The sequence below is a fragment of the Klebsiella sp. CN_Kp100 genome (genome assembly GCF_040065315.1).
GTDB lineage: Bacteria > Pseudomonadota > Gammaproteobacteria > Enterobacterales > Enterobacteriaceae > Klebsiella > Klebsiella oxytoca.
On sequence record NZ_JBEAIJ010000038.1, the window covers coordinates 1 to 57671 of the forward strand.

The 57671-nt window shown below is 49.5% G+C and carries 50 protein-coding genes (1 of these 50 running past the window's edge); 26 read left to right on the top strand and 24 right to left on the bottom strand.

The window, feature by feature from the left end; all coding sequences use genetic code 11:
- Nucleotides 1-255 precede the first annotated feature (255 nt).
- Genes ABLV12_RS14580 through xseB form a run of 4 tightly spaced genes read right to left on the bottom strand, consistent with a single transcriptional unit; the run spans nucleotide 256 to nucleotide 4313 of the window.
- Entirely contained in the window at nucleotides 256-1230 is a 975-nt protein-coding gene (locus ABLV12_RS14580) for an aldo/keto reductase (protein WP_064397052.1), read from the bottom strand.
- A gap of 59 nt (nucleotides 1231-1289) precedes the next feature.
- Complete coding sequence (gene dxs / locus ABLV12_RS14585) at nucleotides 1290-3152, bottom strand: 1-deoxy-D-xylulose-5-phosphate synthase (protein ID WP_160885686.1); 1863 nt, start codon at nucleotides 3150-3152, stop codon at nucleotides 1290-1292.
- A gap of 18 nt (nucleotides 3153-3170) precedes the next feature.
- Nucleotides 3171-4070, bottom strand: coding sequence for a (2E,6E)-farnesyl diphosphate synthase (ispA, locus tag ABLV12_RS14590; RefSeq protein WP_004099466.1), 900 nt, complete (start codon nucleotides 4068-4070; stop codon nucleotides 3171-3173).
- Nucleotides 4071-4313, bottom strand: coding sequence for an exodeoxyribonuclease VII small subunit (gene xseB, locus ABLV12_RS14595; RefSeq protein ID WP_004099468.1), 243 nt, complete (start codon nucleotides 4311-4313; stop codon nucleotides 4071-4073).
- A gap of 198 nt (nucleotides 4314-4511) precedes the next feature.
- Here xseB and thiI point away from each other — a divergent pair, with 198 nt between their 5' ends.
- Together thiI and ABLV12_RS14605 are read left to right on the top strand one after the other, a co-directional pair.
- On the top strand, nucleotides 4512-5960 hold the full coding sequence (gene thiI, locus ABLV12_RS14600; RefSeq protein WP_024273832.1) for a tRNA uracil 4-sulfurtransferase ThiI: 1449 nt from the start codon (nucleotides 4512-4514) through the stop codon (nucleotides 5958-5960).
- A gap of 23 nt (nucleotides 5961-5983) precedes the next feature.
- Nucleotides 5984-6616: a hypothetical protein gene (locus tag ABLV12_RS14605; protein WP_064397050.1), complete on the top strand. Its 633-nt coding sequence runs from the start codon at nucleotides 5984-5986 to the stop codon at nucleotides 6614-6616.
- 29 nt (nucleotides 6617-6645) lie between these two features.
- Here the strand turns inward: ABLV12_RS14605 and yajL are convergent, their stop codons facing one another.
- On the bottom strand, nucleotides 6646-7239 hold the full coding sequence (gene yajL / locus ABLV12_RS14610; RefSeq protein WP_023320432.1) for a protein deglycase YajL: 594 nt from the start codon (nucleotides 7237-7239) through the stop codon (nucleotides 6646-6648).
- Complete coding sequence (gene panE / locus ABLV12_RS14615) at nucleotides 7202-8113, bottom strand: 2-dehydropantoate 2-reductase (RefSeq protein WP_004099477.1); 912 nt, start codon at nucleotides 8111-8113, stop codon at nucleotides 7202-7204. The genes yajL and panE overlap by 38 nt, the downstream gene beginning before the upstream one ends.
- Nucleotides 8114-8255: 142 nt before the next feature.
- On the opposite strand from panE, the gene ABLV12_RS14620 reads away from it, so the two are divergent.
- From ABLV12_RS14620 to ABLV12_RS14705, 18 genes are all read left to right on the top strand, one after another.
- Nucleotides 8256-8747, top strand: a complete 492-nt coding sequence (locus ABLV12_RS14620; protein WP_004099480.1) for a YajQ family cyclic di-GMP-binding protein — start codon at nucleotides 8256-8258, stop codon at nucleotides 8745-8747.
- Nucleotides 8748-9926: 1179 nt separating this feature from the next.
- Entirely contained in the window at nucleotides 9927-12653 is a 2727-nt protein-coding gene (locus ABLV12_RS14625) for a filamentous hemagglutinin N-terminal domain-containing protein (protein ID WP_224314304.1), read from the top strand.
- A gap of 64 nt (nucleotides 12654-12717) precedes the next feature.
- Nucleotides 12718-14364, top strand: a complete 1647-nt coding sequence (locus ABLV12_RS14630; RefSeq protein ID WP_335269480.1) for a ShlB/FhaC/HecB family hemolysin secretion/activation protein — start codon at nucleotides 12718-12720, stop codon at nucleotides 14362-14364.
- 18 nt (nucleotides 14365-14382) lie between these two features.
- Nucleotides 14383-14751, top strand: a complete 369-nt coding sequence (gene acpS / locus ABLV12_RS14635) for a holo-ACP synthase (RefSeq protein WP_004099485.1) — start codon at nucleotides 14383-14385, stop codon at nucleotides 14749-14751.
- A gap of 18 nt (nucleotides 14752-14769) precedes the next feature.
- A complete protein-coding gene (locus ABLV12_RS14640) occupies nucleotides 14770-15525 on the top strand; it encodes an SDR family NAD(P)-dependent oxidoreductase (RefSeq protein WP_348867127.1) in 756 nt (251 codons plus the stop codon).
- A 3-nt stretch (nucleotides 15526-15528) separates the two neighbouring features.
- Nucleotides 15529-16077 carry a 3-hydroxyacyl-ACP dehydratase FabZ family protein gene (locus tag ABLV12_RS14645; protein WP_064397041.1) on the top strand — a complete coding sequence of 183 codons (549 nt, stop codon included), beginning with the start codon at nucleotides 15529-15531 and terminating at the stop codon, nucleotides 16075-16077.
- Nucleotides 16078-16096: 19 nt separating this feature from the next.
- Complete coding sequence (locus ABLV12_RS14650; RefSeq protein ID WP_004099489.1) at nucleotides 16097-16378, top strand: phosphopantetheine-binding protein; 282 nt, start codon at nucleotides 16097-16099, stop codon at nucleotides 16376-16378.
- A 31-nt stretch (nucleotides 16379-16409) separates the two neighbouring features.
- Nucleotides 16410-17570, top strand: coding sequence for an aminomethyltransferase family protein (locus ABLV12_RS14655; RefSeq protein WP_064397039.1), 1161 nt, complete (start codon nucleotides 16410-16412; stop codon nucleotides 17568-17570).
- Between the two features lie 81 nt (nucleotides 17571-17651).
- Nucleotides 17652-20213 (top strand): beta-ketoacyl-[acyl-carrier-protein] synthase family protein, encoded by a 2562-nt coding sequence (locus tag ABLV12_RS14660; protein ID WP_348867128.1) that lies wholly within the window; start codon nucleotides 17652-17654, stop codon nucleotides 20211-20213.
- Between the two features lie 4 nt (nucleotides 20214-20217).
- Nucleotides 20218-21438 (top strand): beta-ketoacyl synthase N-terminal-like domain-containing protein, encoded by a 1221-nt coding sequence (locus ABLV12_RS14665; RefSeq protein WP_325905334.1) that lies wholly within the window; start codon nucleotides 20218-20220, stop codon nucleotides 21436-21438.
- Nucleotides 21439-22401 (top strand): ATP-binding protein, encoded by a 963-nt coding sequence (locus tag ABLV12_RS14670; RefSeq protein WP_348867129.1) that lies wholly within the window; start codon nucleotides 21439-21441, stop codon nucleotides 22399-22401.
- A gap of 13 nt (nucleotides 22402-22414) precedes the next feature.
- On the top strand, nucleotides 22415-23122 hold the full coding sequence (locus ABLV12_RS14675; protein ID WP_070557186.1) for an ABC transporter ATP-binding protein: 708 nt from the start codon (nucleotides 22415-22417) through the stop codon (nucleotides 23120-23122).
- Nucleotides 23106-23750 (top strand): hypothetical protein, encoded by a 645-nt coding sequence (locus tag ABLV12_RS14680; protein WP_004099495.1) that lies wholly within the window; start codon nucleotides 23106-23108, stop codon nucleotides 23748-23750. The genes ABLV12_RS14675 and ABLV12_RS14680 overlap by 17 nt, the downstream gene beginning before the upstream one ends.
- Nucleotides 23751-25061, top strand: a complete 1311-nt coding sequence (locus ABLV12_RS14685; RefSeq protein WP_325905332.1) for an ABC transporter permease — start codon at nucleotides 23751-23753, stop codon at nucleotides 25059-25061.
- 9 nt (nucleotides 25062-25070) lie between these two features.
- Nucleotides 25071-25859, top strand: coding sequence for an outer membrane lipoprotein-sorting protein (locus tag ABLV12_RS14690; RefSeq protein ID WP_064397028.1), 789 nt, complete (start codon nucleotides 25071-25073; stop codon nucleotides 25857-25859).
- Nucleotides 25856-27244 (top strand): hypothetical protein, encoded by a 1389-nt coding sequence (locus ABLV12_RS14695; protein ID WP_064397026.1) that lies wholly within the window; start codon nucleotides 25856-25858, stop codon nucleotides 27242-27244. The genes ABLV12_RS14690 and ABLV12_RS14695 overlap by 4 nt, the downstream gene beginning before the upstream one ends.
- Nucleotides 27245-27253: 9 nt before the next feature.
- Nucleotides 27254-28186: an ACP S-malonyltransferase gene (locus tag ABLV12_RS14700; RefSeq protein WP_064397024.1), complete on the top strand. Its 933-nt coding sequence runs from the start codon at nucleotides 27254-27256 to the stop codon at nucleotides 28184-28186.
- Nucleotides 28187-28196: 10 nt separating this feature from the next.
- Entirely contained in the window at nucleotides 28197-29183 is a 987-nt protein-coding gene (locus ABLV12_RS14705; RefSeq protein WP_201506074.1) for a hypothetical protein, read from the top strand.
- A gap of 150 nt (nucleotides 29184-29333) precedes the next feature.
- Here the strand turns inward: ABLV12_RS14705 and ABLV12_RS14710 are convergent, their stop codons facing one another.
- The 10 genes from ABLV12_RS14710 to ABLV12_RS14755 all read right to left on the bottom strand — a co-directional run bounded on the left by ABLV12_RS14710 (nucleotide 29334) and on the right by ABLV12_RS14755 (nucleotide 41872).
- Nucleotides 29334-29660, bottom strand: a complete 327-nt coding sequence (locus tag ABLV12_RS14710) for a hypothetical protein (RefSeq protein WP_004099502.1) — start codon at nucleotides 29658-29660, stop codon at nucleotides 29334-29336.
- A gap of 795 nt (nucleotides 29661-30455) precedes the next feature.
- Nucleotides 30456-31841 carry an MFS transporter gene (locus ABLV12_RS14715; protein ID WP_064397023.1) on the bottom strand — a complete coding sequence of 462 codons (1386 nt, stop codon included), beginning with the start codon at nucleotides 31839-31841 and terminating at the stop codon, nucleotides 30456-30458.
- A 156-nt stretch (nucleotides 31842-31997) separates the two neighbouring features.
- A complete protein-coding gene (locus tag ABLV12_RS14720) occupies nucleotides 31998-33176 on the bottom strand; it encodes a Gfo/Idh/MocA family oxidoreductase (protein WP_004111004.1) in 1179 nt (392 codons plus the stop codon).
- Between the two features lie 89 nt (nucleotides 33177-33265).
- The gene (locus ABLV12_RS14725) at nucleotides 33266-34666 is read right to left on the bottom strand and encodes an MFS transporter (protein WP_064397020.1); all 1401 of its coding nucleotides are present in this window, start codon (nucleotides 34664-34666) and stop codon (nucleotides 33266-33268) included.
- A 405-nt stretch (nucleotides 34667-35071) separates the two neighbouring features.
- Entirely contained in the window at nucleotides 35072-36436 is a 1365-nt protein-coding gene (locus ABLV12_RS14730; RefSeq protein WP_064397018.1) for an aromatic acid/H+ symport family MFS transporter, read from the bottom strand.
- Between the two features lie 10 nt (nucleotides 36437-36446).
- On the bottom strand, nucleotides 36447-37265 hold the full coding sequence (locus ABLV12_RS14735; protein WP_017146501.1) for a TIM barrel protein: 819 nt from the start codon (nucleotides 37263-37265) through the stop codon (nucleotides 36447-36449).
- A gap of 64 nt (nucleotides 37266-37329) precedes the next feature.
- Nucleotides 37330-39033: an FAD-dependent oxidoreductase gene (locus tag ABLV12_RS14740; protein ID WP_064397014.1), complete on the bottom strand. Its 1704-nt coding sequence runs from the start codon at nucleotides 39031-39033 to the stop codon at nucleotides 37330-37332.
- Nucleotides 39034-39043: 10 nt separating this feature from the next.
- Entirely contained in the window at nucleotides 39044-39364 is a 321-nt protein-coding gene (locus ABLV12_RS14745) for an NIPSNAP family protein (protein WP_004099512.1), read from the bottom strand.
- Nucleotides 39354-41054, bottom strand: a complete 1701-nt coding sequence (locus ABLV12_RS14750) for an FAD-dependent oxidoreductase (RefSeq protein WP_064397012.1) — start codon at nucleotides 41052-41054, stop codon at nucleotides 39354-39356. Before ABLV12_RS14750 ends, ABLV12_RS14745 begins: the two co-directional genes overlap by 11 nt.
- Complete coding sequence (locus ABLV12_RS14755; protein WP_064397010.1) at nucleotides 41051-41872, bottom strand: hypothetical protein; 822 nt, start codon at nucleotides 41870-41872, stop codon at nucleotides 41051-41053. The genes ABLV12_RS14750 and ABLV12_RS14755 overlap by 4 nt, the downstream gene beginning before the upstream one ends.
- Nucleotides 41873-42025: 153 nt before the next feature.
- Between ABLV12_RS14755 and ABLV12_RS14760 the strand changes: the two genes are divergently transcribed.
- Nucleotides 42026-42784, top strand: coding sequence for an IclR family transcriptional regulator C-terminal domain-containing protein (locus ABLV12_RS14760; RefSeq protein WP_004099518.1), 759 nt, complete (start codon nucleotides 42026-42028; stop codon nucleotides 42782-42784).
- A gap of 100 nt (nucleotides 42785-42884) precedes the next feature.
- On the opposite strand, the gene ABLV12_RS14765 is transcribed toward ABLV12_RS14760, so the two are convergent.
- The 8 genes from ABLV12_RS14765 to ABLV12_RS14800 all read right to left on the bottom strand — a co-directional run bounded on the left by ABLV12_RS14765 (nucleotide 42885) and on the right by ABLV12_RS14800 (nucleotide 51052).
- A complete protein-coding gene (locus ABLV12_RS14765) occupies nucleotides 42885-43217 on the bottom strand; it encodes a hypothetical protein (protein ID WP_004111016.1) in 333 nt (110 codons plus the stop codon).
- A gap of 467 nt (nucleotides 43218-43684) precedes the next feature.
- A complete protein-coding gene (cyoE, locus tag ABLV12_RS14770; RefSeq protein WP_004111018.1) occupies nucleotides 43685-44572 on the bottom strand; it encodes a heme o synthase in 888 nt (295 codons plus the stop codon).
- 11 nt (nucleotides 44573-44583) lie between these two features.
- Nucleotides 44584-44913 (bottom strand): cytochrome o ubiquinol oxidase subunit IV, encoded by a 330-nt coding sequence (locus tag ABLV12_RS14775; RefSeq protein ID WP_004099523.1) that lies wholly within the window; start codon nucleotides 44911-44913, stop codon nucleotides 44584-44586.
- On the bottom strand, nucleotides 44913-45524 hold the full coding sequence (locus ABLV12_RS14780) for a cytochrome o ubiquinol oxidase subunit III (RefSeq protein WP_004099525.1): 612 nt from the start codon (nucleotides 45522-45524) through the stop codon (nucleotides 44913-44915). Before ABLV12_RS14780 ends, ABLV12_RS14775 begins: the two co-directional genes overlap by 1 nt.
- A complete protein-coding gene (gene cyoB / locus ABLV12_RS14785) occupies nucleotides 45514-47505 on the bottom strand; it encodes a cytochrome o ubiquinol oxidase subunit I (protein WP_004099527.1) in 1992 nt (663 codons plus the stop codon). Before cyoB ends, ABLV12_RS14780 begins: the two co-directional genes overlap by 11 nt.
- 19 nt (nucleotides 47506-47524) lie before the next feature.
- Nucleotides 47525-48472: a cytochrome o ubiquinol oxidase subunit II gene (gene cyoA / locus ABLV12_RS14790; protein WP_064397005.1), complete on the bottom strand. Its 948-nt coding sequence runs from the start codon at nucleotides 48470-48472 to the stop codon at nucleotides 47525-47527.
- A gap of 480 nt (nucleotides 48473-48952) precedes the next feature.
- Entirely contained in the window at nucleotides 48953-50428 is a 1476-nt protein-coding gene (ampG, locus tag ABLV12_RS14795) for a muropeptide MFS transporter AmpG (RefSeq protein WP_004111020.1), read from the bottom strand.
- 45 nt (nucleotides 50429-50473) lie between these two features.
- The gene (locus ABLV12_RS14800; RefSeq protein WP_004111021.1) at nucleotides 50474-51052 is read right to left on the bottom strand and encodes a lipoprotein; all 579 of its coding nucleotides are present in this window, start codon (nucleotides 51050-51052) and stop codon (nucleotides 50474-50476) included.
- 305 nt (nucleotides 51053-51357) lie between these two features.
- Between ABLV12_RS14800 and bolA the strand changes: the two genes are divergently transcribed.
- From bolA to lon, 5 genes are all read left to right on the top strand, one after another.
- Nucleotides 51358-51675, top strand: a complete 318-nt coding sequence (bolA, locus tag ABLV12_RS14805) for a transcriptional regulator BolA (RefSeq protein WP_004133447.1) — start codon at nucleotides 51358-51360, stop codon at nucleotides 51673-51675.
- Between the two features lie 347 nt (nucleotides 51676-52022).
- Nucleotides 52023-53321, top strand: coding sequence for a trigger factor (tig, locus tag ABLV12_RS14810; RefSeq protein WP_004099537.1), 1299 nt, complete (start codon nucleotides 52023-52025; stop codon nucleotides 53319-53321).
- 315 nt (nucleotides 53322-53636) lie between these two features.
- The gene (gene clpP, locus ABLV12_RS14815) at nucleotides 53637-54260 is read left to right on the top strand and encodes an ATP-dependent Clp endopeptidase proteolytic subunit ClpP (RefSeq protein WP_003021624.1); all 624 of its coding nucleotides are present in this window, start codon (nucleotides 53637-53639) and stop codon (nucleotides 54258-54260) included.
- A gap of 132 nt (nucleotides 54261-54392) precedes the next feature.
- A complete protein-coding gene (gene clpX, locus ABLV12_RS14820) occupies nucleotides 54393-55667 on the top strand; it encodes an ATP-dependent protease ATP-binding subunit ClpX (RefSeq protein WP_004099538.1) in 1275 nt (424 codons plus the stop codon).
- Nucleotides 55668-55850: 183 nt separating this feature from the next.
- On the top strand, nucleotides 55851-57671 hold the 5' portion of the coding sequence (lon, locus tag ABLV12_RS14825) for an endopeptidase La (RefSeq protein WP_004099539.1). Its footprint extends 534 nt past the window's final position; 1821 of the gene's 2355 nt are visible here — the first part of the coding sequence; its start codon is at nucleotides 55851-55853; the stop codon falls past the right edge of the window.

The following is a 57671-nucleotide window of genomic DNA, read 5'->3' on the forward strand; positions in this document are numbered from 1 at the left end:
TTTGCGCCGCCCCCGGGAGCAAAGCGCAGAGTGGCATAATTTCCCGGAGGCGGTGCTGCGCACCTGTCCGGGCTACTGTCCCGCAGACGGTGGAAAACTCGTAGCCCGGTAAGGCGCTTTGCGCCGCCCCCGGGAGCAAAGCGCAGAGTGGCATAATTTCCCGGAGGCGGTGGTCAACCCGTTGTCCGCAGATATTGGTGAATCTGTAGCCCGGCTAAGCGCAGCGCGAGCCGGGAATCTGGTAGGGACGGCGGGTTACTTGAACCCCACAATCGGGTGCGGTTTATACGGTGCTTCCAGCTTCTCAATCTGCTCTGTCGTCAGCGTTAAATCGACCGCATGCAGCAGTTCATCCAGCTGTTCCTGCCTTGACGCGCCGATAATCGGCGCGGCCACGCCGGGCTTGCTCAATAGCCAGGCCAGCGCGACCTGAGCGCGCTCGGCATCAAGCTCTTCCGCGACCTCCGCAAGGTTTGCGGCAATCTGCTCGTCATTCTCATCCATGGCATTATAGAGCGACTTACCGAATTCATCCGATACCAGGCGGGCGGTGGTTTCTCCCCAGGGACGCGTCAGACGACCGCGCGCAAGCGGGCTCCAGGGCATTACCGCGACCCCTGCGCGGCTGCACAGCGGTAACATCTCATTCTCTTCTTCGCGGTAAATTAAATTGTAATGATCCTGCATGGTGACGAAGCGAGCCCAGTTATTTTGCTCCTGCAATGCCAGCGCCTGCGCGAACTGGCGCGCATGCATCGACGATGCGCCGATATAGCGGGCTTTACCCGCCTTGACGACGTCGTTGAGCGCCTCGAGGGTTTCTTCAATGGGCGTGGTGTAATCCCAGCGATGGATCTGCAGCAGGTCGACATACTCCATGCCGAGACGGCGCAGGCTGTCGTCAATAGATCGCAGGATCTGCGCCCGCGACAGTCCCTGCGGCAGATCGCCCACCTGATGATAAACCTTGGTCGCGACAATTACGGAATCGCGTCGGGCATATTCGCGCAGCGCGCGGCCGAGGATCTCTTCGCTGCTGCCGTCAGAGTAATTATTGGAGGTGTCGAAAAAGTTAATCCCGCCTTCGAGGGCGTATTTAATGAGCGGGCGGCTGCTCTCTTCCGGTAAGGTCCATGCATGGTTGCCGCGGTCCGGTTCGCCGAAGGTCATACAGCCAAGGCAGAGCCGGGAGACGCGGAGATCGGTATCGCCAAGAGGGATATAGTGCATAGTGCGCTCCTGCTACGGATAAAAGTATCCCTTAAGCATAGCAGGAGCGGTGACGGCAATTATGCTAGCCAGGCGTGGATTTTGGCTTCAATTCCTGCGGCGTCGAGGCCGAGATCGGCATACGCTTCTTCCTGGGTTCCCTGCGGGATGAAGAAATCAGGCAGGCCGAGATTCAGCACCGGCACCGCGCGACGGCGAGACATCAGCAGCTCATTCACGCCGCTGCCCGCGCCGCCCATAATGGCATTCTCTTCCAGCGTAACCAGCACCTCGTGTTCTGCGGCCAGCTGTAGCACCAGCGCTTCATCCAGCGGTTTGGCAAAGCGCATATCCACCAGAGTGGCGTTAAGCTTCTCCGCGACTTTGGCGGCCTGTGGCAGCAGCGTGCCGAAGTTAAGGATGGCGATCTTCTCGCCTTCGCGTTTCACCACGCCTTTACCGATAGGCAGCGATGCCAGCGGTTCAAAGGCAGCACCGGTACCGGAGCCACGCGGATAGCGCACTGCGCTCGGGCCGTTGTTGTAGTGATAGCCGGTATAGAGCATCTGGCGACATTCATTCTCGTCGCTTGGCGTCATGATAACCATATCCGGGATGCAGCGCAGGAAGGAGATATCAAATGCGCCCTGATGGGTCTGACCGTCAGCGCCAACGATTCCTGCGCGGTCGATAGCGAACAGCACCGGCAGCTTCTGGATAGCGACATCGTGAATCACCTGGTCGTAGGCGCGCTGCAGGAAGGTTGAATAAATCGCCACCACCGGCTTATAGCCGCCAATCGCCAGGCCAGCGGCAAAGGTGACCGCATGCTGTTCGGCGATAGCCACGTCGAAATACTGGCCGGGATACTTTTTCGAAAACTCGACCATTCCTGAACCCTCGCGCATCGCGGGGGTAACGGCCATCAGCTTATCATCCTTTGCGGCGGTTTCGCACAGCCAGTCGCCGAAGATTTTCGAGTAAGTTGGCAGGCCGCCGCTGCTTTTAGGTAGCACGCCGCTGGTGTGATCGAACTTCGGCACCGCGTGGAAGGTAATCGGGTCTTTTTCGGCGGGCTCATAGCCGCGGCCTTTTTTGGTCATGATATGCAGGAACTGCGGACCTTTCAGATCGCGCATGTTCTTCAACGTGTTAACCAGACCGATAACATCGTGGCCGTCCACCGGCCCAATGTAGTTAAAGCCCAGCTCTTCAAACAGCGTCCCCGGAACCACCATCCCTTTGATATGTTCCTCGGTGCGTTTGAGCAGCTCTTTAATCGGCGGTACGCCAGAGAAGACCTTTTTGCCGCCTTCGCGCAGCGTGGAGTAGAGTTTTCCGGAAAGCAGCTGCGCCAGATGATTGTTTAGCGCGCCGACGTTCTCAGAGATCGACATTTCGTTATCGTTGAGCACTACCAGCAGGTCGGGTTTGATATCACCAGCGTGGTTCATCGCTTCAAACGCCATCCCGGCGGTGATCGCCCCGTCGCCGATCACGCAGACCGCGCGACGCTGCTTATCTTCTTTGGCCGCGGCGATGGCTATGCCGATGCCGGCGGAGATAGAAGTGGACGAGTGGCCGACGCTAAGAACGTCATACTCGCTCTCCCCGCGCCAGGGAAAGGGGTGCAGTCCGCCTTTCTGACGGATAGTCCCGATTTGATCGCGGCGTCCGGTCAGAATTTTATGCGGGTAAGCCTGGTGGCCGACGTCCCAGATAAGGCGATCGAAAGGCGTGTTATAGACGTAGTGCAGCGCCACGGTTAGCTCTACCGTGCCGAGGCCGGAGGCAAAGTGCCCGCTGGAGCGGCTGACGCTGTCCAGCAGGTAGCGCCGCAGTTCGTCGCACAGTTTCGGCAGGCTATCTTTCGGCAACAAACGCAACTCCTGGGTGGAGTCCACCAGCGCCAGGGTCGGGTATTTGGCAATATCAAAACTCATCAGAGACTCATTTATTGTTTATTTATCACGCTGAATTATGTAATTCGCGAGCGCTTCCAGTGCCGTGGTATCCAGAGATTGCGCGGCCAGCTCGTTTAACGACCGGCGGGCGTCGGTAATCAGGTCATGGGCCTTTTTCCGGGCTTGCTCAAGTCCCAGAAGGGCGGGGTAGGTACTTTTGCCCAACTGCTGGTCGGCTCCCTGACGTTTGCCAAGGGTGGCAGTATCCCCTACCACGTCGAGAATGTCATCCTGGACCTGGAAGGCGAGACCGATATTTTCTGCGTATCGATCGAGAGCGGGCAACGCTCTGCGTCCGGCTTCACCTGCGCTCAGTGCGCCCATTCGTACCGCTGCGCGAATCAATGCACCGGTCTTATGGCGATGAATACGCTCCAGCGACGGCAGGTCAACCTGATGACCTTCCGCTTCCAGATCCAGCGCCTGACCGCCGCACATCCCGGCGATGCCGCTGGCCTGCGCCAGTTCAGAAATCATCGCCAGACGATCGCGATCCGGTACTTCCGGCATCGGCGCATCACTCAGTATAGAAAACGCCAGCGTTTGTAGGGCGTCTCCAGCAAGAATTGCGTTCGCTTCACCGAATTTTATATGGCAGGTGGGCTGACCACGGCGCAAATCATCATCGTCCATTGCCGGAAGATCGTCGTGCATTAGCGAATAGGCATGGATGCATTCGACGGCGGCGGCGGGAGCGTCCAGCGTAGCGCGGCTAACGCCAAACATGTCGCCGGTCGCGTAAACCAGAAACGGGCGCAGGCGCTTGCCGCCCAATAGTGCGCCGTACTGCATGGCTTCGACCAGCGGAGTGTTCTGAAAGGGCTGCGGAGCGATAAAACGACGCAGCGCTTCGTTAGCCTGCTCAACGCACGACTGTAGCTGTTGCGGAAAATCCATTTATTCAGCGTCCGGCGTAAAAGGCGTCAGCGGCGCATCTTCGCTATCCGCCAGCAAAATTTGCACGCGCTGCTCGGCCTGCTGCAGCTTTGCCTGCCCCTGGCGCGCAAGCTGTATGCCGCGCTCGAATTCGCCGAGCGCTTCTTCTAGCGGCAGCGAGCCGCTTTCCAGACGATTAACAATCTGCTCCAGCTCGCCCAGGGCGGTCTCAAAGCTGGCCGGGGCCTCATTTTTCTTTGGCATAGTGAATATAGACTCTTGTTATGTCTCGATGGCTATCAATATGGTAACGAAGTCGCGCGGTTAATCAAATAACGCGCAATGCCAGGTGAAAAGCGTCCAATAGTGGTATACTCCGCGCCCTGGATGCAGACGCCGATCGCGCCTGTACAACTTTTTATGCTTAAAGCCCCGTCGGGCTTGCCAACGAATATTGTCGCCATGAAGTTTATCATTAAATTGTTCCCGGAAATCACCATCAAAAGCCAATCTGTGCGATTGCGCTTCATTAAAATTTTAACCGGGAACATTCGTAACGTTCTCAAAAACTATGATGAGACGCTTGCCGTCGTTCGTCATTGGGATCATATCGAGGTTCGGGCAAAGGATGAAAACCAGCGCCTGGCTATTCGCGATGCCCTGACCCGTATCCCCGGTATTCACCATATTCTTGAAGTCGAGGACGTTCCTTATACTTCCCTGCACGATATTTTCGAGCAGACGCTGCCGCTGTGGCGTGAAGCGCTGGAAGGTAAAACCTTCTGCGTGCGCGTTAAGCGCCGCGGTAAGCATGAGTTTACCTCAATCGAAGTCGAGCGCTACGTTGGCGGCGGTTTGAACCAACATATTGAAACGGCGCGCGTGAAGTTAACCGACCCCGATGTGACGGTGAACCTCGAGATTGAAAACGATCGCCTGCTGCTGGTTAAAGGGCGCTATGAAGGTATTGGCGGTTTCCCGATAGGCACCCAGGAAGACGTGTTGTCGCTTATTTCCGGCGGTTTCGACTCCGGCGTCTCCAGCTATATGCTGATGCGTCGCGGTTGTCGCGTGCACTACTGCTTCTTTAATCTCGGCGGCGCTGCGCATGAAATCGGCGTACGTCAGGTGGCGCACTACCTGTGGAACCGTTTCGGCAGTTCCCACCGGGTACGTTTCGTGGCGATTAACTTCGAACCCGTGGTTGGCGAGATTCTGGAAAAAGTCGATGATGGCCAGATGGGCGTGGTGCTCAAGCGTATGATGGTTCGCGCGGCGTCAAAAGTCGCCGAGCGCTACGGCGTGCAGGCGCTGGTTACCGGCGAAGCGCTGGGACAGGTCTCCAGCCAGACGCTGACCAACCTGCGTCTGATCGACAACGTCTCGGATACCCTGATTCTGCGTCCGCTGATTTCACACGATAAAGAGCACATTATTAACCTGGCGCGTGAAATCGGTACCGAAGATTTTGCCCGTACCATGCCGGAATACTGCGGCGTTATCTCGAAGAGCCCGACCATTAAAGCGGTAAAGGCGAAGATCGAGGCGGAAGAAGAGCACTTCGATTTCGACATCCTGGAAAGAGTGGTAGCGGAAGCGACGAATATCGATATCCGCGATATTGCTCAGCAGACAGAACAGGACGTGGTGGAGGTGGAAACCGTTAGCGGCTTTGGCCCGAACGACGTAATCCTCGACATTCGTTCTGTCGACGAACAGGATGACAGGCCGTTAAAGGTGGAAGGCGTGGATGTGGTCTCTCTGCCGTTCTATAAGCTCAGCACTAAATTTGGCGATCTCGACCAGAATAAAACCTGGCTGCTGTGGTGTGAACGCGGCGTGATGAGCCGCCTGCAGGCGCTGTATCTGCGCGAGCAGGGCTTCCAGAACGTGAAGGTGTATCGCCCATAACAAATTGATAACAAGGATGTTATATGATTCCTGAACAACCCGCACGCCAGGATGGCGTGCCGTTGACGTTTTATATTCCGGGACAGTGTTTGTCGTTTTCCCAATACCTGTGGGGAGCGAGGCTGGCCCGGCTCGCATTGCCAGAACGTCGCCGCCGTTTAGCTCCTGTACCCGCATTTCTTATTAGCACACTTATTATGTGGCTGATTTTTGCCTTTTTTGCGTCATTGAGCGATGGTCATTATCAGTTCAGATTAAGCGCCTGGTCCATTAGCGATGGGGCGGGCGAGTATCTTTTCAGGTTACGCAATTCAAAGGTGATAGCCGTTTTTCTGGGATGCTACATTGTCGGCGTGTTGACCATCCGGCTTCTTTATCGCCGATTTCAGAGATGTTGGTCCCGTCGCTTTTATGACGCCAATGAAGCTATTCGCAGCGGATATTGCCTTCAGCTGTGGGAGGAGGGCGTAAGCTGGATGGATCACTCTAATCAAAATTACCGGGCTTTTCTGGCGTGGAGACACGTTAAGGGGATCGTAACTCACGGAAAAATGGATTATTTAGATTTAGGGACCTTAGGATTTTTGTGGATCCCCGTTGATTTAGATGCGTATCCGCGAGCGCAGGTATTCAGGTTTATTGAACGTCAAATGTGAAGGTAACGGCGGAAATTTCCGCCGTTGGCTCACGCTTCGTAGTAGTTATAAATTCCCGCCGCCATGACCAGCTGTGATGCGACTTCATGGGCTTTTTCACGCCCAACCAGCAGATCAATTATCTTTAAAGCGAAATCAATGGACGTCCCGGGCGCCTGGCTGGTAAGTAGCTTAACGCGAGCATCCCAGACGACGCGCCTGTCCTGCCACTGCCCGGCAGGAATGCGATCTTTCAACCCGGGAAATCCGGTCATATTGCCGATGGGGAACAGATTATGCGGCACCAGTACGGTGGCCGCCGCGGCGCAGATCGCTGCGACGATACGCCCGGAAAGGTGAAACTGACGCACGGTCTCAACCAGCAGAGGGCTGTCGCGGAAGCACTCGGCGCCCTTAATGCCGCCAGGAAGAATGATGATATCGAAGTCGCTATCGGCCACTTCCACCAGTGGCGCATCGGCCAGCAGCTTGACGCCGCGCGAGCAGACAATCGTCAGATCGCCATCGCTGGCGACGCTGGCGGTTGTGACCTTTATGCCGCCGCGAACGAGTAAATCTATGGTGGTGACCGCTTCGGTCTCTTCGCTACCAGGGGCGAGGCAAATCAGTGCCGACGCGCTCATATTCATTCTCCTTACGCTTAACCAGTTCAAACAGACGGGTATTTTCAGGTACGGCTATACCGTGGGCTCGAGCACGCTTTAGCAGAAAACCGGTAATATAGTCGATTTCCGTATGGCGCTGGGCGAGAATATCCTGCAGCATTGAAGAAGTATTTTCTGCCGTACTTTCAATAACCTGATGAACATAGAATAACAGGTTTTCCGGCGAGGTATGCATCCCCTCGCGCTCCATAACCGCCGCAACTTCATAGCAGATGTCAGCGACCTCCTGAGGATATTCGCGTAAGGCGCCGTTCTGGCAGTTCTTCAACGCCGTCAGCGGGTTGATCACGCAGTTAACCGCCAGCTTACTCCAGATTGCGGGGTAGATATTATTATGCCAGGCAACGTCAGGTAGCACGCCCTGGAGCACATCGGCAAGATAACTGTAGTCCTGCGGATAATTTTTCGCCGGACCAATGTGGCTGGTGCCATTGGCAACGTGGACAATGACGTTGCCGTCGCGGCGAGCAGCCTGGGTTGTCGAAGCCATCAGCAGCGGCTGTCTGATGCTTTTAAGCTCATCCACGGTTCCCATACCGTTATGCATGAGCAAAACAGGCGATGATGAGGGCAAAATTGCGCTCAGGTTTTTCACCGCGTTGGAGACCTGCCAGGCTTTCAGTGTGACCAGCAACAGGTCGCTACTGGCGAGAAAATCAGGATCGTTAGCGATAAATGATTCATTAAACACGCTACCGTCGGTATCAATGACATTGACGCTACAGAATGGCTGGGGGACGCGTAACCAGCCCTGGACTTCATGCCCGTGTTTGTACAGCGCAGTTAGCCATAACTGTCCCAGTGCACCGCATCCGAGTACGGTTACTTTCATTATTCCTCCTCACCTGTGAGTGCTGCATCAGGTGCTCATGGCTAAAGTATAGCGTTATCAGTTATCCTTTCGGGATAACAAGTTGAGTTATGTCGCGTTGCAGGTATTATGCAACGCAAAAGAAACTGAAGGAGAGGAAAAGATGCCATCTTTCGATATTGTCTCTGAAGTTGATCTTCAGGAAGTTCGAAACGCCGTAGAGAACGCGACCCGTGAAGTTGAATCGCGTTTTGATTTTCGTAACGTCGAAGCGAGCTTTGAACTGAACGAAAAGAACGAGTCCATCAAGGTCCTCAGTGAGTCTGATTTCCAGATTAATCAACTGCTGGATATTCTGCGCGCCAAGCTGCTTAAACGCGGAATTGAAGGCAGTTCTATTGAAGTTCCGGATGAGTTCGTGCATAGCGGTAAGACCTGGTTTGTCGATGCAAAGCTGAAGCAGGGAATTGAGAGCGCGACGCAGAAGAAAATCGTTAAGCTTATCAAGGACAGTAAGCTGAAGGTGCAGGCGCAGATCCAGGGTGAAGAAATTCGCGTTACTGGAAAATCTCGTGACGATCTGCAGGCGGTTATGGCGCTGGTACGCGGCGGTGATTTAGGTCAGCCGTTCCAGTTCAAAAATTTCCGCGATTAGTCAGCATGTTCAGATAGTACGCGCTTATCCGGCCCATTAGATCGGTCGGATAAGCCGTCGCTCATTTTGACTCACGTTCTGAATCATGACTTTTAAATGTGAAATAAATGAGTTCAACTACACAATAATATTCCCTTTAGTTAATCAATCTCCTCTCAGCCTCGCAACAGCGGCTTGTTCTCAGACATCAAGCCCGCATATCGATTATGACTGGTAAGCGGTACAGCACGCCAGTTGCATAATAGTGGCGATAGCCGGCAAGGTTATGTCCTTGAGCTTGCATTCAAATATATTTCATGTTTTGCCATGCTAACTCCTTAATAGACTATTCATTGACTTATTAGCATTTTTACCCATCAAAGAGTTGGTTGAATTATTCGACCTTCACTATGTTGCCGCCATATAAAATTTGTACGGTCGGGGAATATGGAGATGTTTTTATTCATCGTACTTATTATTTACCTGCCTGGTATTTTTATAATTTAATATTCAATGACACATTGCATAAGGTAGCAGAAAGAGATGAAAATAAAATTAAAGCGATTTCAGATAGATAATACTAACATCCGGATGTTTACCAGAACCCTCCCTTTATTAATATTGTGAAATGAGTTTTCGAACGAATAGCGCCTGGCTGAATGGTGTGTTTATCTGAGGTTGCTTCTAGAATCAAATAAAATCAGAGTGTTGAAGCCCGGCTTTGAGGGGGTATTCTTTTTGATTACGCATGAAAAAACAGTAGCCACAACGTTCAGGATGTCAGATACCCTCCAGATTATTTTTAAGAGAATATTCATTTTTGATCTTAATCATGAAAGTCTGGAAGTTAATATAATGGGTAATAATTCACTTTTGTTTATTAAACTATTCGAGGAAAGTATAGCGAAGTCAGTAAAGTGTTGTATGAAATCGCTGTGGTGGGCAAGGATAATACCAGCGGCCTTAACCATAAGTTACAGAACAGGGATAAGCTTAAACGGATAATAACCCCTGCAGAGGATGTGTTTTGTAAATTAAAAATATAATCGACTAAACATTTTGCTTAAAAATATTAAAGTTTATGCTTCATATATTTCATAAATCATATTAGTAACTGTTTACAAGATGTTGATGAATTGAATGTGATTTACACACAAGGATCGGTGCACTAATTAGTGTGCTAAAAATGGTCTGATGTGAATGATGATGCTTGCTCATTGTGTAATTCCATTAGGCTGTGCTCTATCAATACTATCTGAAAAGGTTTATATGAAACATTACGCGAATAAAAAAAGAATGCTAAAATTAAATCCTGTTGCTGCTTCAATATTACTGCTTTTACCGGTAATAGCCCAGGCTGATATCTCAATCATTAATGGGAACGTCACGTCAGCAAACGGTGTTCCTGTTGTGAATATTAAAGAAGCAAATAGCAAAGGACTTTCACATAACGTTTACGAAACACTGAACGTGGGCAAAGAAGGGGTGATTTTCAATAACTCCGCCAGCGCCGTGCAAACGACTCTGGCCGGGCAGATTGAAGGTAATGCTAATCTCGCGGGGGGAACCGCGAAAGTTATTTTGAACGAAGTAACTTCAAAAAATGCAAGTACCATCAACGGGATGATGGAAGTGGCCGGCGACTCTGCTCATCTCATCATTGCTAACCCAAATGGGATTACCACCCAAGGGGGCGGTTTCATCAATGCGGAAAAAGGGACGCTGACGACCGGTACGCCAAATGTAAAAGATGGTGCATTAACCGGTTATACCGTGAAGGGCGGCAGTATTACTGTTGGTAACTTCCAAAGCGAATCACCTACAGAAATTTTAGCCCGCAGCGTCAAAGTGAACGGAAGTCTGAGAGTTGATGAGCTATCAGTCATCGCAGGCAACAACGTTATCGATGTCGATGGTTCTATCACCGGCACAGTGGAGGCCATCGATAAAGCTGCTTCCTATGGCGTGGATGTCTCTAAACTCGGCGGTATGTATGCCAACCGCATTAATTTGATTAGCACTGAAGGCGGCGTTGGGGTACGTAACGAAGGGACTATTGCCGGCGGTGCCAGTGGCCTTAATATCACTAGCAACGGTAAGCTAATAAATAACAGCGCTATGATCCAATCTAGTGGCGACATAGCTGTAAATACCAATGGTGCTCTGGATAATATAAACGGTAAAATTAACAGTGGGAGAAGTATTACAATTGATACTGCCAAAAGCAGCATCAATAATACCACTGGGGGAAATATTTCTGCTGCATCAGATATTAACATTCTAAGCGGTGCACTGGATAATGCCAATGGTAAGATTGCATCTGGAGGAATGTTAACGGTTAATACCAATAATAATAAGCTGAACAACTCCGGAAGAAGCAAAAACGCTGGTATCGAAGCGGCAATAGTACTTATCGAGAGCGGTGAACTCAGCAATAGTAATGGTCAAATACATGGCAATTATATTAATCTAAAGAATAGCTCTATGGCTAATAACTCTGGCGTTATTGATGCCGATGGAAACGTAGAGATTAATAGTACTGGTAATATAGAAAATATAACTGGCTTGATTCGCTCCAGTGCAGCTAATGTGAAAATAACAACTACTAAAGCTGTTAAAAATAACAATAATAAATCACTCGATCCTGCCGGTGCGGAAGCCAAAGGTATAATTTCTGGGAGCGGCACAGACATCTCTGCAGATTATGTCTTTAATAATGCTGGAACAATCGCCTCAGCCGGTGATATTAAATTAAAGACCACTAGAGATATCGATAACTACCAGGGGAAAATTGAAAGTAGCCAGAATATTTCAATCGAAGGTCGTGAGCTGCGGACCAGCCAGGCCGGAATCAATGGTATAAAAGGTGTTGATATCGAGCTTAGCGACAAATTTGATAGCCGTCTTGCTATGGTAACGTCTACCGAGGGTGACGTATCGATTAAAGCTAACAAAATCATTAATGACAGCTCATTGATTCTCGCCAAAAATATCAATGTTGAATCAGGCTCATATCTGGACAGCAAGTATTCAATGATGGTCTCCGATGAAAATCTGACGTTAAAGGCGGAAGGCGATATTAATGTTAGTTCTAGTAACATGTTTGGTTTTTATGCAGGGCAATATTTCGGCTATATCAATCAGGAAGGTGGCATAATCGCCGGTAAAGATCTGAATATAACTGCAAAAAATGTCAACAATACATCTGGGCGTATTGTTTCTCAGTCGGGAGATACTAATATTAATCTTTCCGGGAACCTGACAAACAACAAAGGGCAGGTTGTTGCTAATTCCGGCAACATGAATATTGATGCCAAACATGTTGCCGCGGATTATTCAACTATTTACAGTGCAGGTAACATGAATATCAATGTTGACTCGCTGTCTTTAGAAGGAAACGGTTCTATCGCTAAAAATACCGCAACTGGCATTATTTCCTCAGATAGAGATATTTTCATAAATGTTAATGGTGATTATTTCAATAATGGCTGGATTAGTGGCAAGGGGGATGTGACTGTAAAAAGTACCGGCTATTTAAGAAATTCTCATACCATTAATGCTGACGGGAATCTTAACGTTAGTGGATATACTATAGCTAACAATAAAGATATCGTTTCTGGCAAGGCATTGACAATTACTACCAATACTGACTTGACCAACAATGCTAATGGTAATATCACTGGGTATACGACCAGGGTCGATGCTAATAATGTCTCTAATATGGGTAACCTGGTTGCTTCATCCCAACTCAATTTGAATGTGGCAAATAATATCTATAACTATTTGAATATCTATACCGAAGGAAAAGCCGTAATCAATGCCAAAAAAGTTATCAATACTGGCTTTTGGGCTGTCTTTGGCGGGGCTCAAGGACTTCAGACAGCTGCAAATATAACAAATATATTTGGTACTGTGGTTGGTAAATAGATAGAACGCTAAATATAAGGTAAAGGCAGCAAGGGATTGCTGCTTTTACCTGTCAGGAAACGAAATGGATATTCGATATATTTTCAGCGCGGCCTTGATATTAATGAGTTTCAGCTCGAAGACGTTTGCAGACATGCCGCTCGGGCGTATGATAAAAGAACAGCAGAGTAATGATAATACATCAATCAAAGAACGGAAGATTGAAAAAAAAGATGTTTTTTCGCAAGCCGTACAGGAAATAGCGGTGGATAGCGATTTTCCACAAGAGACGCCATGCTATGATATTGACGAGCTTATTCTCGAAAATGACTTCCTGAACGATCGCTGGATCCAAAAAATTAAAAAAAGAATCACCGGTAAGTGTTTGGGGGTCAAAGGATTACAAAAAGCAGCTGTCGTTTTGCAGGATCACTTTATAAATTCCGGGTACATAACAACACGAGTCGAGATACCTTCTCAGGATCTTTTGACTAAAAAACTAAAGCTGCGAGTTATTCCTGGGCGAATATCACAAGTTATTATATCTGATAATGATATAAGTACATGGGGGTTGCCCTTTAAGGAAGGAGATATTCTGAATGTCAGGGATATTGAGCAGGGGCTGGAAAATATACAGAGGACGCCTTGGGTTGATGTTAAGATAAATATCATACCTGGCGTTAACAACGGTACCAGTGAAGTTGAGATTAAACCTCAGCGTACTAAAAGATGGAATTTAAGAACAACATATAACAATTTTGGTGATAAAAGTACTGGCAACCAACTCTTAGGGACAACCGGTTATCTTTATAATTTAACGAAATCTAGCGATCTTTTTTATTTGGCCGGTACCAGTAGTCAGACAGGAGGGTATAAAAATGTTAGCACCTACTATAGTATCCCTTTTGGATATTCTGAATTAAGCCTTTTTTATAGTAGTAGTAAATCAAAACAGAGTATTGATGTTGGCCCCTATGATTTTGACTATGTGGGGAAGACGCAGTACTTCAGCCTTAAGGGATCACGAATGCTGCATCGTGATGCGAGTTCAAAGCTTTCCGCCAATGCAGAACTTATCAGACGCAAGTATGATTATACATTAGGGGGGGAAGAATTAGCTTTACAAAAACGCGATATGAGTAATTTGAAGCTCGGGGTAAATTACAAGAAAAATTTCCCTGGGGCCGTATTAGATTCCAGTTTAAGCTGGCAACGTTTTATCAAGGCCTTAGGAAGTACAGAAACGCCGGATATGCGTAACGGAGATGTAAATCGCCAGAGTCAGATCATGAATCTGAATGTGAATTATATGAAATGGCTAACTTCATTACCTGTTGATGCTTATTATGAACTTAATCTCGGTGTACAGTATACGCCGGATAATCTTACTCTACAGGATCAGCTTACAATAGGCGACCGTTGGAGTGTTCGTGGCTTTGATGATAGTGGAGGAATTTATGGTAATAAGGGATTTTATATACAGAACACGCTCAATCTTATTACAGGTTATAAAAACATAACTCCCTATTTTGGTTTGGATTATGGCCAAATCATCGGTAAGGTCCCGGTGCAGGAGATTGAGAGTAAAAAAATAATGGGCGGCATAACCGGTTTAAAAGGAGTTGTTTATGGTTTGGAGTACGATTTATCCTTATCGAGCCCTTTTGTCTACCCCGATAATTTAAATGTAGATAAGTATAAAGTTAAGTTTAACTTTAATTACCAATTATAACTATCGTAGCGATAAATCATGCGTGTTGGTACGGATATTGTTGAAGTGGAAAGAATTATTCAGGCCTTGACGAACAGCAATTCTTGCTTTTTACAGAGAGTGTTTACTCATGCTGAGATTAATAAAATTAACCCGCACGACCCAAATTATGAGCGCGCTTCTGGGTTCTGGGCGGCAAAAGAATCAATTGTAAAAGCAGTAGGTTATGGGTTTAACAATAAAATCCGCTTTCATGATATTGAGGTCACGCATGATGAATATGGAAAGCCAGCGTTTTTGATAACCGGAAGACTGAAGGAAATCCTCGATGAGCAAGGAGTTGCTAATATCTCCTTAAGTATCTCTCATTGCCGTACTCATGCAATCGCAGTGACTATTCTTTGTTAATTAAGGTGATCAATAGATATGTATAATTATAATGACCTCGTTGATAAAACCGTATTAGTCACAGGCGCCAGCGGTGATATCGGTCACGCCATTTGCGGCAAATTTCTTGAGCAAGGATGCGTCGTTTATGCACTTTACTGCACCAATAAAGCGCAGTTGAAGGAGCTTCAATCACATCATCCTGCTGGAAAAAAACTTCATCTCCTGCAGGGGGATCTATCGAATCAGGAAGATGTTGCGGCCATATGTGCACAATTATCCAGTGATAAAGGAAAACTGGATGTTTTAGTGAACAATGCAGGAATAGTGAAAGATAACCTCTTTGCTGCTATGACTTTTGATGATTTTAGCTCTGTTATTAATACTAATCTTCTGGGGCTTTTTCGCTTGACTAAAGAGGTCTTACTTTTGTTACGTTCGGCCCAGAACCCTGCAATCATTAATGTTGCATCTATTGCTGCTATTGTTCCGAGTATTGGTCAGGTTAATTATAGCGCTTCCAAAGGTGCCATTTTAAGTTTCACACGAACGCTTGCCGCTGAGCTTGCGCCGCGGGGCGTACGAGTAAATGCCGTTGCGCCGGGAATGATCGAATCAAAAATGGTTAAAAAAGTGTCTCGTACGGTAGTGCGTGAAGTCACTAATTCAATTCCGCTTAAGCGCCTTGGGAAATGTGAAGAAGTTGCAGATACTATTGTTTATTTGAGCTCTTCTGCTTCAAGCTATATTGTCGGGCAAACCATCGTCATTGATGGTGGTATGGTTATGCGGTGATATATGTCAAAATTTAAGATCCCGACAAAAGTTTTTCTGGCTATGGGTGGGTGGCGCCAGCCATTGTTAATGGTAGATAGAATCGATGATTTTAAGTATGGCGAGAATGGGTATGTTAAAGTGATAAAGCATGTCACTTATAATGAACCGTATCTTCTTGGCCATTTTCCTGAAGATCCTATCATGCCAGGGGCTATTATTTCGGAGATATTTGGCCAGGCTAGTGAATATTTCTCTTTTTTGTGTGACATTTGCGATATTTATCAACTACGCACAGGGCGAGAATTTCTGTCTCTGCGTGATATCCACACATATATAGATCAACCTGATATGCTTGAAGTTATACATAAGCGTCGGGCACAGGTACGTGGAGTACTGGCTGCGCAAAATTTGAAGTTTAAAGGCTCAGCTTATCCGGGGGATACTATTGAAGTGGTAAGTAAACTCGCGTTTTCTGATAATAATGGCTTTAAACATTACTCGGTTATTGCCAATGTAGGTAAGAAAATTATAAGCCAGGGCACCATTATCAATTTTCGGGAAGTTTTATAATTTATCGTAAGGGAATGTTATGACTGATATTAATGAGAAGATCGATCAAAGAAAATCAATACTTGTGACTATAAAAGCGGAGCTTATTCATCGGCTTAATATTCAACGTGAAGAGCATCAAATTGATGACGATACTCCTTTGTTTGGTAATGGACTGAAGTTGGACTCTGTTGATGCGACGGAGATTATCGTCATGCTTGATAAGGCTTTTAACATTCAAGTGCAAGAAGGGGATGATCCATCATATATGAGAAGTATTAATAGCCTTGCTTCATTTATTATTCAGAAAAAACATTCCTGATGTCAATCATGTTAATTTATAAAGGTGTTTTATGAGCTCGCTTTTCGATTTACATTTAAAAGATAATGCTGTGATGGGCAATTATAACAACCGGAGCATACCTTCATCCTATCATGATATTTTAGATGAATATAAAGCGGTGAGAGAGAATGCTTTGCTGGTCGACTACTCTCATATGGCCATTGTTAGCGTAACAGGTGAAGATGCATGGATTCTTGTAAATCACATTGCCTCTGCTGACATTTCAATTGTACGAGATGAACAAGGAATTTATTCACTCGTCTTGAATGACGACGGGACTATCCTTGGTGATATGTATGTGCTGTGTGCCATGGATGGTTATTATATATTGTCTGAAAATATTTCTGTTGCCAGGATTATTGAAGTCCTTAAGTTCGCAGCGGAAAAATATGATGATTTAGGTATTCAGGAGAACCCGGAAATAAAATCCATGGAAGACGATAACTGGGGGGCTATCATGCTTGAAGGGCCATATTCCTGGGAGTTGATGTCCGAGATCTATGGATATGATATCATCGGTCTTCCTTATTGCGAATACATGAATACTGAAGATGACTTAATTGTCTTCCGCTGCGGTAAGCATGGGGAGTTTGCCTATCAAGTAATTGGCCCTCAAAGTTTACTCGTTGAACTATGGGTTAAATTACAAAAGATAGGAGTTAAGTACTTACTTAAAACTGGCGGTTTGGATTACCAGCGTATAGTTCGCGTAGAAAATCCTGGCTGGGATCAAAGCATTTACGCAGAATATTCAACAAACCCTGTCGAATTACAATTGCAGTGGGCTATCCAGTATGACAAGGAAGATTTCATCGGCAAAGCTGCTGTTGAGCTGATGTCTGCCCAGAGTGCTGCTCGCAAAGTTGTTGGCATTGTTCCGTGCGTTAATTGCGCGTCGCTTAGCAAGGATGATAAAATCCTTGTTAATGGGCAGACCGTTGGGTTTATTATTAATGCTGTATATTCTCCGGCTGCGCAAAGTTGGATAGCGTTGGCGTTTATTAATACCCCTTATGCACTATCAGACATCGACGGTTACATAATAAAAACAGCGCACGGTGATATTGCGGCAAAAACTAATACTTTACCATTTATATATAATTTCAGTTTGCTGGTTAACCCGACAACGCATAGCTATATTGATCCATCGAAAGCGAAAAGTGTTTTATAAAGCATAGAGTATTAAAGTTAACTTGCTAAACACGCTCGTTATTTTTTATTTGCTGTTTAAATCAAGGGTTTTCCGGATATTATGAAAACAAACAGGAAAAGAGTAGTTATCACAGGGATGGGCATCCTGTCATCTCTTGCGGATAATATTAAGGATTTCAGGCTAGCCCTGCTACAGAAAGAAAATGGTATTACTGATAGCGCACGTTTTTCAGAATGGTTTGAAAACGCACGGGCGGCCGAAGTACTACATGAAATCGATTGTCCTGAATTATCTGAGGAGATTATTGCCTCGCTCGATAACGTTGCGCTGTGGGCATATAAGGTTGGCAGGGACGCGTTGATACAGGCCGGCCTGGTTAACTGCCCTCGTTGCCTTGATGAGATGGGCTTAATAGTTGGCGTTTCCTCTGCGGGTACAGAAGCCTTCCTGCCGCTTTTTGAGCAGCGAATTCAGGATTTTTCCTTACGTAAGGCGATGTATTCCGGTGGCTTCTCTTCCTGCTGTTCCAGCGTTTCGACATTGTTAGGGCTGAAAGGTGGAGTCGAACTGGTTGCCACGGCCTGTACAGCAAGCCCTAATGCCGTAGGTATGGCATTCGATTATATTCAGAATGGCAAGAGTAGCGCTATGCTGGCAGTTGGGACGGAGCCGATCTATTTACCGACCTTTGCTGGCTTTTATGCTCTCAATGTCATGCATCCCGTATCCTGTTCACCTTTCTCTGGCCAATCCGGTATGTCAATTGGCGAGGGGGCGGGGGCTATTGTACTGGAAGAGTATGAACACGCCATTGCACGCGGCGCTACCATCTATGGCGAGATTCTTTCTTATGCCACATCCTGCGACGCTTACCACGAAACAGGGCCCGATCCGCGAGCCAGCGGAGCAGTACAAGTTATGTTAAAGGCCATGGCTAATGCGGGGATTACACCCGATCAGGTTGATTATATTAATGCGCACGGAACAGGTACTGAAGCTAACGATCAAATCGAAACGTTGGCGATGAAAAAAGTGTTTCGCGACATTGAAAATATTCCGATCAGTTCTACGAAATCCTACTTTGGCCATAATATTGGCGCTGCCGGAATCGTTGAACTTATAGCTTGCCTGGTCACTTTGCCTGACCAACAGGTACTACCTACCCTTAATTTCACTGAGGCTCGGCCTAACTGCGATCTGGATTACGTCCCGAATGAGTTCGTAAAAAAAGATATTAATATCTTTATGAAGAATAACTATGCATTCGGGGGTAACAACTGCTGCATGATTGTAAGCACCAGGCCGTGCTCGGTTCCGGTGACTTCATATGAGGCCAAAAGGGTAGCGATAACTGGCATAGGAGCTGTATCCGCTATTGGGCATCGTATCAATGAAATACTTACGAATATTAGTCAAATTGAAAGCAGCGCCGTCGAGCTTGAGGAGATCATTTTCCCTCAAGATGTATTAAATGAAGCTGAAGAGCTGCTGCATGTTTTAATAAAGGGCAGGCAGTTTGAGGAACTTTTTGGGGATAATTATGGCATTGCCAGCTGTGAAGCTTCGCATGAACCATCCACCTTTAAAACTTTCCAGGTCAAAGGGCTTGAGCCGCGTAAACACCTGCGTCGCTTCGATTCGCGTAAGGCTACTCGTGGCGGTACCTTCGCACTAATTGCGCTTACGGAAGCGCTAAATATGGCTAAGCGACGTATTAAGCGCGATGGAGAAGAACTCGGTCTGGTTATGGGCATGGCGCGCGGGCCACAAGAGACAACTTATAAATATTTGCAGAGTCTGAAGCCAGACCCTGGAAAGGTACGTACGTCGGAGTTTCCTGGTTCACTGATGAATGCTATTGCAACTTTTTGCGGTATTTCTGAAGGGGTAAAAGGGTACACCACTACTCTTGCAACCGGTGAAAATGCGGCTCTTGGCGCATTAACTTATGGTTATGAGATCATTCGCCAGCAGCTTCAGCCGCAAGTTATTGTCGGGGGCGCTGATGAGTATTTCCCATCCATGTCTCTGTACATGGATGGGGTGACGCAGAAGATTCACGCGGCATCTGATGTCGGGGACTATCAGGTCTATGCTAAAGAAGCGAAGGGCTACGTACCTGGCGAAGGCGCCTGTATGTTAATGCTCGAAGATCCGCTTGCGGCCGCTGCGCGCGGCGCTGAGGTTTTAGCGGAAGTTGTCGGGTATGGTAAATCATGCAACAACAGCTATTTTGATGTTACTCAAATTGATGAAAAATCCAGCGCAATGGCCTTAGCAATCGAACGCGCGCTTAATGATGCGGGAATTTGTGCCAGAGATATCGATTTGGTGTGTGGCACCAGCAACGGAAGCATTGAGAATTCAACAATTGAGTTGAATGCCATATATGAATCATTTCATCAGGTTAATCCAACAGTCCCGGTAGTCAACTACAACGCCTTTTTCGGCTTCGTGGCTTCGTGTGCAGGCTTGTTGAATCTGATCATACTTCTTGATTGTATTAAAAAGCAGGCAGTTCCTGCTATACCGTATACCAGCGACTTTGTTGATCAGCGTATAAATTTTGTGCGTCAGCCTCTGAATATCAAAATTAAATATGTATTGCTGGTAGGGGCGACGGAAGGCGGCAACTATTACGCAATTATTATCAAAGGATAATACGATGGACAGGAAGTCTATTATTTCTGGTTATAGCGTTCATTTACCATTTGCCGATGATAGTTCACAGCTCATTGCAAATCTGAAACAGGGAAAGCGTGTCAAAACCGCGCCTTGGTTCAAGTCGAATGATGAAGCTATTAAATGTGGGCTTCGTGGTAATGTCAATGTTGCAAAGATGAAATATAGTAATGATAGCATTCCTGAATTACTCTATCGCCTAATTGATGAGGCCTTAAGGCAGTCAATGCTGGATGAGAATTGTCTTCGAGAAGATAATATCAGAGTCTATATTACTGGTATAGGGCCTCGAGTTGATGCTATAGATTATCGTTCTTTCGCTACTTATAATGATATTGAAGATCTCGCGCTGACTCCTTCAATAACCAATTTATGCGCCAAAAATATGTCTCAGGATATAATCGCAGAGCTTTTGGCTAAAAAATATCGTTTGCGGTATCTACCACCGAATATTAATTGCACCAGTAACTCCGGGCTTACAGCCGTTCATCTGGCAAGCCATGCAATTGAGCGCGGTGGTATAGAGCTTGCTCTCATTATTAATATATCCCAGGTAAAATCTCAGGATATTTGGTTTCTCTCAACTCAATCAATGTTGGATACGGATCTTGTTCAACCGTTTGGTGTAAATAGCAAAGGGGTGATCTTTGCTGAAGGTTATAGCGTTCTGGTACTTGAAAGTGACCATCATCGCCTGGCTCGACAACTTGTTGATGGAGTGAGTATCAAGACGGCTTATAAACAGATTAATGCCAGTAGAAGTAACGATGTTTACTGGCAGAGTACCTGTATATTAAAACTAGTCAACCAACTCTTGAATGATACGAGAGTTAAAATTGAGGAGGTGTGCGCTTTTATCCCTCATGGTAATGGTACAGCGTTCAGTGACAGCATTGAAGCGAAAGCTATTGCTATTCTGGCAGGGGAGAATATGCTACCAGTCCTCGCTTACAAAGGGCAAATAGGTTATACCGCTACTGGTTCTGGATTGGTAGATTTAATAATTGGTCATCATTCAGTAAGTTGTCATGAGTTAATAAAACCGGTAATTAATGAACCCATTGTTAATGGTATAGCTCACCACTTTCTTACCGGGCCGGGAGTAATAAAACATCACAAGAGCCATTTGCTTAAAACAGGCTTAGGGGTAGATGGTTCTATTATCGCAGCTTTGCTGTCCAATACCGCCAGGGAAGCTAGCTAAATGGATGATGCTATGCATTTATTATCGTTGTCTCTTATGGAGCCCGAGGCACCTTTATTTTTATACAGTCCCAGTTGGCTAAATGTTTGGGAAGCACATTCCTATGATATAGCTTTGAAAAATACCGATACAAATAGTTGGGCTTTTAAACGATTTGGTACTCGCGCAGATGCCTATGACAAAGAAGTAGTGAACAGAACTAATTACATGGCGTATATATCTGCGTTAGAAAAAGTATCCGATGTCGCAATGCAGGCGTTGCCTCAGAAGGAACGTATGCTATTGATGAAATCACGAACTGCTTTTATCTATGTTGACTCATGGGGAGAAGCGGCTGGCTTTGAATATGATATAAGTACGCTGCATTTATCTACCATTGATACACTACCAAAAAATTTAGTAAAAAAGTTTTCTGTAGATAATGTGACATGCAAAATCCGCGGTGAAAAAAATGCGCTGATTCAGGCAATGCGCCTGGCGCAAGACTATTTAAGCTGGGATATCTTTGATTTTGTCATTGTTTGTGGTGGTTATCGTGCCATACCATTGTTAGCGTTTACCGCAACAAATATTAATCCTCGTAGTAAAATGAAAGAATCTCGAAAAATTCCTGGGATGAATTTATCAATCGAACGCGTAGGAGGTTTTATTTTCAGTCAAACAAGTGGTGATCTAAAAGTAAACTGCGGGCCCTATTTTAGCGCAGACTCATCACAGTATCAAAAAAATTATGCATCAGATATTGATCTGGTTGCATTTTCCGGCAGGTCCAGTTCGATAACGCCATTTTTTTACCATCCTGTAAAATTACTCGATCTTGAAAAGAAATATGGTTCTAGTGGTTGCATAACGCCTGCTTTGAGCTGGCATCATATTTTTCAGCACGCTTTTAAGGGTGGTCGCATGAGAACAATCTTGCCCGATTATAATGGCGGCTTAACTTATTTTGATACCTGGTATTAACCATGAGGCCACAGTGAGAGCTAATATTAAAGAATTGCCAGCTATTTCTTTGCATGGTATTTATAAAAATTATGGAATGGGCGAGAACGAGGTTGTTGCGCTTAAAAATATCAATGTTGATATCGCTGCTGGCGAGTTTATGGCTTTATGTGGGCCTTCTGGTAGTGGTAAAAGCACATTGTTAAATATATTATCCGGAATTGATAAACCATCCGCAGGGCATGTTTTCTTTCTCAATAAAAATATGAATGCATTGTCAGAGAGAAATCTGGCAGCAGTACGTAGTAAGCATCTGGGATTTATTTTCCAGTTCTTTAATTTAATCCCGGTACTTAACGTGTTTGATAATGTTTTTTATCCATTGATACTTAATGGCCATTTCGATGCCAGAACTGCAAAGGAGCGAACCCTCCATTTTCTGAATAGCGTGGGTTTATCCGGCCTGGAAGACCGGAAACCGGGGCAGCTATCTGGCGGGCAACAACAGCGTGTCGCCATAGCAAGAGCACTCGCACATGAACCTCAGATTGTCGTTGCAGATGAACCTACAGGAAATCTCGACCTGGCGACGGGAGACGCAATTCTGGATCTTTTACTAGATATCAATCATCAAACGGGCACCACTTTTATTATATCGACCCACTCCACCCAGCTAACGGAACGTGCGCGCCGAGTGGTGGAAATCCGTGATGGAGAATTAGCTTATGATTCATATGAATAATTTCTTCAGGTTACTGTGCCTGAGCCTGTCTCTGGTTATTGTAGCCGCCACGGCGGCTCCCACTTATACGCCTGTAGTTGAAAGCATACTCCATAATGGGTTTCCAACTCAGCCTGACGTGTTAGCAAAAACTACTCAATCTCTATCCGATGAGTTCAAAAAGACCGGAAATATTGCTTCGCTGGTTTTTTATGCCTACGGGATGTTGAGGCAAGCAAACTATTTTTTGGCCACTAATGATATTATTAAGGCTTCAGAGTATGCTAAAACAGGCTTCTTTTATCTCGATGAAGCTGTGGATTTAAATCAAAACATACCACTCATCAGATATCTGCGTGCCAAGGTCGATGCGTACCTACCCGCCGAGTTGGGACGCTGCGTTATTACCCTCGAGGACACAGACATACTGCTAAAACAAGAATTAAGTAGCAGAATTCGAGATAACGTCAATGATATGCGCTACAGAGCATTTTATAACTGTAAACTTTATCAACAGGCTGGCCAATTATTATCAATATTACAGGTGGATAATCCAAATAAAAAAATTGATATGGCTTATAACGGTTCATCTACCTGGGAACTTGATGAAGTTACGCAAATTATTATACCCCTTATGAGGGCCAAATAAATGTCAATGAATATGATCTTTGTAAATGGTTTTGTGCTTATAATTGTTTTATTTATCATCTATTGTGTCGTTTTCCGCTTCCGTGATGCTAAGTTTTCTTTTTTGAATTTATTAAGGCATCGCAGAAGAACTTTGTCAACAATTTGTGCGATAATTCTTGGTGGTGTTGCCATATTTTTATATGGCGGCTTTATTAATTATTCTTTCTGGATTCTCCAGCAGCAAACAATCCGCACAAACATTGGTCATGTACAAGTTTATAACAAGGAGTACTTTGATACTGCAAACAAGAGTAAACATCTCATCAATAATTATGCTGCTCTAAAAAATGATATTATGCATAATTCTTCGCTAGCTAATGATATATCCACCCTTTCAGGGCAGCTTGAGTTTACAGGAGTTATTTCTCAATATGAAAATGAAACCTCAAGCTATTTTTCTGCTCAGGGGGGCGAGCCTTTACCTGCCCTGAAACTGGGTGCCTTTGATAAAATCATTTTAGGCAGTGATTTATCGCGCGTAAAACGTAATGAAATTACAATAGGCAGCGGGCTGGCAAAAACTCTTGCCGCGGGTTATGGCGACTGGCTTGATGTGATGGTAGTTAATACATCAGGTGGCCAGGGAGCTTTATCGTTAAAATTGCGTGGGATATTTGCATCCGGTATTAAAGATTATGATGATGTAGCATTGAAGGTTCCGCTAGATACAGCACAAAGGATTATGGGCACAGATGGCGTGAGTAAAGTACTTATATTGCTGAATAATAATAATGTTGATGAATTTATAGTTAAGTTGAATAAATATATTGTTGACAATAAGTTGCCGCTGGTTGTGAAGGACTGGAAAGAAACATCTATTTTTTATCAACAGGTCGAGGGAATGCTCTCAGGCATATATTTCTTTATCAAACTTATTGTCGCGCTTATTGTCGTGTTTATGATTGGTAATTCAATAACGATGAATATTGCTGAGAGAACGCGTGAAATAGCCACCCTGAGAGCCATTGGTCTTGAGGCCACCCATGTGACATTATTATTTTGGCTGGAAGGTGTTTTTATTGGCGTGTTTGGTGCCATGGGGAGTGTTTTGGTGGGGTATTGCTTAGCTGCGATGATCAATGTTTATGGGATTGCTATGCCGCCATCCCCGGGTCAATCGATAGGATATACTGCGTTTATTAAGATCGATAATGTCGAGCTTTTCTGGACTACGCTGGTTTTGCCAATTTTAACGTCAGCTCTTGCGTCTGTTCTTCCTTCGTATCGCGCATCACGGCTCAATATTTCTGCGGCGTTTAAATATTCCTGAGGAATGAGTATGAAACACCTTAAACTGCGCTTACTTATTCTTATTACTTTTTTTTCTTCGTCCTGGGTAATAGCCGAGACTCCGGCACCTCAGGCTATAGAAATTATACGTTTGGCTGATGATATACGTTCGCCTAATATACCTTTCCGCTATACGGTAACTGTTCTTGAATATAAAGAGGGTGGCGAGCAGCCGGAGAGTAAACAAATTCTCGATGTGTCAATGCGTTTTATGAAACCTGAAAATGGCTCGCGGGCAGATGCGCGTTCTTTAGTCCGGTTTATTTATCCTCCACGGGATAAAGGGAAGATTATGCTTTCTGATTGGTACGATCTCTGGTTTTATACACCTGAACTACGAAAACCGATACCTATTTCACCGGCACAAAGGCTGAGTGGGCAAATCTCAAATGCAGACGTTATCGTCACTAATTTTGAGTACGCCTACGATTCTACAATCGAAGGTACTGAACCTTGCGGACAGAAAGTCTGTTATAGACTATCACTGATACGCAAATCGGATAAGGTAACTTATCCAAAGGTGATATACCTTGTAGAACAAGGAGATGATTTCAGGCCTTACCAGGCATCTTATTACTCCCTTGATAACCAATTGCTCAAAAAAGTCTCCTATAAAAATTACCAGAAAATTTTAGGTAAATATCGGCCATCTGAAATTGTCGTACAGAGTGCTCGATATGCAAAAGGCTATTCAGTGATGAAATATAGTAACGTAAGACTGGAAAAATTACCTGAGTATTTTTTTACAAAAGAGGCGATGTTAAGGGGGGGGCAATGAAAATATCTCTCTACGTCCTTATTCCCTTTTTTACTTTAGTCTCTACCCTGGTTCAGGGACACTGTCTGTCCGCAAGTGTGTTGCAAGATAATATGGATGTTACTTTGGCAGCGCAGATTTCATATGTAAATAAAGAACCATCAATCTGGAAAATTGATGGTCGCAATCCATACGTGGCCGACAATGTTTATAATGATATTGCGTTAGGCATAAAAGGTCAGTGCGATCTAGTGGATAATAATCTCAATATGGATTTTTCATTTTATTCTTTAGGTTATTATCCGATTCGCAGTCCCGGGGTCTTTGAAAAAGATAAAAATCGTGCAAGGATAATGATAGATCGACTGCGTTTTACCTATGCTTTATCTGATACAACACGCCTGGAAGGAGGGAAGCTGAGACCTTCAAAAGGGGCCTTTTTCTTAAGATCCCCCGCTACATTGCTGACAAATTATTATTCCGGTTTTAAAACAACCCGAATATATGGGCCAGCAATGGAATCAGCTTATAGCGAATCATTTTGGGGGGCCACGTTATCTAAAGAGTATCAGGATTATAATTTTTTACTTACACTAGCTCCCAGATTGAGCAGTATCGATAAGTACTATGAATCATCAGGTAACTGGTCTGCAGCACAACGCTCAAATAGCGAGGAGCGTTACCTATTAACTTATAATGATTACCGACTAGCTAGTCATCGCCTGTCCGCTAATTTACTATTAGGCGATAATCCGGCGTTTTCATTATCAGAACTATATAATTATACATCACAGTTTTTAATTAATGCTGAGTTTTCCTGGCATAAAGGCCAGCAGTGGCGTCACTTCTCAAATGATAAAAAAGAGGCCGTACTGGCTGGCGCATTTCCATCCTCACTCTATTCTGTAGAGGATAAACAAGGCGTTGAGTTTGCGCTTGGCGGGCAGTATACAACTGATAGCTTTAGCGTATTCGGCTTAGAATACTATTTTCAGAGTGAGGGATATTCGAAAAAGGCCTGGCAGGAGCAGATTGATTTCATTCGCTTGATGGGATACAGGACTGGCTACGATTTTTTAGACCGGGCGTTTGATAGCTATAAGTATCTTATGGCCTCAGAGATTGGTAACACTTCAAATAAAGGCATGCTGTTATCCAAACATTACTTTAATACCTATTTTAGTCTGCGTAATCATGACCAGTCCACCCTGCAACCCTATGCAATGATAAATATAGCGGATGGCAGCGTATTATTTGGGGCCCATTTTATTAAACCCTTGCAAGGTAAGTGGGCGCCGTTTGAGTTATATGCCGGCGCATACAGCTCCCTGGGAGGTCCTGAATCAGAGTTTGCGCTATTTGGTGAAACGCTAAGCATTTATGTCGGTTTTAAATACTATTTATAAGGATATTTTATGGTATCACAGCTATCAACACCTTCTGTCGCTCTTATCTTTGCAGGACAAGGTAACCCTGTTATTGGAATGGGGTCTGATTTGTGGGATCTGAATGCAGTCACAAAAAATATTTGGGACTGCGCGAGCGATATTACCCAAATTGATATTCGCCGTTTATGCGAGCGCGGGCCGATGAGTCACCTGGTCCAGACAACGGCTCAGCAAGTTGCCGTTACGGCTATTAACGTGACGCTCTATTGCCTCTGTCTAGAAAAAATGCCTGATTTGCCAATCGTGGGTTCTTGCGGGCATAGCGTTGGCGAGTACAGCGCGCTTTTCGCTGCGGGTGCATTTAACCTGGAGGCGCTTTTTAGGATGATACATACCCGTTCAAAGATTATGAATGATTTAAGTAAAATTCATAAAGGAGCTATGCTCGCGGTTAAGGGCGCTGATTTTGAAACCTTAACTAACATGATTTCCGCATCTGGTATACCTGTCGAGGTGAGTTGTGATAACAGCTGTCGTCAGCAGGTTATCGGTGGCACGACTGCTGATCTGGGCCGTATCTCACAGATCCTTTATGGCGCCGGTTTAGAGGCGGTTAAACTGGGGGTTAGCGGCGCATGGCATACGCGTCTGATGGCCGATGGTGTTCAGATGATGCGCGATTTTTTGCAAAAAATCGATATTTGTTCGCCTAAATACAGCGTGCTGATGAATGTTACCGGGCAAGCAGAATTCCTTCCTGAGCAGATCAAAGAAAATCTGGCTCTACATCTGACGCATACGGTGCAATGGACAAAATCTCTTGCGGCTCATTTACAGAATTCTCAGTCGGTAACTTTTCTGGAGTTCAGCAATAAAGCTTATTTAGGACAACTCCTTTATGACTTCCGGCGTTTCGCGCCAGAAAATGTCGTGCATTGTAGAAAGCTGATTGGCTTGTAATGGAGGTGCTATGATCCCTGACTATTTAACATTTACTCGTTACCAGGATAAACGAGTGATTATTTATCTTTATCTTTTAACTATGTTTTTACTTTTCCTTTTCTGGAAAAACAATGGTTATAACTTATTGCCGAGTAATGTATTTAGCCTGAGCGTTATCCTGGCATTAATTGTCTTTTCTTTTATTTACGAGCTGAAAAACTATTGGGGTTATAAATGTGTCATGAAGCATATAGATTTTTCCTGTTTTCAGGGGAAAGCTATATCCTCGTATGAGGCGTTTTTGTGGCATCCGGCAGTGGTGACCTTCTCATACTTTGCGATCTTTTATCTTCTCATTACGAGCTGCCTGTCATTTATGTCATCGGGTCATGCACTACTTTGTATTGCTATTATTTCGCCATTGGCTATTTACCTGGCGTTTAAATATGCACGTTATAGCTATGTGAAGCGAATGAAGGATTTTACTGCCCAAAAGGTAGTCTGGCGCAATCTACATCATTACGTCGGTTTTAATCTTTTTATCACCTTTTTAATGAATAGCTTGATAGTCAGCCCGTTAGCAAATGAGGATGATTTTTCTTTGGCGGATGGTTTTTTTTCAGCCAGATTAATGATAGCGATGTTTATTCTTTGCGTTATTGTTTTGTTTTTAGATATGATCTTCATCCGTCCATCGAAACGCTACATTTTTCTTGGGCGATTGTTCCTGAGGGAATTTGACTTCCATCTATCAAAGTCAATCCCCTGGCCATGGCTCTATAATAAAGCGATGTGGCTTAGATTATTCCTGGTTTTAATCACTCAGTTTATTTGGATTGTATTGCTCAATGTCATTTTGACATTTTCGGGATTGAGTGTTTATTTTGAATTTTATTTTTTATCCTGCTCTCTGCCTTCATTTTTTTATTTCTATCTGCATGCTTACTGGCATTGGCATAATGATTATATCGTCGCATGTGATATGTATTTTCGTTGCGATCGAATTGAACGTTAAAATGAAATAAAACTTACTAAGGAGATATGCACGACAGCATTGCTGTTTACAATCCTCAATGAGCGGATGTAGATTATATGTGAATATTAATCAGAAAAGATGTATTGTTGAATGGATAAAGCCAGTCAGTTCCCTGACTGGCTTGGTTTTTTATTTCTGTAACGAAGAAACTACGTCGCCCCAGTTCGTCGCTGCATCATAGACGAAGTTTGACCAGATACCTGATTTTTCATACATCATTGAATTCAGGTGATCTGCCAGAATGCTACCAATACTGGATGGGGAGCCACTCAGCAAGTTGCTAAGCATATCCAGAGAGGTTTCCAGCGCCGTTTTGGCAATGGTAAGGGAGCCATCAAAGCCGACTTTCATCAGTCCAAGTGCGGATTGAATAGTGAAATCAACCAGGGCACAAGGCAGGTCAAAGAGGCCAGCACCCGAGATATTTTCCATTTCATATTGTGTTAATTCTTTCATTTTTTATTCCTGTGCTATTACTATTTATAATTACTTAGTTGCGGGCAAGCTGAGTACACCCTCGTAAATATTAACCAGGGCTTTGTTTTGATAATAGTGAATATTTAAATGAACCGGTAATTCATTATGAATAGTTAACGTGATGATAAATTCGTGCTTCTAATAAAAATTCCGAATAATTGCGTTTTTTATAATTGATTGATTTTATATTTTATGGCTATGGGTTTACTACCAATCTTTTATCTCTCTTACTGAAAGTAATGGCTATGTGGCATTTTTAGAACGTAATTTTTAAATTTTATGCTGCGGGTATTATGAATTCACATAGTGATGTTAGATTGTTTTATGTGAATGGCCCTATACTGCTATCCAGAAAAATAAGCTATCTATAATTCACCGTCGCTTTCTTCGTTCTAATATAGATAATCCCTCAGGCAGCTCATGTTTGCCCTTTACCAATTTCAATGAAGCTGTTTTGAAGTTTATCACCAGGTCAGAACAGCTGCACGGTGATAATCCCAGAGACTGAGCGGCGCTGCTATCCTCCCGGTGCGTTTATTGCGAAGCATCTCATGGCGCTTTCTGCTTGTCTGCCTGGGCTCAGCCCTCTTATGGGGAGGTGAAGTGGGGATTTGAAACGTAGCGTTAGCTTAAAGAAGATGAGAGGGATAACGCTAAACCAACGCTTAAAGCGGCGAAGATAATTGGGAGGGGAGACCGTCACGCAAGCTTTCGCCAGTACGCAGCAGGGACATCATACCGGCCACGTACCATGTCCCTGGCTGCTTAACCACCTTACGCGGGAACGGTCTGAACTGCACCCTGCTTAATCACCTGCTCAATCTCAAAGCGGTTAGTCACCTTACTGTCGATTTTGATATACACCGAACGTTCGTTGTTAACTACCAGTACCTCTTTAACTCCTGCTTGAGCCTGTAGCCGTTGCTGTAGCATCTCATCCGCCACCACGTCGGCAGGGATCTCGACCCGCAGGCTACTAACGTAAGGCGGTTCGCTCATGGTGCTGGCCACCAGTAACCATAGCATTGCCAACAGGGCGCCAAGCAGGAAAACGGTTTGTGAATCAAAAAAGCCGTCTACCCAGCCGCCTAGCGATCCGCCAATCGCGACTCCAAGAAACTGGCTGGTAGAGTAAATCCCCATCGCTGTTCCTTTGTAGCCGGCAGGTGATTCTTTACTGATTAACGAAGGCAGTAACGCTTCGAGCAGGTTAAACGCGAGGAAAAATAGCTGAACGCCGGCAACCAGTTCCCAGAAATAGCCTCCCGCTCCCCAAAGTACGATCTCGGCGATCAGTAAAATGGCAACGCAGAGCAGAAAAACGCGCTTCATTTTGCGCTTTACTTCGGCGTAAATAATAAACGGCACCACGGCAACAAAAGAGACCAGCATGGTGACCAGATAGATTTTCCAGTGCTCAGCTGCGGGAAAACCGGCAGCTTCCAGCTGACCCGGCAGGGCAACAAAGGTGGACATCAGCATAATATGCAGGCACATAATGCCGAAATTGAGCTTCAGTAGTTTTGGCTCGGCAAGCACTTTGCTAAAGCAGCCTTTCACCATACCAGATTCACGGTTAAGCACGTGATTATGGCTATTTGGCACAACCCACAGCGTAAGCAGAATCCCGAGCGTCGCCAGGACAGCAATCATCCAGAATAAGGCGTGCAGGCCTAACTGGTGGGTGATAATAGGTCCGAGGACCATGGCGATGGCGAAGGTAATACCAAAGCTGACGCCGATAAACGCCATGGCTTTAGTGCGATTCTGTTCGCGGGTTAAATCGGAAAGCAGCGCCATTACCGCTGCGGCAATCGCTCCGGAGCCTTGCAGCGCGCGGCCAAGAATAATGCCCCAGATCGATTCGGAAAGCGCGGCGATAATGCTGCCGAGAACGAAGATTAACAAGCCGCCGACGATAAGCGGTTTACGGCCAATGCGATCGGAGAGGAGGCCAAAAGGAACCTGGAATATTGCCTGCGCCAGTCCATAGATACCTATAGCCAGTCCAATAAGGGCTTCACTTGCGCCCTGGAGCGCCATGCCATAAGTGGTCAGAACCGGCAGGACCATAAACATGCCGAGCATGCGCAGAGAGAAAACGGTCCCCAGACCCCAGGTTGCGCGCAGTTCGCCTGGCGTCATTTTGTTATCGTTCATTACCACCTCAATCTAAAAACTGCGCCTAGTGTAGTGGGGGGAGCCAGAAGCGTAAATAGATGTTTGTTTAACAGATATTACTGCTGTGTTGCACGATGAGGTGAGGGCGGTAGACAAAAAGAAACCAGCGGAGCGGGCTCCGCCGGCTAGCGGAGATTATTGGCAGTTAAAATCAACCCATTGGCCGCCTGCATCGGCGGATTTGACGCATTGCTCAACCCAGTAGACCCCGTGGAGCCCGGCTTCGACGTCCGGATACCAGAAGTTATCCAGAAACGCCTGGTCACGGCGATCCATTGCATCGATAGCGATGGCGTAACGGCGGTAAAGGTTAGCCCATGCCTCAAACAGCCCTTCCGGGTGGCCGCCGCCGATGCGGTCGTCTGCCAGCGCCTGCGGACTTAAATAGGGCATTCCACGTTCAAGAACGCGCGCGGGTTCGCCCTGCACCTCATAGCTGAGCTGATTTGGACGCTCATCCCACCACTCAAGGCTGGCTTTCTCGCCAATGACGCGGACTTTTTGTGAGTGCATAGCGCCGCTGTTGACTGCGCTGGTCCACAGTGAACCGACGGCACCATTATTATATTCCATCAGCACGAAGGCGTTATCTTCCAGCGGCGCGCGCGATTTGACGAAGCTCTGACGTGCGCACATCAGCCGGGTGATATTCAGATTTGGCACCATGGTTTCCGCAATAAATAGCGGGTGAGTCGCCAGATCCCCCAGCACGTAGCTAGGGCCGGCATATTTGGGCGTTACCCGCCAGCGGGTAGATTCAGCCTGCAGTTCAACGGCTTCATTATGAAAACCGTGGGCAAACTGCATATTGATAATGCGGATCTCCCCAAGCATACCCTCCGCGATCATCTGCCGCGCCTGCTGAATCATCTGGTGCCCGGCGTAGCCGTAGGTAACGCCGATTATTTTGTTCTGCTTTTTGCTCAGCGCCAGCAGCTCGCGGGCCTCGGCGGCGGTAAAGCACAGCGGTTTTTCACAGATAACGTGCAGCCCCGCTTCCAGCGCTGCTTTGGTGATCGCGAAATGGGTATTGTTCGGCGTAGTGACCGAAACGGCTTCAATGCCGTCAGGGCGTTTGGCTTCCTCTGCAAATAGCGTTTGATAGTCGGCGTAGCAGCGCTCGGGGGCGATTCCGAGTTGCTCGCCAAATTGACGGCCGCGTTCGGCATCAATATCGAGCGCGCCGGCCAGCAGGGTAAAGACATTGTCGCGCAGTGCTGCACAGCGGTGGCTGTAGCCAATCTGGCTGGTGCCGCCGCCGCCGACCATTCCCCAGCGCAGGGAGCGAGATAAGGGTTTCATGCCGTTTAACATGATGATGCACTCCTCTAAAGAGAGACTTCGGATTTCAGATGTTCTTCTGGATAGCCCGCACCCGGAGAGCGCGGGCCAGGTTTCGGGCTTTACATTTCTCCACGCGCTTCGCGCTCTTTCAGCTCTTGCATAATCTGTGGGTACTGTTTATCCAGCCGATAAAACAGCAGGGTGATGATGACCACAATCCACAGGAAGAATGAGCCGTAGAGATAAACGTTATTAATCATGTCGATAGCGCTTTGCGGTTGAACGCCGGATCCGCTGCTGGAACTGACGTAGCCCGAGAGGCTTAACAGGCCGGAGATAACCGCGGCGGCAATGCCTGCGCCGAGCTTCGTACCGACAGACCCCGCAGAGAAGATCATTCCCTCCTGGCGGACGCGCGTTTTCCACTGGCCATATTCGACGGCGTCGCCGCAGAAGCCGAATAGCACGGCATTCAGCGGCGCGAAGCCGATACCGCGAATAATGGCGTTGGCCAGCGCCCAGTGGTAGTCGTCAGAATTAAACATAAACAGCACCTGGCCTATGGTCGCCAGCACAATGCCGCAAAGGGCCACATTGCGTTTACCGTATTTTCGAATGGGGACGGAACTCAAGAAGGTGAAAATAATGATGCAGGCGGTTTCGGCCACGAAAATGGAGCTGTAGAAGGTATCGTCGCCTAGCACGTAGCGGCAGTAGTAAGGTAGCGCGATACCAACCACGGTGTAATAAACGCTCTGGGCTGTCCAGAGGATCGCGCTGGCCCAGAAGTACTGGTTACGGAAGAGGGCAGAAAGCTGCGTTTTTACCGCTACGTTTCCCTGCTTTTCCCGCGCTTTGATAACCACTTTTTCTTCACATTTGTAGAAGCAAAACAGCAGTAACAACAGCGCCAGAAAAGCCCAGATGGCCATGGTTTTAATCCATGCTGCCTGATCGTCGCCGAAATATTTCACCAGCGGCAACGTACAAGCTACGGCGAGGATGCGGCCAAATGGCGACATCGACATGCGGGTGATGCTAAGCATATCCCTTTCCCAGGAGGTCCGGGTCATCATCGCGGAGAGGCTGCCATAGGGGAGATTGATCGCGGTGTAGCACACGGTGGTACAGAAGTTATAGGCTACCAGCAGGTAGAGAAACTGCAGCGTTCCGGTGGTTTGGGGCACGGTAAACAGCAGAATCGCCGATACGGCGTAGGGGACGCTCATCCACAGCAGCCAGGGGCGTGATTTTCCCCAGCGAGAGTTTGTGCGCTCAACCATCAGACCCATAATGACATCGGAAACACCGTCAAACAGACGTGAGATCAGCATTACCAGACCGACCGTGGCGATACTAATGCCGACATAATCCGTATAGAAAAGCGTTAAAACTGTGCCGATCATGCCGAAAACGACGTTACAGGCGGTATCGCCTCCACCATAGGCTATTCGGGTTGTCCAGGTTAACTTATCGCCGCGTGATGCTACGGGAGAAATAAGGATCTGCTGTTCACTCATGGTCTATTCCTTTGTCGGGGGGACAAGTAAGGACCTCAGCGCCAGTTCCACCGGCACTACCTTATCCTGATGTCAGCCAGAACATAAGGAAATGTTTGTTTCGTTTCAATGGTTATATGAAATTTAACTTCTATATATGAGAGGCGGATCGAAAAATAGAAAAGATTGTGCGTCCGATGTGGCTCGGGGAATCATCAAGTCATTCTGATTAATAAGGTTATTTGCTGCCTTTTTTGACGCCCATTGATTCATCTTGTATATGCTATTTGTGATTTTGAGTGCTGATTTTGTGAAGTGAATCGATAAGGCATTAGATTTTTATTTTTCATTATTAATGTATATTGAAATTAATTTTTCTTTTTTTGTGGTCGGGCATGGTGCAGCATGCCCGACTGATTAACGCATTTAACCGGTATTGCCGAACGCGGCGGTGGAGGAGGTGGATTTTGGCGCCGAATCAGCCGCGAAAATTCCTTTGGCCGCGAGCCCGGCGACGGTGATCGCGGCGGGGATGCCAAGGAGCAGAAAAACGCTTTCGAAGCTAATATTCAGCGCCAGCATCTCAGCTCCGGCAAAAGCGCTGAGGATGGCGCCCATGCGGCCCACGCCGTGCATCCAGCTGGAACCTGTAGCCCGCGCTTCGGTAGGATAGTAGCGGGCGGAAAGCGCATTCATACCGGTATTGGCTCCGTTTAAACAGGCTCCGCTGATAAACGCCAGCAGGCAGATGAGCGCAAAGCTTGCCGCTGCATATCCCATTGCCATCGTAAACAGGCCGCCAACGGCGTAAATCATTCCGAGCGCCCGATGCGGATTGATCCGGTCCATCAGCCAGCCCGCAAACAGCGAGCCAATGGTTCCTCCCGCCTGGTACATTGCGGTCATCACCGCCGCCTGGCCAACCGTTAGTCCCACCTCTTTCACCAGCGTCGGTAACCAGCTACCGAGAAGATAGACCAGAAAGAGCCCCATAAAATAGACCAGCCAGAGCATCATTGAACCGAAGCGATACTGGCGGGAGAGGACGATGCGCATTGCATTTGCCTGCACGGGCTGGGCTGGGAGAGTGAACTCAGCATCATCGGCGATTTGGCCCGGATAGAGGCGCTGTAAAATCAGCCGAATACGTCGGGCTGGCGCGCGCTTAACCACCAGAAAACGCACCGACTCCGGTAACAGCCAGATCAGGAGCGGCGCGAACAGCAGCGGGAGGATGCCGCCGAGCAGCATCAGCGAGTGCCAGCCAAACTTCGGGATTAGCCATGAGGCGGAGAATCCTCCCGCCGCGGCGCCAAAGGTGAAGCCGCAAAAAATAATCGTAATCAGAAACGAGCGCTGACGCTCAGGCGCATACTCCGACACCAGAGTGCCGATATTCGGCATGGCAGCGCCTAATCCGAGCCCGGTCAGAAAACGAAAAAGCACCATCTGTTCGATGTTTTGCGAAAGGGCGGTGGCAATGGTCCAGAAGCCGAAGAAGAAGACGCTATTGATAATGATTTTTTTCCGCCCCAGCCAGTCGGCGAGCGGCCCGGAGAATATAGCGCCCAGCGCAAGGCCTATCAGCGCGGCGCTGATGACAAAACCGAGTTCATGGTTGCTTACTCCCCATTCCTGCTTCAGCGTCGGGGCGATAAATCCCATGATGGCGATATCAAAGCCGTCCAGCGCAATCACGCAGAAGCCTAAAAACACCACCAGTTTTTGAAAGCGGCTGAGCGGATTGGCGTTGATTAACTCCCTGACGTCCAGGCGTTGAGTCTGTGTCATGGGATGCTCCTTATGCGCAAGGGCGCAGGTAGGACTGCGCGGCGTTAAACAGCAACTGAGCGCGAGTGAGTGCCGGCAGCGCGCCGCGTTCGCCGCTTAGCGGAACCTCGATAGAAACCGGCAGCGTCGCCGGAAGCGCCGCCATCAGTCCATGCAGATCGAGCCCGCCTTCGCCGGGCACCTTACGCGCGGCGCGGGCCTGGTAAATCAGCTCCTGTTCATCTGCTGGGATCTGCGGCGAGGCATCGCAAAGCTGCATATAGTTGAGGCAGTTTTTCGGCAGCGCGGCGAGCGTAGACAGCGACTCGCCTGAGCGCCAGAAATGAATCGCGTCGATCAAAATACCGATATCCTGGCGGCCGCTGGCGGCGATAAGCGCCTGGGCTTCGGCGATGGTGCGCAGCTGTGTCCAGGGCATGGGCTCCAGGTTCATGGTTAAACCATACTCCTGGCCAGCTTCGGCAAGCCGGGCCAGATTTTCCGCGCTGCGAGCGCGGTTGTCATCATTTCCGGCGACTAAAACCTGTCTGGCGCCCAGACGCGCGGCGGTATGGAGAAAGAGCTGCAAACGAGCGTCCAGCGAAAAATCTGGCGTCAGGCGGACTATCTCAACGTCCGAGACGCGAATACCGGTTTCTATCAGCGCTGCCAGGGTATCGCGGACAGCGGCAGTATCGCCCAGCATGCCATAGTCAGGGTCGGTCGCCGTGGCGGGAAGCAGGCGCAGGCCGACGTGAGTAAATCCGGTTTGGGCCGCGATCCGCACCTGTTGCGGTGGCGGGACGTCGAGTAGGGTAAGCGCGGCGAGTGACAGGGTTCGCATGTTCATAAAGGACTCCAGTACAGTTGCAGGTGATTGTTGTTATGCGTATTGCCGTCCCTGGTAAAATGCTTTACTGCGTTGCTTTATTAATGTTTTCTGCCAGTTTTTTACCGACCATGTAGCCAAAGGTCATGGCCGGACCAAGCGTGATACCGCCGCTGGGATAGAATCCCCGCATCACGCTCGACATATCGTTGCCGATGGCGTAAAGGCCCTGAATCGGCTGCTGCTGCGCGTTGAGAACGCGCGCATTCTCATCGGTAAGTAAACCGCTGAAGGAGCCCAGCGAACCGGGCAGAATGCGTACCGCATAAAAAGGCGCGCGGCTGAGTTTCCCAAGCGTAGGGTGAGGGGAACGGCTGGCGTCCCCCTGCGCGCGGTTGTATGCCGACGCGCCGCGCTGATAATCCTTATCCTCCCCCAGGTCTACAAAACCGTTAAAACGGGCGATCGTTTTCGCCAGCTGCTGCGAATCGATAGCGCATGCTTTCGCCAGCGCTTCCAGCGTCTCGCCGACGTACAGATAGCCGGTGCGTCGCCAGGACTCCGGGGCAAAAGGAAAAGGGCGGGCATGGCCTAACCCATAGCGCCGAAGCGCACGGCTATCGCCAATCAGCCACGCCTGTGGCGCTTCGCCAGGCGGCGTGACCTCCAGCAGCGCGGCGATAAAATCGTGGTAGGAATCAGCCTCATTGGTAAAGCGTTTACCGTTGGGCAGTACGGCAATAAAGCCGGGCTTGGCGCGTTCAACCAGATGTGGGAAGACCAGCTGCAGACCGCTGGCCTGCGTCACGCGCGAAACGGGCGCCCAGGCCATCGCATGCCTGAGCGTGGTATCAAACTGGCCGCCGACCGTTTCGCCAAGGCGGATGCCCTCCCCCTGATTACCCGGAGGCGCGGCGGAGAAGTGGCCATAGCCGCTGGCGGCGTGCGGCACGTTTTCGGCCAGGCGCTGTCTGTCGTGAGGAAAGCCGCCGCAGGCGAGGATCACCGCACCGGCCCGAACCTCTATCCGGCCGTCGTCGCTGCGTAATATCGCGCCCTTTACTCCGTTTCCTGATGCGAGCAGCCGTTCAACCGGCGCATTAAGCTGAAAAGTCACTCCTGCATCCAGCGCCGAGCGCAGCAGCCGGGCAACCAAAGCGTTGCCGTTAACCAGATGCTGTCCGCGTCCGGCGCGCAGTCGCTGCCAGCCGTGGCGCAGCAGGCGACGGCTGGCATACAGCGCCGATCGCGGCGAGCGAGTGGCGTTGAAAAAGTGTGCCATATCCGTGCCGCCGGCAATGCCCATCCCCGCGAGGCTGATAGTCTCCAGAGGCGGGCGCAGGCGATGCAGCCAGTCGCCGAGCAGCCGCCCATCGAAAGGCTGCGCCGTGACCGAGCGCCCTCCGGCGGCCGATCCCGGCGAATGATGAAAATCGGGCATTTTGCTGCCGGAAAGAAACTGCACGGCAGTATGGCGGCGGAAAAAGTCAATCATCTCCGGTCCGTGCCGTAAGTAGGCAAGCAGGCGCGCATCGGCCGGTTCACCGTTCATTTCATGCTGCAAATAAACCAGCGGTGCGTTGGGCTCTTCCTTAATCCCCTCTTCACGCGCCAGCGGATTATGCGGGATCCACAGCCAGCCGCCGGACCAGGCGCTGGTGCCGCCAATCACCGACTCTTTCTCCGCAACCAGCACGCTGGCGCCGCCAATGGCGGCAGTGACGGCGGCGGAGAGCCCCGCCGCGCCGGAGCCGACCACCAGAACATCCACGTTCATCTGCCCGCTCATAACCGACTCCTTATTGCAGCGGTGAAAAATCAGTAGGGCGCAGAAGAACCGACTCCAGGCGCTCAACGGCGGCCAGTTCGCGGTTCTTGCGTGAAAACGTCAGCCAGCGTTCGTCCTGCGCCATGCGCGCCCGACGCACCAGGCGATCGTCCAGGCTTTCATAGGCCCAGATATGCACCACCTGATTAACCACCCCAATTTCAGTAAAGAAAAAGCCGATGAGTTTGCCGAGATGTTCGGTTTGTACGGCGTAAGCATCGCTTTTATATAACGCCAGCCAGTCGGCCATTTTCAGCGGATTAATGGTGTAGGTACGTTTTTCATAGATCATAATTTTCTCCTGTTGAGAGTGTGTGTTGTTGCGCCATATGGCTGGCTGAGAGATAGCCGAAGGTGAGCGCCGGGCCGAGAGTAATGCCTGGACCGGGATAGGTGCCTGCCATAATCGAATCCATATCGTTACCGACGGCATAGAGCCCTTTAATGGGGCTCCCCTGCTGGTTAATGACCTGAGCATTGGCGGTAGTGACCAGGCCGCGCGAGGTGCCGAGATCGCCGGTATAGAGGGTAATGGCGTAAAACGGCGGGCTGGTCAGCGGAGCGTTACAGGCGTTTGGCCGATGGCCGGGATCGCCCATCGCGCGGTTATAGCTGTTGCCGCCTTTGGCGAACTCCGGGTCGTGGCCCTGGGCGGCATCGCGGTTATAGCGTGCCACCGTTTCTGCCAACGTCTGCGGGTCCAGCCCGAGCTGTTGCGCCAGTTCCGCCAGCGTTTCGGCCTGGTGCAGATAGCCCGCCTTCACCAGCGCGTCGTTATTCACCGGAGCAGGGCGCGCAAGGCCCAGGCCATAGCGCTTCATGGCCAGAGCGTCACAAATCAGGAAGCAGGGGGCGTTTTCTGCCCGGCTTTGCATGGCGCTGGCGAAATGGTGATAAGAATTTGATTCATTCACGAAGCGAACCGCTCGCTGGTTAACGGCAATGATGCCGGGTTTCGCGCGGTCGATGACCAGGTGAGGGAAGCGCTCTTGCGTGCCGTCGGGACGCCGTAAAACCGAGACCGGCGCCCAGAAAAAGTTAGACGGCAGATCGGCGCCTTCGCGGGCATTGACCGCGGCGGCAAGGCGCAGCGCGGCGCCGTCGTTGGCGGCGGGCGACATGGTGTAGTGCTCGCGAGTAGCAGGGCGATAGCGTTCAGCCAGTTTGCCTGCGGCAAAACCTCCCGCCGCCAGCACCACGCCGCAGCGGGCTTCAAGGAGCTGTGGCTGCCCATCGTTCTCGATTTCCACACCGGTTATTTCGCCATTGCGTTCGCTTAGCGAAAGCACATTCACGTTGAGCCTGAGCTGCATTCCTTTGCGAAAGGCGAGCGTCGCCATGCGCGCTATCAGCGCGTTACCCATCGCCAGTCGTGTTCCTCGAGGGTATTTGAGCCGATCGCGGCCGTAGCGCAGCAGCAGCTTGCCGCAGTGGGTGATAGAGCGCAGGGAGCGGCGCAGATCGAGAAAGTGCTGGATATCGACCCGATTAACCATCATTCCGCCAAATAGCAGCATCCCCGGCGGAGGAGAACGGAGATCGCAGAAATGTTCGCCCAGCTTGCGCCCGTCAAACTCCACCACCTCCAGCGCCCGGCCGACGTCGACGGCACCGGGTTCATCCGGGTAATAATCCGGAGAAAGCGGACGCAGGCTATATTTCACCGCCCCCTCTTTTTCAAGAAACGCCAGCGCCTCGCGTCCCGAAGAGATAAAAGCTTCGATCAGATCCTGACGATAGTTGGGCTCGCCGATGATGGTCCGCAGATAGGTTTTGATTGCCTGCTGACTATCGTCTGTAGTCATTGTTCGCGCCTGATCGCTATCGTGGATCCATACCGCGCCGCCGGAAATGGCGGAGGTGCCGCCAAACTGCGGGGCTTTTTCCAGCATCAGCACCGACAGTCCTTTACAGCAGGCGGTCACCGCCGCGGCAAAGCCTGCTGCGCCGCTGCCGATAACGATGACATCCCAGCTTTTCATGCTGCCGCTCCTTGTTCCTGCGGAATGGCGCCAATGAACTGCCCCATGAGTTTCATCTGCGCCAGCGCCATCTCCGGCCCGGTCTGGATAGTGCAGCCGCGATCGCGGGCGAAGGCCAGAAGCGGGGTGACGATCGGCGCGGTTACCACGTCAGCGACATGCGTTGCTGCGGGAAGGGTTTCCAGCAGCGCCTGCGGCAGCGGTAAAGAAGCGAAACCGGTCATTCCCGCTGGAGAGCCATTCACCACTAAATCCAGACCAGTAAGGGTAGCGGGCAGGTCGCTGAGCTGAACGTGGGGAAAATGGGCTGCCAGTCGGTTATGCAGTTGCTGAAGGGCAGCGGGATTCTGGTCATGCAGGGCCAGCTGAAGGATGCCCGCTTCGCATAATCCCCAGGCAATTGCGCTGCCGACGCCGCCGCAGCCGGAGAGCAGCGCCTTTTTACCCGCGGCATTAAATCCATGCGCCTCTGCGGCAAGCTGGAAGCCGACGCCATCCAGCATATCGCCTTGCAAACGGCCATCGGCCAGCTTACGGATGACATTGACGGCATTCAGGTGTCGGGCTCGCGGCGTTAACTCATCAACCAGGGCAGCGGCACGCTGTTTATGCGGAACGGTAACCAGCACGCCGCTCATGTTGTGCCAGCCGCGTAGCGTATTGAGATAATCAGCAACGGCATGCGGAGCGATATCCACCGGGATCATGACACTATCCATCTGTCGTTCGGCAAAGTAGCGGTTGAAGTTCTCCGGCGATTTAACCTGGGTAATCGGGTGGCCGATAACGGCGACGACCTGAGTGAATCCACTGACCATTTCCAACCTCATTTTGTTAAATGAATGTTGTTAAAGTATTTCAGCGGAAGCTGAGAGCGACAACGCAGAATTCGGCCATACTGGTTGTTAATCGCACCACCACTGCGATAATCGCGCTAAACCGATCATATTGTTGCGAAAGTGTGAACAGCTATGCAAAACCAGATTCATTCCCGCGATCTAATCGTCGGCCTGCAAAAGGGGCTGGCGCTGATCCAGCTATTTTCGAAAGAGTTTCCGCGTCTCACGGTGCCGCAGGCGGCGAAAATGAGCGGTCTGACGCCTAGCGCCGCACGCCGTTTTTTCCTCACGCTGCTGCATGAGCGCTATCTGCAGACCGACGGACGTCACTACTGGCTGACGCCCAAAGCGTTAAGGCTGGGGCAGGCGTATGTGGATTCGGCGCAGTTTCCGCGGATGGTGCGACCGATCGTGGAGTACATCGCCAGCCGAACGGAAGAGCATGCTTCGGTAGGTGTGATTGATGACGATGAGCTGGTTTATATTGCCCGCAGCAAGCATACGCCGTTTAACTCGACTTCAGTGCGTCTGGGAGAAAGGGTGCCGATTTACTGTACCGCCGGGGGGCGGCTCTGGCTGGCTTCGTTAGCGGAAGATGAATGTGAAACCGTTTTGCAGCGGATCCGTCGCGAACAGCGCACGCCCTATACGGTAACGGACGTAGCGGCTTTAATGGAAAAGATCGCTCAGGTGCGTCGGCAGGGCTATGCCGCGATTGAGCAGGAGTTTGAAATTGGCATGCTGGTGCTGGCGGTGCCGCTATCCGACAGGGAAGGGCTCTACTGGGGGGCGCTGAGCTTAACCAGCCATCAGTCGAGAACCTCGCTGGAGGCGCTGTGTCGCGATCATCTGGATTTACTCTATAGCGCCCAGGCGATGCTGGTGGGGTGAGATAATATCCATGGACTGATGCAACGGAAGGGGAGGCGTCATAATACCGCGCAGATAAAAAGGCAGGGCTAACCCTGCCTTAAGATCGTTTGAGACTGACTTAAGCGGTCAGGTTCTTAGAGAAGGCACCCCAGTCTGCTGCCATCTCACCAGCGAAAGAGGACCAGCTGTTGGAAAGGGCGCTTAGGGCATCATTCAAGCCTGCATGGCTTGCGGAGAGATATTCGCTCCAGTCAGATGCGCCGGTCAGGAATTTGCCGAGCTCAACGGTACCGTTAATGATGGCGTTGGCGATGGTGGCGCCAGCGGTGGTGATAAAATCGCTAAAGCCGCTACCGGCGTTGACAACCAGGCTGGTAATGCTTGTCGCAAAATCGACCAGATTAAAACCGCCAGAAATAGATTCCATTTCGCCAATAGTTAATTCTTTCATTGGTATATCCTTGTTTAATTGAATAAATTTTTATTAGTGAGTCTCGTACCCACGGCGCAAGACTACCATTGCCGAATTACGGCAGGCTAGCTATCCTGGCGTGTGAATTGTTGAATTTTTATATCAATTTAAATCAGTAGGAATAGAGACGAAGATAAACCAGTTCATTTCAAATTATGAATATAGTAGCGGCTATTCTGAAGCGAGTATGAAGCCAGACAACAGGGGCGCAGGACTTATATTGAGTCCGCACGTAATTTATCTACATTCGTGGATTAAACGGATCGGCTGCGTTTCGCCAGCGGATCGCGGGGTTTATTGAACGACTCTATTTACGCCGGGCCTTGTGCAGCTTGACGCGGTACAAACCTTCACCTGAGTTAGTCAGAACGTTAGAAATAGAAGAGTGATTAAGAAAGAGTAAGGTGAAAATAATGGCGTATCGAACGATACGCCATTAAGCGATATTAACTGACGTAAGCCAGCAGGCTATGTGAATCCGGCACCATAAAGTCAACGGACATCATCACCGACAGCGCGGTAATGGCGACAATCGAAAAGACGAACAGCTTACGCGCCCAGACTTTATCATCCGCCACTTTATAGCCGCGCAGCGCCATACCGAGCCACCAGACGCTCACGGCCGCAGCGACAACCAGATATTTATATCCGGCGTAGCCGCCCAGAGAGAGCATCAGCGTAGCCACGGTGAAGGCGATGATGTAAACGGTAATATGATTTTTGGCGACTGAAATGCCTTTCACTACCGGCAGAACCGGAATATTCGCTGCCTGATAATCCTTAAAGCGGAAGATCGCGATAGCGTAAGAGTGGGGCATCTGCCACAGGCTGAAAATCGCCAGCAGAATCGCGGCACCGCTGTCAAAATCACCGGTAACCGCACAGTAGCCAATCACCGGCGGCGCAGCGCCGGAGAGAGAACCAATCAACGTGCCGTAGACGGAGTGGCGCTTCATGTACAGGCTGTAAACGCCGACATAAACCACGAACCCCATCACCCCCAGCCAGCAGGCCAGAGGATTAGCGCCAAACCACAGGAGCATGAAGCCAGCAATACCCAGCACGGTGGCGTATACCAGCGAAGCTTCTGGCGAGATCAGCCCTTTGACCAGCACCCGGTTTTTCGTCCGTTCCATCTTACGATCGATATCACGGTCGATATAGTTGTTGAAAACACAACCCGAGGCGACCACCAGGGATACTCCGAGGAGCGTCCAGAGAAATAGCGGATAGTCGATGTGGCCTTTGGAGGCCAGCAGGAAACCGCCAATCACGGAGATCAGGTTGCCAAAAATGATGCCTGGTTTCGTTACTTGCAGGTATTGCTTAAACATACTCGCCGCTCTTAGTGCATCATCATGTTGTAGTTCAGGTTCCACATAATCCAGATGGAGCCAACGACTACGATAGCAATGATGATTACGGTGAAGATAAATGCGGTCAGGTTCCAACCTTCGTCCGATTTACTGTTCATATGCAGGAAGTACACGAGGTGCACCACAATCTGCACAACTGCAGTAACCAGGATGGTTCCCAGAATTGCCGCATGCGATGCGGAGCCACTCATCACCATTGCAAACGGGATAACCGTCAGAATGATCGACAGAATAAATCCTGTCATGTAGCTCTTCACGCTGCCGTGAGAAGCGCCGCTATGATCGGTAGAATGACTCATTACATCGCCCCCATCAGATAAACAACAGAGAACACGCAGATCCACACGACGTCCAGGAAGTGCCAGAACAGGCTCAGGCACATAATACGGGTGCGGTTAGTGCTGGTCAGCCCACGACGGGAAACCTGAACCATCAGCACCGCCATCCAGATCAGACCTGAAGTCACGTGCAGACCGTGGGTGCCGACCAGCGCGAAGAACGCTGACAGGAAGCCGCTGCGATCCGGACCCATACCTTCAACAATCAGATGATGGAATTCATAGAGCTCCATCGCGATGAATCCTGCCCCGAAGAGGAAGGTCAGCGCGAGCCAGGAAACGACCTGGCTCTTGTTGTTTTTGTACATGGCGATAGCCGCCATGCCGTAGGTGATGGAGCTGAACAGCAGCAGCGCGGTTTCAACCAGAACGAACGGCAGTTCAAAAATATCTTTACCGGTCGGACCGCCCGCCGTGCCGTTCACCAGAACGGCATAGGTAGCGAACAGAGTGGCGAAGATAATGCAGTCGCTCATCAGGTAGATCCAGAAACCGAATACCTTCATCGGTCCTGTATCATGGTGCCCGTGTTCGTGCGCGTGGGCGTTATGCGCAAGAGTATCAGTTGCCATTTTTCAGCCCTGCTTTGTTAATCTCATCGAAATGCTGATTTTCCAGTTTTTCGACTACTGCAACCGGCACGTAGTAATCCACGTCCTCGTCAAAGCTCTTAATGATCCAGGTCGCCAGGATGCCGACGAAGCTTGCAATCGCCAGCCACCAGATATGCCAGATCATTGCGAAACCAAACAACGTTGCGAAAGCTGCAATGACAATGCCCGCGCCGCTGTTTTTCGGCATATGAATCTCTTCATAGCCAGCCGGTTTCTTATACGCTTCGCCTTTTTCTTTCATTTCCCAGAACGCGTCACGCTCGTGAACGACAGGAACGATAGCGAAGTTGTAGAACGGCGGAGGAGAAGAGGTTGCCCACTCCAGCGTACGGCCGCCCCATGGGTCACCGGTGAGGTCGCGGTTCTGCTCGCGATCGCGGATAGACACGTAGAACTGAATCAGCTGGCAGAGGATACCGCAGGCGATCAGCGCCGCACCGCAGGCTGCAACAACCAGCATCGGATGGAACTGTGGGTCAATCTGCTGGCTCAGGCGACGGGTCATACCCATGAAGCCCAGCACGTACAGCGGCATAAACGCCACGAAGAAACCGATGATCCAGAACCAGAAAGCGCGTTTGCCCCAGGTTTCGTTCAGCGTGAAGCCAAAGGCTTTCGGCCACCAGTAGGTCAGACCTGCGAAGCAACCGAACACCACGCCACCGATGATGACGTTATGGAAGTGCGCGATCAGGAACAGGCTGTTGTGCAGCACGAAGTCTGCGCCCGGTACCGCCAGCAGAACGCCGGTCATACCGCCTACGGAGAAGGTCACGATAAAGCCAATCGTCCACAGCATTGCTGAGTTGAAGACGATGCGGCCCTGGTACATGGTGAACAGCCAGTTGAAGATCTTAACCCCGGTCGGGATAGCGATGATCATGGTCGTAATACCGAAGAAGGCGTTTACGTTCGCGCCCGCACCCATAGTAAAGAAGTGGTGCAGCCAAACGATGAACGACAGAACGGTAATACATACTGTTGCCCATACCAGCGAGGTGTAGCCAAACAGACGCTTACGCGAGAAGGTTGCGGCGATTTCGGAGAAGACGCCGAATACTGGCAGAACCAGAATGTACACTTCCGGGTGACCCCAGGCCCAAATCAGGTTGATGTACATCATCATGTTGCCACCCATATCGTTGGTAAAGAAATGGGTGCCCAGGTAGCGGTCCAGGGTCAGCAGCGCGACGGTGACGGTCAGAATTGGGAAAGAGGCGATAATCAGGATGTTGGCGCACAGAGATGCCCAGCTAAATACCGGCATCTTGAACATGGTCATGCCAGGGGCACGCATCTTGATAATCGTAACAAAGAAGTTAATACCAGTTAACGTTGTACCAATACCGGATAGCTGGAGAGCCCAGATCCAGTAATCGACCCCGACGCCTGGACTGTACTCGATTCCCGATAGCGGCGGATAGGCCAGCCAACCGGTCTGCGCGAATTCACCGACGCCCAGAGAAAGGTTAACCAGAATCACGCCCACAACGGTGAACCAGAAGCTCAGGTTGTTAAGGAATGGGAAGGCAACGTCGCGCGCACCGAGCTGAAGCGGAACCACCAGGTTCATCAGACCGATAACAAACGGCATCGCTACGAAGAAGATCATGATAACGCCGTGGGCGGTAAAGATCTGATCGTAGTGATGAGGCGGCAGGAAGCCTGCTTCCCCAGCTGAGGCCAGCACCTGCTGGCTACGCATCATAACGGCGTCAGCAAAGCCACGCAGCAACATGACGATTGCTACGATAACGTACATGATACCGAGACGTTTGTGGTCAACCGAAGTCAGCCACTCGTTCCAAAGGTAGGACCACTTACCGAAGTAAGTGATGGCAGCCAGAAGCGCCAGCCCCCCAATGATAATTGCAGCCACCGTAACCACAATAATGGGTTCATGGTAGGGCACTGCATCCAGTGTAAGTTTTCCGAACATCGTTTTCTTCCTCGGCCCCTTAGTGAGCGGTTTCCGCGTGGCTCATGTCCATGCCTTCCATTCCTTCGTGCGCTGCATGCTCGCCCTCGGGTTGGGTCATATCCATGCTCTTACCGTGAGACATAAATTTGTTCACCACATCTTTAAACAAATCAGGTTTCACGTTAGAGAAGTATTCCACTTTGTTGTATTCGCTAGGCGCAGCCAGTTTGTCGAACGTTTCCATGGAGTCCATAGCGTTCGCAGACTGTTTGGCTTTCGCTACCCACTGATCGAAGGTTGCACGATCCGGCGTGGCGATAGCTTTGAACTTCATTCCTGAGAAGCCCGGGCCGCTATAGCTGGCGGAGATACCGTCGTAAGTACCAGGTTCGTTCGCGATGAGGTGCAGCTGAGTCTGCATCCCGGCCATTGCGTAAATCTGGCTACCTAAACGTGGGATAAAGAACGAGTTCATCACGGAGTTGGAGGTCACTTTGAAGTGTACCGGTACGTTCGCCGGGAAGGCGATTTCGTTGACGGTAGCAATGCCTTGTTCCGGATAGATGAAGAACCATTTCCAGTCCATCGAAACGACTTCGATGGTGATAGGTTTTTCATCGTGAGCAAGCGGTTTGCTCGGCTCTAATGCGTGAGTTGTTTTCCAGGTCAGAACGGCCAGGAACAGGATGATCAGAATAGGAACCGTCCAGACCACAGCTTCAACTTTGTTGGAGTGTGACCAGTTCGGGCTATACTTCGCATCTTTATTGCTCGCACGATACTTCCAGGCAAATCCTACTGCCATCAAGACGGCTGGAATAACGACGATCATCATCAGGCCAAAGGCCGTCAGAATCAGAGAGCGTTGCTCCAGTCCAATCTGTCCTTTTGGGTCGAGGAGTGCAGAATCACAACCACTGAGTAATAAAGTGCCTGCGATTAATGACATCCATCCCAAACTTTTATTGTATTTCCTAAGTCTCATTGAACGACCTCAATTCCACGGAATCTGGTGGCGCTTAAAGTGTACGGGCATTTTACGGGAAGGTTGCATTACTGTAAACATAGTTGGAGCTGTGTCTGTTCTATGTTAGCGGCTTCTGCTTGCCTTGTCACATATGTTACGGAGTGTGACATTATAGCTTGCAAACCTTGATTTCCGTGGGATTGATAACGAAAGGGATAAGAACGAAAGGGTTTATAAGAGAATGAGCATAACCACCTGCAAAACAACACAAATAATTAACAATTAATTATCAAATTACAGACATCATAAAAGCCGAAAATAAAACCAGCTGAGCTGAATCGGTTAAATTATTTATAGATTCGCATAAAAATTGTCAATAATTTCCAGAAATCTAAAACGCACAAAACAACAAATCAGGTACATTGAATATAAAATCGTTAATAAGACGTTATAATTACGTTTAGTAATTACAACGTCCATTTACGTTCTTGCGCTGATTTAAATCAACTCTGTTTTGCGCAATGCGAGGTAGTCAAGGAACGCGCCGAGCAAAATACCCGCAACGGCGGTAAGAACGGCAACCTCAAGCAGGCCCGCGAGGAAGGAAAAGGTGGTGTAATCCAGCGCGTTGAGGACCAGCAGCAGTAGCCATATCGCCAGTATCAGGCAGCCAATCGCCAGAATAACTAATGCCAGCCCGTAGGCCTGAGGAAAAAGCGTGCGCGGCATAAAGCTCTCCGAACGTTGAGTATGTTCAAGCGTACGGCGACAAATTAACAGCAGCAAAATCCCCGGAACCGCAGCAACAACGGAAAAGAGATAGAAAGCAGGCCATCCGTGAGCTTCGACAAACCAGCCGGCGATAGGCCCCACATATACGCGCCCAACGGCGGAGAGCGCTGAGAGCAAAGCGAACTGGGTGGCTGAAAATGACTTATTGCACAGCGTCATCAGCAGCGCAACGAATGCCGCCGTGCCCATTCCGCCGCACAGGTTTTCGAAAAACACCGCCGTCGCCATGGAGAAAAGGTGTTTATCGGTAATTGAGAGCAGCCAATACCCGGCGTTGGATACCCCCTGCAGCAGGCCGAAAATCAGCAGCGCGCGGAAAAGCGTCAGGCGCTGCATAAGCACGCCGCCATAAAGCGCACCGACAATCGTGGCGAACAGGCCGAGCGTTTTATTGACCATGCCCACTTCGCCCGCATCAAAACCGACGCCGCGAATCAGGAAGGTGGTGGTCAGACTCATGGCAAACGCGTCGCCAAGCTTATAAAGGACGATAAGCAAGAGAATAAGCCAGGCATTATTGCGGCCGAAGAAGTCGCGCAGCGGTGCGGCGACGGCCTGCTCCAGCGTCTTCGGCACCGGAATGACGTCGCTGGGTTCCGGGGCCAGCAGAGTAGCAATAATGCAGGGGATTAGCAGTGCGGCCATCAGCCAGTACATTCCCTGCCATCCCAGCCAGCGATCGGCCAGCCATAGCGCCAGCCCGCCGGAAACCAGCATCCCCAGACGATAGCCCAGCACGCTGATTGCCGCCCCGGTGCCTCGCTCTTCAGCGGCCAGCACGTCGGTCTTCCACGCGTCAAACACGATATCCTGCGAGGCGGAGCAAAAGGCGATAACGACCGCCAGCGCCGCCATCCAGCGTAGTTGCGTGGAAGGTTCAAGGAATCCCATCGCCGCAATGGCAATAAGTAGCAGGATCTGGGTCGCCAGCAGCCAGCCGCGTCGACGACCAAGAAACGGCGGCGTATAGCGGTCCATTACCGGCGACCAGAGGAATTTAAAGACGTAGGCCTGCCCGACGAGCGAGAAAAAACCGATGGTTTTGAGATCGATGTTTTCAACGGTCATCCACGCCTGTAGCGTGCCGGAGGTCAGGGCTAGCGGTAATCCAGAGGCGAAACCGAGAATCAGCAGGATAGCTGATTTTGGCTGCGTGAAAATGCGTAAATAATGATTGGACATAGCATATCGTGCAGACCCGACGCGAGGCCGGGTCTGCAACTCAAATTAACGCGCGTTTTGCTTGATGAAATCGTGAATGCTGGTGTCCTGCGCCATGTCGGCGATGGTATCGGTCATGACGCTGTTTACCGCATCGGCGATATTTTTGTTCGAGGCCTGGAAGGCGCCTTCAACAGAGTAGCTGGCACGGTAGTTTTTCGTCATCTTATTGCCGTTGGCGGCGGTCGCGATAATCGCAATATCCGCTTTGGTCGCAATGTTGTAGCGTACGTTGCCTTGAGAAACGTCGGCGTACAGTTTGTTGACGATGATTTGCAGGTCAACCGCGCCGTTTGGACCAATCATGTAGCCACGCGAGGTCATCTGCTTCTCGAGCACTTCCTGCAGCAAGAAACGCAGGTCGCGGGAGGCGGTTAGCGTAACCTGCTGATTATCACGGGTGACTTTCGCCAGCGCCTGATCCGGACGCTGATCGGCGCCGTTAATGCTGACGGTCACGCCCATCAGGCTCGGATCCTGCTGCGGCAGCGTGATTTTCGGCGATACCTCAATAGTGGTCGGCGGAGTGGCGCATCCGGCCAGCATAAACAGCGCGACCAAAGGAAAGAGAATTTTCTTAAACATGTTCAGGGTCTCAACGCATGGTGGAGTGGTAATGAGGAAAATTCCCGCCATCATAACATCGCCAACGGCAAGGGGAAGTGGCAACGCATGTAAATTCATCGTCTTGTGCGTTTTCTGGCCTTGCCATATCGGTTATCGCCATCCGGACGGGGCTTCAGCGAGACAGAATCAGTAAACCTGATACTTTTGCCGCAAAATATCAGAGGAATGCTAATTTTTTGTTGTTTTCGCCCAATGGAAGCGGTAAAAGCGGCTAACATTTAAAGGGAATGGCGGCAATACAGCGTTGTCGGAGGAGAAAATTCATGATGATACGTGAACAGATCGAAGCAAAACTTAGGGCAGCGTTCGACCCGGTGTATCTTGAAGTCGTGGATGAAAGCTATCGCCACAACGTTCCTGCGGGCTCTGAAAGTCATTTTAAAGTGGTGTTGGTAAGCGATCGCTTCCTTGGCGAGCGTTTTCTTAATCGTCACCGTATGATTTACGGAACGTTGACTGAGGAACTATCAAGCACCGTGCACGCTCTGGCGTTGCATACCTACACAATCAAAGAGTGGGAAGGGCTACAGGATACCGTCTTTGCTTCTCCTCCTTGTCGCGGAGCTGGAAGTATCGCGTAGAAATCACATTTGCAACCGCTGGAGCTTTTCCAGTATGTTGCGTGGAGATTTATGAGAAAACGGCCTGCGGGCCGTTTTGTTTTGCCTGAAAATTGTGCGATGCGCGCATTTTGGCAGGCAAATTTGCTCGGGAAATGTGAAAAAAGCCGCAGCAGTGGGCGACAACCGTTCTCGACTCACAAAAGTGATGCCGCTATAATGCCGCGTCTTTTATTATGAATGTCTTCGGGATGATTCTGACGACAGGGAATGTGTTTCTGATTTGAAGAGGGCATCCCGGTTCTGCGAAGCAACCAGTTCGCGCTTCCAGAGTTGACCGAGCACTGTGATTTTTTTGAGGTAACAAGATGCAAGTTTCAGTTGAAACCACTCAGGGCCTTGGGCGCCGTGTAACGATTACTATCGCCGCTGACAGCATCGAGAATGCTGTCAAAAGCGAGCTGGTCAACGTAGCGAAAAAAGTTCGCATTGACGGCTTCCGTAAAGGCAAAGTGCCGATGAATGTAGTTGCTCAGCGTTATGGCGCATCTGTTCGCCAGGACGTGCTGGGTGATCTGATGAGCCGCAACTTCGTTGACGCGATCATCAAAGAAAAAATTAATCCGGCCGGCGCGCCGAACTATGTTCCGGGCGAATACAAGCTGGGTGAAGATTTCACCTACGCGGTAGAGTTCGAAGTTTATCCGGAAGTTGAGCTGCAGGGTCTGGAAGCGATCGAAGTTGAAAAACCGGTTGTTGAAGTGACCGACGCCGATGTTGATACCATGCTGGATACTCTGCGCAAGCAGCAGGCTAACTGGAAAGAAAAAGACGGCGCAGTTGATGCTGAAGACCGCGTTACCGTTGACTTCACTGGTTCCGTTGACGGCGAAGAGTTCGAAGGCGGCAAAGCCTCTGACTTCGTCCTGGCGATGGGCCAGGGCCGCATGATCCCGGGTTTTGAAGAGGGTATCAAAGGCCACAAAGCTGGCGAAGAGTTCACCATCGACGTGACCTTCCCGGAAGAGTACCACGCTGAAAACCTGAAAGGTAAAGCGGCGAAGTTCGTTATCAACCTGAAAAAAGTTGAAGAACGTGAACTGCCAGAACTGACTGAAGAGTTCATCAAACGTTTCGGCGTTGAAGATGGTTCCGTAGCCGGTCTGCGCGCTGAAGTGCGTAAAAACATGGAGCGCGAGCTGAAAGGCGCCGTGCGTAACCGCGTTAAGTCTCAGGCTATCGAAGGCCTGGTAAAAGCTAACGATATCGACGTACCGGCTGCACTGATCGACAGCGAAATCGACGTTCTGCGTCGTCAGGCTGCTCAGCGTTTTGGCGGTAACGAGAAACAGGCTCTGGAACTGCCGCGTGAGCTGTTCGAAGAGCAGGCTAAACGCCGCGTTGTTGTTGGTCTGCTGCTGGGCGAAGTGATTCGTACCAACGAGCTGAAAGCTGACGAAGATCGCGTAAAAGGTCTGATCGAAGAGATGGCTTCCGCTTACGAAGATCCGAAAGAAGTGGTCGAGTTCTACAGCAAGAACAAAGAGCTGATGGACAACATGCGCAACGTTGCGCTGGAAGAGCAGGCCGTTGAAGCCGTGCTGGCGAAAGCTAAAGTGTCTGAAAAAGCCACTTCCTTCAGCGAACTGATGAACCAGCAGGCGTAATTTCGCCTCAAGGTTTAAGGTTTGAGTAAAAACCCGTTGCCGAAAGGCTGCGGGTTTTTTTATTGCAATGATAGCCTTAGGATGAGTGCGAAAAGGCGATTTCAGTGATAGCGTTACGGCAAAAGATTGTTATGCTTGAATTATGGCGACGTCATCCCCATAACCGGGAGACGTAACTGCATTGGCATAATCATGCGCCGTAATGAAGCGTGCATCTATGCACTTCTGCCCGACAGCAGAAATTCTGGCTGATAATCCGTCCGTAAGGTTACAATCAGTGCAGCGGTTTTTTTCAAATTAATCCAGGAGACGGAAATGTCATACAGTGGCGAACGAGACAACTTTGCACCCCATATGGCCCTGGTGCCGATGGTCATTGAACAGACCTCACGCGGCGAACGTTCATTTGATATTTACTCCCGTCTGCTCAAGGAGCGCGTCATTTTTCTGACCGGCCAGGTAGAAGATCACATGGCTAACCTGATCGTGGCGCAGATGCTGTTTCTGGAAGCGGAAAACCCGGAAAAAGATATCTATCTGTACATTAACTCTCCGGGCGGCGTGATTACCGCCGGGATGTCTATCTATGACACCATGCAGTTCATTAAACCAGACGTGAGCACCATTTGTATGGGCCAGGCGGCCTCTATGGGCGCATTCCTGCTCACCGCCGGGGCGAAAGGCAAGCGTTTCTGCCTGCCGAACTCACGCGTGATGATTCACCAGCCGCTGGGCGGCTACCAGGGCCAGGCGACGGATATCGAAATCCACGCCCGCGAAATCCTGAAGGTGAAAGGTCGCATGAATGAACTGATGGCACATCATACGGGTCAATCTCTTGAGCAGATCGAGCGTGACACCGAGCGCGATCGCTTCCTGTCTGCCTCAGAAGCAGTGGAATACGGCCTCGTCGACTCCATTTTGACTCATCGTAATTGATGCCCCTGGCGCAAGGGTGCCGCTATACTTGGTTGTAAGAGGGCGGCACAACGCTTCATAGCGGTTTGCGCCTGAGAATGGCATTTGCGTCGTCGTGTGCGGCACAAAGAACTTAATAAGAGGTTTGGACTCATGACAGATAAACGCAAAGATGGTTCGGGCAAACTGTTGTACTGCTCTTTTTGCGGCAAAAGCCAGCATGAAGTGCGTAAGCTAATCGCCGGGCCATCCGTGTATATCTGCGACGAATGCGTTGATTTATGTAACGACATCATTCGCGAAGAAATTAAAGAAGTCGCGCCGCATCGCGAGCGCAGCGCGCTGCCGACTCCGCACGAAATTCGCCACCATCTGGACGATTACGTTATCGGCCAGGAGCCGGCGAAAAAAGTGCTGGCGGTGGCGGTATACAATCACTACAAACGTCTGCGCAATGGCGACACCAGCAACGGCGTAGAGTTGGGTAAAAGCAACATTCTGCTGATCGGACCGACCGGTTCCGGTAAAACGCTGCTGGCGGAAACGCTGGCGCGCCTGCTGGATGTGCCTTTCACCATGGCGGATGCCACCACTCTGACCGAAGCCGGTTACGTGGGTGAAGACGTTGAAAACATCATCCAGAAGCTGCTGCAGAAGTGCGACTACGACGTACAGAAAGCCCAGCGCGGTATCGTCTACATTGATGAAATCGACAAAATTTCCCGTAAATCGGATAACCCGTCGATCACCCGCGATGTCTCCGGCGAAGGCGTGCAGCAAGCGCTGTTGAAGCTTATTGAAGGCACCGTTGCCGCGGTTCCGCCGCAGGGCGGGCGTAAGCATCCGCAGCAGGAGTTCCTGCAGGTTGATACCTCTAAGATCCTGTTCATCTGCGGCGGCGCCTTTGCAGGACTGGATAAGGTCATTTCTCACCGTGTTGAAACCGGTTCTGGTATCGGTTTCGGCGCGACGGTTAAGGCTAAATCCGACAAGGCCAGCGAAGGCGAGCTGTTGTCTCAGGTTGAACCGGAAGATCTGATTAAGTTTGGTCTGATTCCTGAGTTCATCGGGCGTCTGCCGGTGGTGGCGACCCTGAGCGAGCTGAGCGAAGAAGCGCTGATTCAGATCCTCAAAGAGCCGAAAAACGCCCTGACCAAGCAGTATCAGGCGCTGTTCAGCCTCGAAGGCGCTGAGCTGGAGTTCCGCGACGAAGCGCTGGATGCTATCGCTAAGAAAGCGATGGCGCGTAAAACCGGCGCTCGCGGCCTGCGTTCTATCGTTGAAGCCGCGCTGCTCGATACCATGTACGATCTTCCGTCAATGGAAGATGTGGAAAAAGTGGTCATCGACGCCTCGGTTATCGATGGTCAGAGCAAGCCGCTGCTGATTTACGGCAAACCGGAAGCGCAGCAGGCATCTGGTGAATAATTAACCAATTTGCTCAAGCAGTTAACAAAAAGGGGGGATTTTATCTCCCCTTTTATTTTTCCTGCATTCCCGCCGTTGAATGTATGGAATACATCCCCATATACTGGTTTACATATTAACGGCGACGCGTCGTTGAGTTGCGTCGTCGGCTACCTGGCGGACTTTAAACTAAGAGAGAGCTCTATGAATCCTGAGCGTTCTGAACGCATTGAAATCCCCGTATTGCCGTTGCGCGATGTGGTGGTTTATCCGCACATGGTCATACCCCTGTTTGTAGGGCGGGAAAAATCTATCCGTTGTCTCGAAGCAGCCATGGATCATGATAAAAAAATCATGCTGGTTGCGCAGAAAGAAGCCTCGACGGATGAGCCGGGTGTAAACGATCTTTTCACCGTCGGGACCGTGGCGTCTATTTTGCAAATGCTGAAGCTACCGGACGGTACTGTCAAAGTGCTGGTCGAAGGTTTGCAGCGCGCGCGCATCTCTGCGCTATCTGATAACGGCGAGCATTTTTCGGCGAAAGCTGAATATCTTGAATCGCCGGCGATTGACGAACGCGAGCAGGAAGTGCTGGTTCGTACCGCTATCAGCCAGTTTGAAGGCTACATCAAGCTGAACAAAAAAATCCCACCGGAAGTGCTGACGTCGCTGAATAGCATCGACGATCCGGCGCGCCTGGCGGATACCATCGCAGCCCATATGCCGCTGAAGCTGGCGGACAAACAGTCCGTGCTGGAGATGTCCGACGTTAACGAACGTCTGGAATATCTGATGGCGATGATGGAATCAGAAATCGATCTGCTGCAGGTTGAGAAGCGTATTCGCAACCGCGTGAAAAAGCAGATGGAGAAATCTCAGCGCGAGTACTACCTGAATGAGCAAATGAAAGCCATTCAAAAAGAGCTCGGCGAGATGGACGACGCCCCTGACGAGAACGAAGCGCTGAAGCGTAAGATCGACGCGGCGAAAATGCCGAAAGAGGCAAAAGAGAAAACCGAAGCGGAACTGCAAAAACTGAAAATGATGTCCCCGATGTCGGCGGAAGCAACCGTCGTTCGCGGCTACATTGACTGGATGGTGCAGGTACCGTGGAACGCCCGCAGCAAGGTTAAAAAAGACCTGCGTCAGGCTCAGGAGATCCTCGACACCGATCACTACGGTCTGGAGCGCGTGAAGGATCGCATCCTTGAGTACCTCGCGGTGCAGAGCCGTGTTAACAAGCTCAAAGGGCCAATCCTGTGCCTGGTTGGGCCTCCGGGGGTTGGTAAAACCTCGCTGGGTCAATCTATCGCCAAAGCAACCGGACGTAAGTACGTGCGTATGGCGCTGGGCGGCGTGCGTGACGAAGCGGAAATCCGCGGTCACCGCCGTACCTACATTGGCTCAATGCCGGGCAAACTGATCCAGAAAATGGCCAAAGTGGGCGTTAAAAACCCGCTGTTCTTACTGGATGAGATCGACAAAATGTCTTCGGACATGCGGGGCGATCCGGCATCGGCGCTGCTGGAGGTGTTGGATCCGGAACAGAACGTGGCTTTCAACGACCATTATCTGGAAGTGGATTACGATCTCAGCGACGTGATGTTCGTCGCGACCTCTAACTCCATGAATATTCCGGCGCCGCTGCTGGATCGTATGGAAGTGATTCGCCTCTCCGGCTACACCGAAGATGAGAAGCTGAACATCGCCAAACGCCATTTGCTGTCAAAACAGATAGAGCGTAATGCGCTCAAAAAAGGTGAGCTGACGGTTGATGACAGCGCGATTATCGGCATTATCCGTTACTACACTCGTGAAGCGGGCGTGCGTGGTCTGGAGCGCGAAATCTCGAAACTGTGTCGTAAAGCGGTCAAACAGCTGTTGCTGGATAAGTCGCTGAAGCATATTGAGATTAACGGCGACAACCTGCATGACTTCCTGGGCGTGCAGCGCTACGACTATGGCCGTGCGGATAGTGAAAATCGCGTGGGTCAGGTGACTGGCCTGGCGTGGACGGAAGTGGGC

What these genes read in the sequence shown, in the direction of transcription:
- ampG (WP_004111020.1), bottom strand. Translation starts at nt 50,428, where the DNA reads ATGTCCAATCATTATTTACGCATTTTCACGCAGCCAAAATCAGCTATC.
- ABLV12_RS14580 (WP_064397052.1), bottom strand. Translation starts at nt 1,230, where the DNA reads ATGCACTATATCCCTCTTGGCGATACCGATCTCCGCGTCTCCCGGCTC.
- ABLV12_RS14630 (WP_335269480.1), top strand. Translation starts at nt 12,718, where the DNA reads ATGGATATTCGATATATTTTCAGCGCGGCCTTGATATTAATGAGTTTC.
- ABLV12_RS14620 (WP_004099480.1), top strand. Translation starts at nt 8,256, where the DNA reads ATGCCATCTTTCGATATTGTCTCTGAAGTTGATCTTCAGGAAGTTCGA.
- ABLV12_RS14735 (WP_017146501.1), bottom strand. Translation starts at nt 37,265, where the DNA reads ATGAACATGCGAACCCTGTCACTCGCCGCGCTTACCCTACTCGACGTC.
- ABLV12_RS14720 (WP_004111004.1), bottom strand. Translation starts at nt 33,176, where the DNA reads ATGTTAAACGGCATGAAACCCTTATCTCGCTCCCTGCGCTGGGGAATG.
- yajL (WP_023320432.1), bottom strand. Translation starts at nt 7,239, where the DNA reads ATGAGCGCGTCGGCACTGATTTGCCTCGCCCCTGGTAGCGAAGAGACC.
- ABLV12_RS14760 (WP_004099518.1), top strand. Translation starts at nt 42,026, where the DNA reads ATGCAAAACCAGATTCATTCCCGCGATCTAATCGTCGGCCTGCAAAAG.
- ABLV12_RS14765 (WP_004111016.1), bottom strand. Translation starts at nt 43,217, where the DNA reads ATGAAAGAATTAACTATTGGCGAAATGGAATCTATTTCTGGCGGTTTT.
- ABLV12_RS14655 (WP_064397039.1), top strand. Translation starts at nt 16,410, where the DNA reads ATGAGCTCGCTTTTCGATTTACATTTAAAAGATAATGCTGTGATGGGC.
- ABLV12_RS14685 (WP_325905332.1), top strand. Translation starts at nt 23,751, where the DNA reads ATGTCAATGAATATGATCTTTGTAAATGGTTTTGTGCTTATAATTGTT.
- ABLV12_RS14680 (WP_004099495.1), top strand. Translation starts at nt 23,106, where the DNA reads ATGATTCATATGAATAATTTCTTCAGGTTACTGTGCCTGAGCCTGTCT.
- ABLV12_RS14690 (WP_064397028.1), top strand. Translation starts at nt 25,071, where the DNA reads ATGAAACACCTTAAACTGCGCTTACTTATTCTTATTACTTTTTTTTCT.
- ABLV12_RS14755 (WP_064397010.1), bottom strand. Translation starts at nt 41,872, where the DNA reads ATGGTCAGTGGATTCACTCAGGTCGTCGCCGTTATCGGCCACCCGATT.
- ABLV12_RS14730 (WP_064397018.1), bottom strand. Translation starts at nt 36,436, where the DNA reads ATGACACAGACTCAACGCCTGGACGTCAGGGAGTTAATCAACGCCAAT.
- tig (WP_004099537.1), top strand. Translation starts at nt 52,023, where the DNA reads ATGCAAGTTTCAGTTGAAACCACTCAGGGCCTTGGGCGCCGTGTAACG.
- clpP (WP_003021624.1), top strand. Translation starts at nt 53,637, where the DNA reads ATGTCATACAGTGGCGAACGAGACAACTTTGCACCCCATATGGCCCTG.
- ABLV12_RS14740 (WP_064397014.1), bottom strand. Translation starts at nt 39,033, where the DNA reads ATGAGCGGGCAGATGAACGTGGATGTTCTGGTGGTCGGCTCCGGCGCG.
- clpX (WP_004099538.1), top strand. Translation starts at nt 54,393, where the DNA reads ATGACAGATAAACGCAAAGATGGTTCGGGCAAACTGTTGTACTGCTCT.
- ABLV12_RS14780 (WP_004099525.1), bottom strand. Translation starts at nt 45,524, where the DNA reads ATGGCAACTGATACTCTTGCGCATAACGCCCACGCGCACGAACACGGG.
- panE (WP_004099477.1), bottom strand. Translation starts at nt 8,113, where the DNA reads ATGAAAGTAACCGTACTCGGATGCGGTGCACTGGGACAGTTATGGCTA.
- acpS (WP_004099485.1), top strand. Translation starts at nt 14,383, where the DNA reads ATGCGTGTTGGTACGGATATTGTTGAAGTGGAAAGAATTATTCAGGCC.
- ABLV12_RS14670 (WP_348867129.1), top strand. Translation starts at nt 21,439, where the DNA reads ATGGATGATGCTATGCATTTATTATCGTTGTCTCTTATGGAGCCCGAG.
- cyoA (WP_064397005.1), bottom strand. Translation starts at nt 48,472, where the DNA reads ATGAGACTTAGGAAATACAATAAAAGTTTGGGATGGATGTCATTAATC.
- ABLV12_RS14665 (WP_325905334.1), top strand. Translation starts at nt 20,218, where the DNA reads ATGGACAGGAAGTCTATTATTTCTGGTTATAGCGTTCATTTACCATTT.
- xseB (WP_004099468.1), bottom strand. Translation starts at nt 4,313, where the DNA reads ATGCCAAAGAAAAATGAGGCCCCGGCCAGCTTTGAGACCGCCCTGGGC.
- ABLV12_RS14715 (WP_064397023.1), bottom strand. Translation starts at nt 31,841, where the DNA reads ATGAACGATAACAAAATGACGCCAGGCGAACTGCGCGCAACCTGGGGT.
- ABLV12_RS14725 (WP_064397020.1), bottom strand. Translation starts at nt 34,666, where the DNA reads ATGAGTGAACAGCAGATCCTTATTTCTCCCGTAGCATCACGCGGCGAT.
- ABLV12_RS14625 (WP_224314304.1), top strand. Translation starts at nt 9,927, where the DNA reads ATGATGATGCTTGCTCATTGTGTAATTCCATTAGGCTGTGCTCTATCA.
- ABLV12_RS14705 (WP_201506074.1), top strand. Translation starts at nt 28,197, where the DNA reads ATGATCCCTGACTATTTAACATTTACTCGTTACCAGGATAAACGAGTG.
- ABLV12_RS14745 (WP_004099512.1), bottom strand. Translation starts at nt 39,364, where the DNA reads ATGATCTATGAAAAACGTACCTACACCATTAATCCGCTGAAAATGGCC.
- ABLV12_RS14660 (WP_348867128.1), top strand. Translation starts at nt 17,652, where the DNA reads ATGAAAACAAACAGGAAAAGAGTAGTTATCACAGGGATGGGCATCCTG.
- ABLV12_RS14710 (WP_004099502.1), bottom strand. Translation starts at nt 29,660, where the DNA reads ATGAAAGAATTAACACAATATGAAATGGAAAATATCTCGGGTGCTGGC.
- ABLV12_RS14775 (WP_004099523.1), bottom strand. Translation starts at nt 44,913, where the DNA reads ATGAGTCATTCTACCGATCATAGCGGCGCTTCTCACGGCAGCGTGAAG.
- ispA (WP_004099466.1), bottom strand. Translation starts at nt 4,070, where the DNA reads ATGGATTTTCCGCAACAGCTACAGTCGTGCGTTGAGCAGGCTAACGAA.
- thiI (WP_024273832.1), top strand. Translation starts at nt 4,512, where the DNA reads ATGAAGTTTATCATTAAATTGTTCCCGGAAATCACCATCAAAAGCCAA.
- ABLV12_RS14695 (WP_064397026.1), top strand. Translation starts at nt 25,856, where the DNA reads ATGAAAATATCTCTCTACGTCCTTATTCCCTTTTTTACTTTAGTCTCT.
- ABLV12_RS14650 (WP_004099489.1), top strand. Translation starts at nt 16,097, where the DNA reads ATGACTGATATTAATGAGAAGATCGATCAAAGAAAATCAATACTTGTG.
- cyoE (WP_004111018.1), bottom strand. Translation starts at nt 44,572, where the DNA reads ATGTTTAAGCAATACCTGCAAGTAACGAAACCAGGCATCATTTTTGGC.
- dxs (WP_160885686.1), bottom strand. Translation starts at nt 3,152, where the DNA reads ATGAGTTTTGATATTGCCAAATACCCGACCCTGGCGCTGGTGGACTCC.
- ABLV12_RS14640 (WP_348867127.1), top strand. Translation starts at nt 14,770, where the DNA reads ATGTATAATTATAATGACCTCGTTGATAAAACCGTATTAGTCACAGGC.
- bolA (WP_004133447.1), top strand. Translation starts at nt 51,358, where the DNA reads ATGATGATACGTGAACAGATCGAAGCAAAACTTAGGGCAGCGTTCGAC.
- ABLV12_RS14700 (WP_064397024.1), top strand. Translation starts at nt 27,254, where the DNA reads ATGGTATCACAGCTATCAACACCTTCTGTCGCTCTTATCTTTGCAGGA.
- ABLV12_RS14750 (WP_064397012.1), bottom strand. Translation starts at nt 41,054, where the DNA reads ATGAAAAGCTGGGATGTCATCGTTATCGGCAGCGGCGCAGCAGGCTTT.
- ABLV12_RS14605 (WP_064397050.1), top strand. Translation starts at nt 5,984, where the DNA reads ATGATTCCTGAACAACCCGCACGCCAGGATGGCGTGCCGTTGACGTTT.
- cyoB (WP_004099527.1), bottom strand. Translation starts at nt 47,505, where the DNA reads ATGTTCGGAAAACTTACACTGGATGCAGTGCCCTACCATGAACCCATT.
- ABLV12_RS14800 (WP_004111021.1), bottom strand. Translation starts at nt 51,052, where the DNA reads ATGTTTAAGAAAATTCTCTTTCCTTTGGTCGCGCTGTTTATGCTGGCC.
- ABLV12_RS14645 (WP_064397041.1), top strand. Translation starts at nt 15,529, where the DNA reads ATGTCAAAATTTAAGATCCCGACAAAAGTTTTTCTGGCTATGGGTGGG.